This window comes from Lysobacter sp. CCNWLW3, assembly GCF_036697405.1.
Lineage (GTDB): Bacteria > Pseudomonadota > Gammaproteobacteria > Xanthomonadales > Xanthomonadaceae > Lysobacter.
The window spans coordinates 171,939-229,609 of sequence record NZ_JBAHWA010000007.1; the positions used below are offsets into that span (position 1 = coordinate 171,939).

General features: G+C 68.6%; 47 protein-coding genes and 1 tRNA gene (1 of these 48 only partly in view). 27 read left to right on the forward strand and 21 right to left on the reverse strand.

Translation table 11 applies throughout. The features are described from left to right. Nucleotides 1-23: 23 nt before the first annotated feature. Entirely contained in the window at nt 24-2,102 is a 2,079-nt protein-coding gene (locus tag V1318_RS13515; protein WP_332940216.1) for an EAL domain-containing protein, read from the forward strand. 342 nt (nt 2,103-2,444) lie between these two features. Here the strand turns inward: V1318_RS13515 and V1318_RS13520 are convergent, their stop codons facing one another. The 4 genes from V1318_RS13520 to htpX all read right to left on the reverse strand — a co-directional run bounded on the left by V1318_RS13520 (nt 2,445) and on the right by htpX (nt 5,022). Then, complete coding sequence (locus V1318_RS13520; RefSeq protein WP_332940217.1) at nt 2,445-2,741, reverse strand: hypothetical protein; 297 nt, start codon at nt 2,739-2,741, stop codon at nt 2,445-2,447. Then, nucleotides 2,734-3,270: a hypothetical protein gene (locus V1318_RS13525; protein ID WP_332940218.1), complete on the reverse strand. Its 537-nt coding sequence runs from the start codon at nt 3,268-3,270 to the stop codon at nt 2,734-2,736. The genes V1318_RS13520 and V1318_RS13525 overlap by 8 nt, the downstream gene beginning before the upstream one ends. Continuing rightward, nucleotides 3,267-3,905 carry a TetR/AcrR family transcriptional regulator gene (locus V1318_RS13530; protein WP_332940219.1) on the reverse strand — a complete coding sequence of 213 codons (639 nt, stop codon included), beginning with the start codon at nt 3,903-3,905 and terminating at the stop codon, nt 3,267-3,269. The genes V1318_RS13525 and V1318_RS13530 overlap by 4 nt, the downstream gene beginning before the upstream one ends. A 208-nt stretch (nt 3,906-4,113) precedes the next feature. Next, a complete protein-coding gene (htpX, locus tag V1318_RS13535; RefSeq protein ID WP_332940220.1) occupies nt 4,114-5,022 on the reverse strand; it encodes a protease HtpX in 909 nt (302 codons plus the stop codon). Between the two features lie 199 nt (nt 5,023-5,221). Between htpX and gluQRS the strand changes: the two genes are divergently transcribed. From gluQRS to phbB (V1318_RS13555), 4 genes are all read left to right on the forward strand, one after another. Beyond that, nucleotides 5,222-6,145, forward strand: coding sequence for a tRNA glutamyl-Q(34) synthetase GluQRS (gene gluQRS, locus V1318_RS13540; RefSeq protein WP_332940221.1), 924 nt, complete (start codon nt 5,222-5,224; stop codon nt 6,143-6,145). Nucleotides 6,146-6,188: 43 nt separating this feature from the next. Further along, nucleotides 6,189-6,929, forward strand: coding sequence for an acetoacetyl-CoA reductase (phbB, locus tag V1318_RS13545; protein ID WP_332940222.1), 741 nt, complete (start codon nt 6,189-6,191; stop codon nt 6,927-6,929). Nucleotides 6,930-7,173: 244 nt separating this feature from the next. Then, nucleotides 7,174-7,671 carry a polyhydroxyalkanoate synthesis repressor PhaR gene (phaR, locus tag V1318_RS13550; RefSeq protein ID WP_332940223.1) on the forward strand — a complete coding sequence of 166 codons (498 nt, stop codon included), beginning with the start codon at nt 7,174-7,176 and terminating at the stop codon, nt 7,669-7,671. A gap of 97 nt (nt 7,672-7,768) precedes the next feature. Further along, the gene (gene phbB / locus V1318_RS13555) at nt 7,769-8,509 is read left to right on the forward strand and encodes an acetoacetyl-CoA reductase (RefSeq protein ID WP_332940224.1); all 741 of its coding nucleotides are present in this window, start codon (nt 7,769-7,771) and stop codon (nt 8,507-8,509) included. Between the two features lie 1,443 nt (nt 8,510-9,952). On the opposite strand, the gene V1318_RS13560 is transcribed toward phbB (V1318_RS13555), so the two are convergent. Together V1318_RS13560 and V1318_RS13565 are read right to left on the reverse strand one after the other, a co-directional pair. Beyond that, complete coding sequence (locus V1318_RS13560; RefSeq protein WP_332940225.1) at nt 9,953-10,885, reverse strand: M48 family metallopeptidase; 933 nt, start codon at nt 10,883-10,885, stop codon at nt 9,953-9,955. 89 nt (nt 10,886-10,974) lie between these two features. After that, nucleotides 10,975-12,810 carry a formylglycine-generating enzyme family protein gene (locus tag V1318_RS13565; protein WP_332940226.1) on the reverse strand — a complete coding sequence of 612 codons (1,836 nt, stop codon included), beginning with the start codon at nt 12,808-12,810 and terminating at the stop codon, nt 10,975-10,977. Nucleotides 12,811-12,978: 168 nt separating this feature from the next. On the opposite strand from V1318_RS13565, the gene rnd reads away from it, so the two are divergent. Beyond that, complete coding sequence (rnd, locus tag V1318_RS13570; RefSeq protein ID WP_332940227.1) at nt 12,979-14,064, forward strand: ribonuclease D; 1,086 nt, start codon at nt 12,979-12,981, stop codon at nt 14,062-14,064. Between the two features lie 38 nt (nt 14,065-14,102). Beyond that, nucleotides 14,103-14,178, forward strand: a tRNA-Ala gene (locus V1318_RS13575). Between the two features lie 73 nt (nt 14,179-14,251). On the opposite strand, the gene V1318_RS13580 is transcribed toward V1318_RS13575, so the two are convergent. The 3 genes from V1318_RS13580 to V1318_RS13590 are packed head-to-tail and all read right to left on the reverse strand — an operon-like array spanning nt 14,252 to nt 16,843. Beyond that, nucleotides 14,252-15,637, reverse strand: a complete 1,386-nt coding sequence (locus V1318_RS13580) for an aspartate aminotransferase family protein (RefSeq protein WP_332940228.1) — start codon at nt 15,635-15,637, stop codon at nt 14,252-14,254. A 10-nt stretch (nt 15,638-15,647) separates the two neighbouring features. Further along, nucleotides 15,648-16,067: a VOC family protein gene (locus V1318_RS13585; RefSeq protein WP_332940229.1), complete on the reverse strand. Its 420-nt coding sequence runs from the start codon at nt 16,065-16,067 to the stop codon at nt 15,648-15,650. Continuing rightward, on the reverse strand, nt 16,064-16,843 hold the full coding sequence (locus V1318_RS13590) for an iron-containing redox enzyme family protein (protein WP_332940230.1): 780 nt from the start codon (nt 16,841-16,843) through the stop codon (nt 16,064-16,066). Before V1318_RS13590 ends, V1318_RS13585 begins: the two co-directional genes overlap by 4 nt. Nucleotides 16,844-17,019: 176 nt before the next feature. Between V1318_RS13590 and V1318_RS13595 the strand changes: the two genes are divergently transcribed. Continuing rightward, nucleotides 17,020-18,096, forward strand: coding sequence for a hypothetical protein (locus V1318_RS13595; RefSeq protein ID WP_332940231.1), 1,077 nt, complete (start codon nt 17,020-17,022; stop codon nt 18,094-18,096). Here V1318_RS13595 and V1318_RS13600 read toward each other — a convergent pair. After that, nucleotides 18,040-19,719, reverse strand: a complete 1,680-nt coding sequence (locus V1318_RS13600; RefSeq protein ID WP_332940232.1) for an AarF/UbiB family protein — start codon at nt 19,717-19,719, stop codon at nt 18,040-18,042. The genes V1318_RS13595 and V1318_RS13600 overlap by 57 nt on opposite strands. A 147-nt stretch (nt 19,720-19,866) precedes the next feature. Between V1318_RS13600 and V1318_RS13605 the strand changes: the two genes are divergently transcribed. Together V1318_RS13605 and V1318_RS13610 are read left to right on the forward strand one after the other, a co-directional pair. Beyond that, nucleotides 19,867-20,772, forward strand: a complete 906-nt coding sequence (locus tag V1318_RS13605; RefSeq protein ID WP_332940233.1) for a universal stress protein — start codon at nt 19,867-19,869, stop codon at nt 20,770-20,772. 212 nt (nt 20,773-20,984) lie between these two features. Beyond that, nucleotides 20,985-21,494: a CDP-archaeol synthase gene (locus V1318_RS13610; protein ID WP_332940234.1), complete on the forward strand. Its 510-nt coding sequence runs from the start codon at nt 20,985-20,987 to the stop codon at nt 21,492-21,494. Nucleotides 21,495-21,839: 345 nt separating this feature from the next. Here V1318_RS13610 and V1318_RS13615 read toward each other — a convergent pair whose 3' ends face one another. Beyond that, nucleotides 21,840-22,136 carry a metalloregulator ArsR/SmtB family transcription factor gene (locus V1318_RS13615; protein ID WP_332940235.1) on the reverse strand — a complete coding sequence of 99 codons (297 nt, stop codon included), beginning with the start codon at nt 22,134-22,136 and terminating at the stop codon, nt 21,840-21,842. Between the two features lie 141 nt (nt 22,137-22,277). Between V1318_RS13615 and V1318_RS13620 the strand changes: the two genes are divergently transcribed. The 5 genes from V1318_RS13620 to V1318_RS13640 all read left to right on the forward strand — a co-directional run bounded on the left by V1318_RS13620 (nt 22,278) and on the right by V1318_RS13640 (nt 27,281). Beyond that, nucleotides 22,278-23,150, forward strand: a complete 873-nt coding sequence (locus V1318_RS13620) for an MBL fold metallo-hydrolase (protein ID WP_332940236.1) — start codon at nt 22,278-22,280, stop codon at nt 23,148-23,150. Next, nucleotides 23,147-23,566, forward strand: coding sequence for a YeeE/YedE family protein (locus tag V1318_RS13625; RefSeq protein ID WP_332940237.1), 420 nt, complete (start codon nt 23,147-23,149; stop codon nt 23,564-23,566). Before V1318_RS13620 ends, V1318_RS13625 begins: the two co-directional genes overlap by 4 nt. A gap of 2 nt (nt 23,567-23,568) precedes the next feature. Continuing rightward, the gene (locus V1318_RS13630; protein ID WP_332940238.1) at nt 23,569-23,985 is read left to right on the forward strand and encodes a DUF6691 family protein; all 417 of its coding nucleotides are present in this window, start codon (nt 23,569-23,571) and stop codon (nt 23,983-23,985) included. A 14-nt stretch (nt 23,986-23,999) separates the two neighbouring features. Continuing rightward, nucleotides 24,000-24,554 carry a sulfur transferase domain-containing protein gene (locus V1318_RS13635; protein ID WP_332940239.1) on the forward strand — a complete coding sequence of 185 codons (555 nt, stop codon included), beginning with the start codon at nt 24,000-24,002 and terminating at the stop codon, nt 24,552-24,554. Between the two features lie 192 nt (nt 24,555-24,746). Beyond that, nucleotides 24,747-27,281, forward strand: coding sequence for a cation-translocating P-type ATPase (locus V1318_RS13640; RefSeq protein WP_332940240.1), 2,535 nt, complete (start codon nt 24,747-24,749; stop codon nt 27,279-27,281). Here V1318_RS13640 and V1318_RS13645 read toward each other — a convergent pair. Genes V1318_RS13645 through V1318_RS13660 form a run of 4 tightly spaced genes read right to left on the reverse strand, consistent with a single transcriptional unit; the run spans nt 27,278 to nt 33,340 of the window. Then, nucleotides 27,278-28,402: a hypothetical protein gene (locus V1318_RS13645; RefSeq protein ID WP_332940241.1), complete on the reverse strand. Its 1,125-nt coding sequence runs from the start codon at nt 28,400-28,402 to the stop codon at nt 27,278-27,280. The genes V1318_RS13640 and V1318_RS13645 overlap by 4 nt on opposite strands. After that, nucleotides 28,399-30,888 carry a xylulose 5-phosphate 3-epimerase gene (locus tag V1318_RS13650; RefSeq protein ID WP_332940242.1) on the reverse strand — a complete coding sequence of 830 codons (2,490 nt, stop codon included), beginning with the start codon at nt 30,886-30,888 and terminating at the stop codon, nt 28,399-28,401. The genes V1318_RS13645 and V1318_RS13650 overlap by 4 nt, the downstream gene beginning before the upstream one ends. Next, nucleotides 30,885-31,796 (reverse strand): ribose-phosphate pyrophosphokinase, encoded by a 912-nt coding sequence (locus V1318_RS13655; protein ID WP_332940243.1) that lies wholly within the window; start codon nt 31,794-31,796, stop codon nt 30,885-30,887. The genes V1318_RS13650 and V1318_RS13655 overlap by 4 nt, the downstream gene beginning before the upstream one ends. A gap of 2 nt (nt 31,797-31,798) precedes the next feature. Beyond that, nucleotides 31,799-33,340, reverse strand: a complete 1,542-nt coding sequence (locus V1318_RS13660) for a thymidine phosphorylase family protein (protein WP_332940244.1) — start codon at nt 33,338-33,340, stop codon at nt 31,799-31,801. Nucleotides 33,341-33,781: 441 nt separating this feature from the next. On the opposite strand from V1318_RS13660, the gene V1318_RS13665 reads away from it, so the two are divergent. The 7 genes from V1318_RS13665 (at nt 33,782) to V1318_RS13695 (ending at nt 40,753) form a co-directional block, all read left to right on the forward strand. After that, entirely contained in the window at nt 33,782-34,216 is a 435-nt protein-coding gene (locus V1318_RS13665) for a helix-turn-helix transcriptional regulator (protein ID WP_332940245.1), read from the forward strand. 43 nt (nt 34,217-34,259) lie between these two features. Next, the gene (locus V1318_RS13670) at nt 34,260-34,670 is read left to right on the forward strand and encodes a VOC family protein (protein ID WP_332940246.1); all 411 of its coding nucleotides are present in this window, start codon (nt 34,260-34,262) and stop codon (nt 34,668-34,670) included. A gap of 89 nt (nt 34,671-34,759) precedes the next feature. Then, nucleotides 34,760-34,978 (forward strand): hypothetical protein, encoded by a 219-nt coding sequence (locus V1318_RS13675; RefSeq protein WP_332940247.1) that lies wholly within the window; start codon nt 34,760-34,762, stop codon nt 34,976-34,978. A gap of 161 nt (nt 34,979-35,139) precedes the next feature. After that, nucleotides 35,140-35,589, forward strand: a complete 450-nt coding sequence (locus tag V1318_RS13680) for a DUF1801 domain-containing protein (RefSeq protein ID WP_332940248.1) — start codon at nt 35,140-35,142, stop codon at nt 35,587-35,589. A 3-nt stretch (nt 35,590-35,592) separates the two neighbouring features. Then, complete coding sequence (locus tag V1318_RS13685; protein ID WP_332940249.1) at nt 35,593-38,019, forward strand: excinuclease ABC subunit UvrA; 2,427 nt, start codon at nt 35,593-35,595, stop codon at nt 38,017-38,019. A gap of 296 nt (nt 38,020-38,315) precedes the next feature. Next, nucleotides 38,316-39,971, forward strand: a complete 1,656-nt coding sequence (locus V1318_RS13690; RefSeq protein ID WP_332940250.1) for a multicopper oxidase domain-containing protein — start codon at nt 38,316-38,318, stop codon at nt 39,969-39,971. 53 nt (nt 39,972-40,024) lie between these two features. Next, the gene (locus V1318_RS13695) at nt 40,025-40,753 is read left to right on the forward strand and encodes an FKBP-type peptidyl-prolyl cis-trans isomerase (RefSeq protein ID WP_332940251.1); all 729 of its coding nucleotides are present in this window, start codon (nt 40,025-40,027) and stop codon (nt 40,751-40,753) included. Between the two features lie 51 nt (nt 40,754-40,804). On the opposite strand, the gene V1318_RS13700 is transcribed toward V1318_RS13695, so the two are convergent. Together V1318_RS13700 and V1318_RS13705 are read right to left on the reverse strand one after the other, a co-directional pair. Next, entirely contained in the window at nt 40,805-41,968 is a 1,164-nt protein-coding gene (locus V1318_RS13700) for a metallophosphoesterase (protein ID WP_332940252.1), read from the reverse strand. Nucleotides 41,969-42,057: 89 nt separating this feature from the next. Continuing rightward, complete coding sequence (locus V1318_RS13705) at nt 42,058-45,093, reverse strand: TonB-dependent receptor (protein ID WP_332940253.1); 3,036 nt, start codon at nt 45,091-45,093, stop codon at nt 42,058-42,060. Between the two features lie 295 nt (nt 45,094-45,388). Between V1318_RS13705 and V1318_RS13710 the strand changes: the two genes are divergently transcribed. Further along, a complete protein-coding gene (locus V1318_RS13710; protein ID WP_332940254.1) occupies nt 45,389-45,871 on the forward strand; it encodes an RNA polymerase sigma factor in 483 nt (160 codons plus the stop codon). Continuing rightward, complete coding sequence (locus V1318_RS13715; protein ID WP_332940255.1) at nt 45,868-46,887, forward strand: FecR domain-containing protein; 1,020 nt, start codon at nt 45,868-45,870, stop codon at nt 46,885-46,887. Before V1318_RS13710 ends, V1318_RS13715 begins: the two co-directional genes overlap by 4 nt. A gap of 207 nt (nt 46,888-47,094) precedes the next feature. Here the strand turns inward: V1318_RS13715 and V1318_RS13720 are convergent, their stop codons facing one another. The 4 genes from V1318_RS13720 to V1318_RS13735 all read right to left on the reverse strand — a co-directional run bounded on the left by V1318_RS13720 (nt 47,095) and on the right by V1318_RS13735 (nt 53,806). After that, nucleotides 47,095-49,887, reverse strand: a complete 2,793-nt coding sequence (locus tag V1318_RS13720; RefSeq protein WP_332940256.1) for a TonB-dependent receptor — start codon at nt 49,885-49,887, stop codon at nt 47,095-47,097. Between the two features lie 70 nt (nt 49,888-49,957). After that, complete coding sequence (locus V1318_RS13725; protein WP_332940257.1) at nt 49,958-50,908, reverse strand: helix-turn-helix transcriptional regulator; 951 nt, start codon at nt 50,906-50,908, stop codon at nt 49,958-49,960. Between the two features lie 346 nt (nt 50,909-51,254). Continuing rightward, nucleotides 51,255-53,060, reverse strand: a complete 1,806-nt coding sequence (locus V1318_RS13730) for an ATP-binding protein (protein ID WP_332940258.1) — start codon at nt 53,058-53,060, stop codon at nt 51,255-51,257. Continuing rightward, nucleotides 53,057-53,806: a response regulator gene (locus V1318_RS13735; protein WP_332940259.1), complete on the reverse strand. Its 750-nt coding sequence runs from the start codon at nt 53,804-53,806 to the stop codon at nt 53,057-53,059. The genes V1318_RS13730 and V1318_RS13735 overlap by 4 nt, the downstream gene beginning before the upstream one ends. Before the next feature lie 141 nt (nt 53,807-53,947). On the opposite strand from V1318_RS13735, the gene V1318_RS13740 reads away from it, so the two are divergent. The 3 genes from V1318_RS13740 to V1318_RS13750 form a co-directional block, all read left to right on the forward strand. Further along, complete coding sequence (locus V1318_RS13740) at nt 53,948-55,246, forward strand: FAD-dependent monooxygenase (protein ID WP_332940260.1); 1,299 nt, start codon at nt 53,948-53,950, stop codon at nt 55,244-55,246. Then, nucleotides 55,243-55,665 (forward strand): helix-turn-helix transcriptional regulator, encoded by a 423-nt coding sequence (locus tag V1318_RS13745; RefSeq protein WP_332940261.1) that lies wholly within the window; start codon nt 55,243-55,245, stop codon nt 55,663-55,665. Before V1318_RS13740 ends, V1318_RS13745 begins: the two co-directional genes overlap by 4 nt. Before the next feature lie 215 nt (nt 55,666-55,880). Continuing rightward, nucleotides 55,881-57,671, forward strand: the 5' portion of a protein-coding gene (locus V1318_RS13750) for an ABC transporter ATP-binding protein/permease (RefSeq protein ID WP_332940262.1). It continues 48 nt past the right edge of the window; 1,791 of the gene's 1,839 nt are visible here — the first part of the coding sequence; it begins with the start codon at nt 55,881-55,883; its stop codon lies off the right edge, out of view.

Genomic DNA, 57,671 nt, shown 5'->3' on the forward strand with positions numbered 1-57,671 from the left:
AACGCGGGCCACGGAGGTGGTGAATGCAATTCGGCAAAGACATGGTGCTGCGCCTGCTTATCGTCGACGACAGCGTCGAGGCGGCGGAAGCCATCGTCAGCGGTCTGCGCAACAGCGGCATCGCCGTGCGGCCGTCGCGTCCCGAGAACGAAAGCGAGCTGGCCACGCTGGTCTCGCAACAGCAGCCCGACCTGGTGCTGGCCGCGCGCGACGCGCGCAACGTGCCGCTGACCAAGGTCATGCAGCAGGTCGACAGCACCGGCAAGGACCTGCCGGTGCTGGTCCTGCTCGACAACGTCGACGACACCCGCCTGCTCGAAGTGTTGTCGATGGGCGCGCGCAGCGTGATCCTGCGCGGCCACACCGACCACGTACAAAATGTGGTCCGCGCCGAATGGGCCGACCTCGAGGCGCGCCGCTCGCTGCGCCGCCTGGAGGCCCAGGTGCGCGAGACCGAGCGCCGCTGCGACACCCTGATCGATTCCTCGCGCGAGCCGATCGCCTACATCCACGAAGGTATGCACATCCGCGCCAACACGGCGTACCTGGAGATCTTCGGCTTCGAATCCTTCGAAGAGATCGAGGGCATGTCGCTGCTGGACCTGGTCGCGCCGGGCCAGGTCGACGGCTTCAAGCAGCTGCTCAAGCAATTGTCCAAGGGCGAGGCCCCGCCGCCGCGCTACGAAACCGAGGCGCGCGCGCTCGACGGCAGCCATTTCGCCGCGGTCATGGAATTCACCCCGGCCAGCTACGAAGGCGAGCAGTGCCTGCAGGTGATCCTGCGCCGCCAGGAATTCGATCCCGAACTGGCGCGCGAGGTCGAGGCCCTGCGCCAGCGCGACCAGGTCACCGGCCTGCTCAACCGCGCCACCTTCCTGCGCGCGCTCGAAGACGCGGTGTCCGACGCAGCGCAGAACAACACCCACCACGGCCTGCTGCTGATCGAACCCGATCATTACGCGCGCCTGCTGCAGGAAATCGGCCTGGACGCCTCCGACGAGCTGATCGCCGCGTTCGGCGAGCGCCTGCGCACCGTGATCGGCCCCGACGACGTCGCCGCGCGCTTCTCCGAGCACCAGTTCGCGGTACTGACGCCCAACTGCGACTACCACGCGACTTCGGCCCTGGCCGACCGCCTGCGCACCGCCTTCGCCGATCACGTGCTGGAAACCCCCAGCCGCTCGCTCAACACCACCGTCAGCATCGGCGGCGTGCAGATCGGCGAGAAGATCGCCAGCGTCACCGCGGTGCTGGGCAAGGCCAGCCAGTGCGTGCTGTCCAGCATCGGCGTCGGCGGCAACCGCACCGAACTGTTCGATCCGGGCGCAGCCGACCGCGCCGAGTCCGAACGCGTCGAAGCCTGGGTCACGCGCATCCGCGACGCGCTCGACGCCGACCGCTTCCTGATGAACTACCAGCCGCTGATCAATCTCCACGGCGAACCGATGGAGATGTACGAGGCCTACCTGCGCATGCAGGGCGAGCCGGGCGAGCTGGTGCAGCCGCTGAGCTTCCTGCAAATCGCCGAGGAACACGGGCTGCTGTGGGAAATCGACCGCTGGGTGGTCGGCAAGGCGATCCAGGTCGTCGGCGAACGCCTGCGCGCCGGCAAGCGCACCACTCTGTTGGTCAAGATCACCCAGGCCTCGCTGCAGGACGACAGCCTGCTCCAGCACATCGAAGAGCAGCTGGCGCGGCAGAACGCCGAAGGCCGCCTGCTGGTGCTGCAGTTGCCCGAGTCCAAGGTCTTCACCCACCTGCGCGCGGCGCAGGAATTCCAGGCGCGGGTCTCGCGCTTCGGCGTGCGCGTGGGCCTGGAGCAGTTCGGCTCGGGCCTGAACTCGTTCCAGATGCTCAGCCATTTCGACGCGTCCTTCCTCAAGATCGACCGCGCCTTCATGGAAGACCTGCCCAGCAACGTCGACCACCAGCAGCGCATCCGCGAGATCGCCGGCAAGGCGCGCGAGCTGGGCAAGCAGACCATCGCCGAGTTCGTCCAGGACGCGGCCAGCATGTCCTTCCTGTTCGCCGCCGGCATCGACTACGCCCAGGGCCACTTCCTGGCCGCGGCGGGGCCGGAGATGGATTACGACTTCCAGTAAGGCGGTGGTGCTTCGCACCGACGGCGGTAGCCACCGCTTTGCCCTCCCCCTTTGAAAAAGGGGGGCCGAGGGGGATTTGCTTCTGCGCCCCCGCGCAATGCAGCCCATCGCTCGACAAGCTCACCACGAACAGCTCGTGCAGCCACCGCTTTGCTTCCCCTTTGAAAAAGGGGGGCCGAGGGGGATTTGCTTCTGCGCCCCCGCGCAATGCAGCCCATCACTCGACAAGCTCATCACGAACAGTTCGTGCAGCCACCGCTTTGCCTCCCCCTTTGAAAAAGGGGGACCGAGGGGGATTTGCTACTGCGCCCCGTGGAGCCCGAATCCGAAGCCGCTACAGCCTCAAACCAGCCTGTACAGATGCACCGGCTTGATCTCCGCGCGCCGCACCACGCCCTTGGCCTCCAGATCCAGCTGCACCGCCTTCAGCCACCAACCCGCCGTCTTGCCCTGCGGGAACAGCGCCTCCGGCAGCAGCGGCAGCAAGGCCTGCTTCGCGTTGGCGACCGTCAGGCCCGGCGCCCGCTTGGGCAGCACGGACAGCAGCGCCTGGCGCATCGCCGTGTACTTGGCGCGGTCCACCCGCACGGTCCTGCCGGGCGTACCGACGTTCTCGATCTCGATCTTGTCCTCAGGCATCGACCTTGCCTCCTGTTTCGATCTTCGGATTGCGCAAGCCCATCGCGATCCAGGCCGCCAGCAACTTGGCGTAGAACCGCGGGCTGTGGGTCTTCAGGTTCGGGATGTCCTGCGGCAGCCGCGAGGCGTCGGCCAGGTCGCCGGCCATGGTGCGCAGCTGCGGCCGCGGTCGCGTCGCCTCCGGCCACAGGTGCGAGTACAGGCTCAGCCAGTGCGCGCCCTTCATCTCCAGGAACAGCGGCGTGTTGCAGCAGGTCGCGACCACCCGGCGCGAACCGGCGCCTGCGCTCAGGCGGAACTCGCCCAGGCGCGCCGCGCCGGACAGGAAGCGGACGCGGTCCTTGCGGTATTCCGCGCTGGGCGTGGCGCCGTAGGGCGTGAGCATGCTGCGCGCGCCCGGCAGCGCCGCCAGGCGCGCGGCGGCCGCGCGGCAGCTGTCGCACAGGCATTCGGAAACCAGGATCGGCGCCCCGCTCACTTCCAGGCGCGTCTGCCCGCAGGCGCAGGCCAGGGCCGTGGCGTCGTTCATGCGGCGGGCTGCCCGGCGACGCCGAACAGCTGGCGGATGTAGCGGTCCAGGTGATCCAGGGCCTCGCGCGCGAGTGCGGGATCGTTGCCGGCCTTGGCCAGCACGAAGCCGCCCTGGATCACGGCCTGAGTGTGGCGCGCCAGGCTGGCGGCGCTCCAATCGGGCGTGGCGATGCCGCGATCCCGGCGCGCGGTTTCGATGTCGGCTTCCAGGCTGGCGGTATGGCCGAAGATGCTGCGGCCGCAGGCGTCGCGGATCTCGGGGGCGCTGGCGTGGACCTCCTGCGCCAGCGTGCCGACCAGGCAGGTGAACTCGGCCAGCTCGCCCTCGATGATGGCCTTGCGGAAGGCCACATAGGCCAGTACCCGGTCCAGGGCGTCGGCCGGCGCGTGGTAGGGCGCGGCGGCGAAGAAGGCCGTGGTGGTCTCGGCCCAGTGCTCGGCCGCGGCCAGGCCCAGCGCGTCCTTGCTGCCGAAGTGATGGAAGAAGGCGCCCTTGGTCACGCCCGCGGCGGCGCACAGGGCGTCGACCGTGGTGGCGGCATAGCCCTGGGCGCGGATGAGGTCCCGCGCCGCCTCCAGGAGCCGGATACGGGCGCCGCCGCGCTCGGGCGATTGCTTGGTCGGCCTGGACATGGATCAAACATACCAAATAGTTGGTATGTGTCAACATCCAGCCTCCGCCGAAGGCAGAGGCCTCGCTCTCGCCCAGGCCCGCTCCCTGTGGGAGCGACGTAAGTCGCGATCGACCACCCGGCGGCCTGCCGACCGCGACTTGCCCGCCCCCCAAAGAAAAAGCCCGCCGATCGGCGGGCTTTCTCCTCTATCCGGCGACCGCGCTCGATCAGCGCGCCACCACCGAGCCGCGCATCGGCTCGGCCGGCGCATTGCGCAGCGCGGTGATGCGCTCTTCCAGCGGCGGATGGCTGCGCAGCAGCTTGGACAGGCCGTGGCCGACCGCGCCGCTGATGCCGAAGGCCTGCACCTGTTTGGGCAGGGTGCTTTCGCCGTAGGTCAGGGACAGGCGCTCCAGGGCGCCGATCATCTTGTCGCGGCCGGCCAGGCGCGCGCCACCGGCGTCGGCGCGGAACTCGCGGTAACGCGAGAACCACATCGCGATCATGCTGGCGAACAGGCCGAACACCAGGTCGAGCACGAACACGATCGCGTAGTAGCCCAGGCCCGGGCTGCCGTCGCGGCTGCCGCCCAGGTAACCGTCGATCACCCGGCCGACCAGGCGCGCCAGCACGATCACGAAGGTATTGAGCACGCCCTGGACCAGGGCCATGGTGACCATGTCGCCGTTGGCGACGTGGCTGACCTCGTGGCCGAGCACCGCCTCGGCCTCGTCGCGGCTCATCGAACGCAGCAGGCCGGTCGACACCGCGACCAGCGCATTGTTGCGGTTGGCGCCGGTGGCGAAGGCGTTGATCTCGGGCGCGTCGTAGATGGCGACTTCGGGCATGCCGATGCCGGCCGCTTCGGCCTGGCGGCGCACCGTATTCACCAGCCACTGCTCGGCTTCGTTGCGCGGCTGCTCGATCACGTGCGCGCCGGTGCTGCGCTTGGCCATCCACTTGGAGACCAGCAGCGAAATGAACGAGCCGCCGAAGCCGAACAGGGTGGCCATGATCAGCAGGGTGCCGTTGTTGCCGACGCGTATCCCCATCGATTGCAGCACCGCCAGGATGATGCTCAGCAGGGCGAGGACGGCCAGGTTGGTGGCTAGGAACAGAGCGATTCGCTTGAACATGGTCGTTTAGGTAAACCGTACCCGCGCACCGTGCGCGGTCCGGAACAAAATGTGGCAGGCTCGGCGTTAATTCAAGTGAAACCCAGGCGCGCGCGGCTTTGCGCAGCGAGTCGGTTTAGCCGGCATGCACGCGCCGCTTCCGCCCCGCGCTCCGCCCCGCCGCACACCCTCGCCCTACGTCCAAGCCGCCCGCACGCCCTTGTCCACGCCTTCCGCCACCGGCTACCGCGGCCGTTTCGCGCCCTCGCCCACCGGCGAGCTGCATTTCGGCTCGCTGCTGGCCGCGTTCGGCAGCTGGCTGCTGGCGCGGCACGCGCAGGGCGCATGGCTGGTGCGCGTGGAAGACCTGGATCCGCCACGCGAAGTCGCCGGCGCGGCCGATCGCCAGTTGCGCGCGCTGGCCGCCTTCGGCCTGGAGTCCGACGAACCGGTGCTGCGCCAGAGCCAACGCGGCGACCGCTACCGGGCCGCGCTCGACGACCTGCTCGGACGCGGGCTGGCCTTTGCCTGCCATTGCAGCCGCAGCGACCTGGCCGCCGCCGGCGGCATCCACCGCCGCTGCGTGGCCGCGTCCGAGCGCCCCGGGCGGGCGCCCGCGATCCGCCTGCGCGTGCCCGACGGCAGCGTGGTCGCGTTCCACGACCGCATCCGCGGCGCGCAGTCGCAGGACGTCGCCCGCGAGGTCGGCGATGTGGTGCTGCGCCGCGCCGACGGCTATTGGGCCTACCAACTCGCGGTGGTGGTGGACGACGCCGAACAGGGCATCACCGATGTGGTCCGCGGCGCCGACCTGCTCGATTCGACGCCGCGCCAGATCCTGCTGCAATGCGCGCTCGGCTTGCCCACCCCGAACTACGCCCACCTGCCGCTGGTGTTGGGCAGCGACGGCCGCAAGCTGTCCAAATCAGACGCCGCCCTGCCGGTCGATCCGCAGCACCCCCTGCCCGCGCTGCGCGCGGCCTGGCGCGCGCTGGGCCAATCCGCCGACGCCCTCGCTGGCGCCGACTCGGTGCCACAATTGCTCACCCGCGCACAGGCCTGCTTCGACCCCGGTCGCATCGCGTCCACACCCAGCGTTTCGCTCGCCGCGATGCACAACGGCGATTTCATAATTGCTGACTAGAATCGGGACGGGGCCGCACCGTCGCGGCCGTGGAGAGGAAGACATGCAGTCACGCGTCGCACTGGTCACCGGCGGTACCGGTGGCATCGGCACCTCGATCGTCCAACGCCTGGCCCAGATGGGCCATCGGGTCGCGACCAATTACCGCGACGAGGCCAAAGGACGCGCCTGGCAGGCGCAGATGAAAGGACTCGGCATCGACGTGGCGATCGCGCAGGGCGACGTCTCCTCCCCCGAACAGGCCGAAGCGCTGGTGCGCAACATCGAAGGCCAGCTCGGCCCGGTCGACATCCTGGTCAACAACGCCGGCATCACTCGCGACTCGACCTTCCACCGCATGAGCCCGCAGCAGTGGACCGACGTGATCGGCACCAACCTCAACTCCTGCTTCAACGTCACCCGTCCGGTGATCGAGGGCATGCGCGAGCGCAAGTGGGGCCGGATCGTGCAGATCAGCTCGATCAACGGCCAGAAGGGCCAGTACGGCCAGGCCAACTACGCCGCCGCCAAGGCCGGCATGCACGGCTTCACGATTTCGCTGGCGCAGGAGAACGCGAAGTTCGGCATCACCGTCAACACCGTCTCGCCCGGCTACATCGCCACCGACATGGTCATGGCGGTGCCCGAAGAGGTGCGCAACAAGATCGTCGCGCAGATCCCGACCGGGCGCCTGGGCAACCCCGAGGAAATCGCCTACGCGGTCGGCTTCTTCATCCCCGACGAGGCCGGCTGGATCACCGGCGCCAACCTGTCCGCCAACGGCGGCCAGTACATGGGCTGGTAAAGCCCGCGCGCGCCGCGCCGGCCGGCGCGGCGTTCCCGACCGCGGGCGCCGGCGGCGCCCGTCCGGATCGCATCGATGCCGGTGGCCCGCAGCGGCCGCCGCGCAGCCGGCACCGACGGCACATCGTTTCCACCGCTTCTTGCCCCCGCGGCTCGGCCTCCCGCCGGGGTCCGCCCCTGCCTGTTGCAAGCCCCCTCCGGCTGCGCCATGCTGCAAGGCACCACGATTTTAGAGCCAAAGCTCCATGGCCTCGACCCGAGTCATCAAGAAGTACCCGAACCGCCGTCTGTACGACACCGAGATCTCCAGCTACATCACCATCGAGGACGTCCGACAGCTGATCGTCGACGGCGAGGAGTTCGAGGTCCGCGACGCCCGTTCCGGCGACGACCTGACCCGCCAGGTGCTGCTGCAGATCATCGCCGAGCACGAACAGGACGGCGAACCGGTGCTCTCGACCCAGCTGCTCAGCCAGATCATCCGTTTCTACGGCGACTCGCTGCAGGGCTTCATGGGCAACTACCTGGAACGCTCGATGCAGGTGTTCCTGGATCAGCAGGCGCAGTTCCGCAACCAGGTCGGCGGCATGCTCGGCCAGACCCCGTGGGCGATGATGAACCAGCTCACCGAGCGCAACCTGACCCTGTGGAAGGAATTCCAGCAGAACCTGTCCGGCAGCGTCGGCCAGAGCCCGGCCTCCGGCGCCGGCAAGCCTAAGGGCGACACCAAGCGCGAGCGTTGAGCCGCGCAACGATCACCGGCCGCGACGGCTCGCGCGCTCCCGCGCGCGACGCCGGAGCGTGCGCGTAGCCGGCCCGCGCCGGCGCAGGGGGACACCAATGAGCAAACGTATCGCCGTCGTCAGCGGCGGCATCGGCGGTCTCGGCAGCGAGATCTGCAAGACCTTGGCGCGCGCCGGCCGGCGCGTGATCGCGATCGACCTGGCCTCGCGCGAGGAGCGCATCGCCGCCTTCCGCGAAGAAGTGCGCGGCCTGGACGTGCGCTTCGAGGCGGCCAACGTCGCCGACTACGACGACTGCGCCGGCACCGTCGAGCGCATCCATCGCGAGGAAGGCACGATCGACATCCTGGTCAACGCCGCCGGCATCACCCGCGACACCAGCCTGCGCAAGATGGACAAGCGCCAGTGGGACGAAGTGCTGGGCGTCAACCTGGACGGCGTGTTCAACCTGTGCCGCCACGCCGTCGACGGCATGGCCGAACGCGGCTTCGGCCGCATCGTCAACATCAGCTCGGTCAACGGCCAGACCGGCCAGTTCGGCCAGACCAACTACTCCGCCGCCAAGGCCGGCATGCACGGCTTTACCATGGCGCTGGCGCGCGAAGTCGCGCGCAAGGGCGTGACCGTGAATTCGGTATCGCCCGGTTACTGCGAAACCGCGATGGTGATGGCGGTGCCCGACGACATCCGCGCCAAGATCGTCGACAGCGTCCCGGTCGGCCGCCTCGGCAAGCCCAGCGAGATCGCGCGCACGGTCGAGTTCCTGACCGCGGAAGAAGCCGGCTTCATCACCGGCGCCAATATCCCGGTGAACGGCGGCTTGTTCATGAGCTTCTGAGCGCCGCGGCACCCGTACCCGCGCGGCCGCTCGCCTCGCGGGGTACGCGGTAAGGCGCGGCGATCATCGCGCCGGCGACGATCGGAATCGCGCGCCAGCCACCCTCCGCGCGCCGCTTCCCCCTTTGAAAAAGGCGGATCGAAGGGGATTTGCTTTGCCGCAGCGCGGCGGCGCCCAATTCAACGCCAGCCCCCCCCAGATGGCAATGGTGCGGTTCGCCTGCGGCTCACCACACCCTACGGGCTGCGTTTGCCTTTGCCGTTACCTTTGCCTTTGCCGTTACCTTTGCCATTGCCGTTGCCATTGCCGTTGCCATTGCCGTTGCCGTTGCCGTTGCCGCGGCATTGAAGTCCAAAAACCCCGCACCCACACGAACAACCGTAGACCCGAAGGGCGGCGCGCAGGACGCGCGCCGTTTTTCGAATGGACAGGGACGTCCATTCGAAAAATCCCGGCGCCAGCCCCGATCTCGCAGGGGAGGTTTGGTCACACTAGCCCTTCTCTTTGGTTACTTTCTCTTGGGCTAGCAAGAGAAAGTGACCCGCACGCGCAGCGGGCGGAAGCCATTGACCTTCGTGCCAACCATGCAGAGCAAAAGCAACGGCGAATCTCCCGACGCATCCGGCCAACGCCGTAGCCGGAGTTCGCGATCGCGGCTCACGCCGCTCCCACAGAAAGCCAGCTCACCCGGAACCAACGACGCAGCCCGAGTTCGCGGTCGCGGCTTGCGCCGCTCCTACAGGGAGCTTGACGAGAGAAAGTGCCCCGCACGCGCAGCAGGCGGAAGCCATTGACCTTCGTGCCAACCATGCAGAGCAAGGGCAACAGCAGATCCCCCAACCGCCCTGTCCGCGCAATAACCGGAGTTCGCGATCCCGGCTTATGACCGAAGGAAATCCCCGTGGGACGCCGCTCCCACAGAAAGCCGGCTCACCCGAAACCAACGACGCAGCCCGAGTTCGCGGTCGCGGCTTGCGCCGCTCCTACAGGGAGCCTGGGCGAGAGAATTGACCCGCACGCGCAGCGGGCGGAAGCCATTGATCCAAAGCAAATCCGACGTCAGCGAATCTCAGTAAGACCCAAGCCAGCGCAGTAGCCGGAGTTCGCGATCGCGGCTCACGCCGCTCCCACAGAAAGCAAGCTCAACCCGAAACCAATGACGCGGCTGGAGTTCTCGGTCGCGGCTCGCGCCGCTCCTGCAAAAAGCCCGGGGCAGAGGAAATGACCCGCGCGCAGTAAACGAAAATCGTCGGCCTTCTGGCCGACCAAGCAAAGCAAGGCAACAGCACCGTAGGGTGCGGTGATAACCGCACCGTCGCAATGGTGCGGTTAGCTATCGGCTCACCACACCCTACGACAGGACGCTGAGGCCGTAGGCTGCGGTGACAACCGCACCGTCGCAATGGCCCATGCGCGCGGCGGCGCGGCGGCGCCCGCCCCGCCTCATTTCAGCGGCGGCTGACCCGCGCAATACTTCTGGTAATAAGCCTCGGCCTGCGGCATCAGCGACTGCAGCACCTGGATGCGATTGGCCGGATCCGGATGCGTGGAGGCGAACTCCGGCGGGCGCTGCCCGCCGCCCAACTGCTCCATGCGCTGCCACAGCGGAATCGCCTGGCGCGGGTCGTAGCACGCGGCCGCGGCCAGCATCAGGCCGACCTGATCGGCCTGGGTCTCGTGATTGCGCCCGTAGGGCAGCACGAAACCGTACTGCGCGCCGGCCCCGAGCGCGCCCATCACCGCCTGTTGCTGCTGCGGATCCATGCCGCCCAGTGCCACGCCCGCGGCCATCTGCCCCATCTGCACCAGCTTCTGCTGGGCCATGCGCTGCGAGCCGTGGCGCAGCAGGGCGTGCGCGATCTCGTGGCCCATCACCACCGCCAGCGCGCTTTCGTTCTCGGCGATCGGCAGCAGGCCGGTGTACACCGCCATCTTGCCGCCGGGCAGACAGAAGGCGTTGGCCTCCTTGGAATTGATGACCGCCACGTCCCACTTGAAACCCTGGTAGTCGGTCGGCGCCTGCTGCTGATGCTGCGCGGCCAGGTCGGCGGTGACCTGCGGCACGCGGTTGATCAGGCGCTGCGCGATCTCGCGCACCTGCTTGCTGACCTGGTTGTCGGGCGGCACCAGCGCGCCCTGCTGGCTGGCGTCGCCCAGCACCTGCTGGAAGGCCTGCGTGCCCAGCTGCACTTCCTCGTCGGCGCTGGCGCCGTAGTGCGCCTGCTCGCCGGTATAGGGATCGGTCTGGGCGCTGCCGAACCAGGACCAGGCCGCGTAGCCCGCGAACAGGATCAGGATCCACCAGCGGATGCCGCCGAAGCCGCGGCGCTGGCCGCCCTGGCGCTGTTGCGCGTTACCGAAGGGGTCGATCCGCATCTGAAGTCCTCCGCCCTGCCCTGGTCTTGCCGTCCGCGCCGGTGGTCCCGGCCCCGGGCGGACGCCGCGTCCGCCTGGCGCCCATCGTGTCAGATATCGCGCACCACGCGGAAGCCGATCCGCGCGCTGGTGGTGTCGGCGTCGCTGCCCTGGCGCCAGGCCGACCGCGTCTGCGCCGGCGAGCTGGCCCAGGAGCCGCCGCGCAGCACCCGCGTCCGACAGCCCGGGTTGACCCAGGCCTCGCCGTTGCGCGGCGCGCGCCGGTAGTTGTCGTGCCAGCAATCGCCGACCCACTCGCTGACGTTGCCGGCGATGTCGTGCAGCCCGAAGGCATTGGGGCGGTAGCGCCCCACCGGTGCCGGCCCCCAGGCGTTGTCGGCATAGCCGGCGAAGGCGTTGTTCCAGCGCCGCCCGGTCGGCGACGCGTCCAGCGCGCCGGTCAGGTTGCCGACCCGGGTCAGCGGTGCGCCCTCGCCCCAGGGATAGGGCTGGGCGCTGCCGGCGCGCAGCATGTATTCGAACTCGGCCTCGCTGGGCAGCCGGTAGTGGTGGCCGGTCTGCTTGGACAGCCAGGCCGCGTAGGCCATCGCGTCCTTGGCGCTGACGTGCACCACCGGCAGATCGTCGCCAGCGCGGGCGCCGGCGTAGTCGGACTGCCAATCGACGTTGCCGCGCCGGACCAGGTTGCCGCTGCGCTCGTCGTAAGCGGTGGAATAGCCGCGCCGGCTGGCGCGCGCGCGGTGCTTGGTCGCGTTCATGAAGCGGCGGAACTCGCCGACCGTGATCTCGGTGCGCGACACCGCCAGGCCACGGTCGAAGCGGATGTTGCGGGTCGGGCGCTCGGCGTCGCTGGAGCCGGCCTCCTCGGCCTCGGCGCCCATGCGGAACGCGCCGTGCGGGATCACCACCATGGTCGGCCCGCGGCCGCCGCTGTGCATGGCCTCGGTGAAGGCCTGGCCGGGGCGGAACAGGCCGTAGTGGGTGGCCAGCTCGATGCGCTCGCGCAGCTCGACCGCGGCCGGATCGCCGGCCGGCGCGATCCGCAGCAGGTTCGCCAGCAGCACGCGCGCCTCCTCGATCCCGCGCGGGCGCGGCAGCGCGGCCAGGCCAAGATCGCGCAGCCGGCCTACGCGCGCGGCGCGCTGGGTGGCGATCCGGCCCTGGGCATCGGCGGCGGTGCTCATCTTCGGCCGCACCTGCGCCGCCAGCGCCAGCCAACGATCGGCGCCGGCGTAATCGTCGCGGTCGGCGGCGACCTCGGCGCGCCGGATCAGGGCGCTCTCGGCCGCGGCGATGCCCTGACTGGCGCGCACGTCGCCGGCGCGCAGCGCCAGCGCCTCGCGGAAATAGCCCAGCGCCCCGCCCTTGCCGTCCTCGCCGATGCGTCCGGCGTTGAGCTCGCCCTCGCCCAGGCGATTGGCCTCCTGGGCCTGGTCGGCGCGGTCGACGCGCTGCAGGTAGGCATCGACCTTCTTGTTCTCCGGCGCCACCGCGCGCGCCACCGCCGCGGCCTCGTGCGCGCCGCGCAGGCGCAGCGGATCGTCGTCGATCTCGGACAGGGCCTGGTCGCCCTGCACGATCAGCATGGCCAGCGCGCGCTCGAAGCCGGCCGCCAGCTTGGCGTCGTTGGGCGCGTACTGCAGCAGCGCGTAATACAGCGGGATCGCCGATTCGGCGCCCGCATACAGGTCGCCGGCCGCCAGCGCGGCGTCGGCGCGGGCCTTGAGCGCCTTGGCGTTGCCCTCATCCACCGCGATCGCGGGCGGCCGCCAGGCCGGCACCGGCGACACCGCTTGGTCGGCGCTGATGGTCACGATCGGCGTGCGCCCGGCGGCCGGGTTCGGCGTCGCAGGCGCAGCCGGCTCGCGCGTGCACGCCGCGAGCAGCACCGCCAACGCCAAACCTGCCCATATCTGTGCGCGCAAACGTCCTCCGCGGCGTTATCCGGCGATTTACCGGCGATTCGACGGGACCGCCCCGGACCGGCGCCGACGGCGCGGGCCCGGACCGGGCGAAAGTAGGCTATTGTCGCCCGCCGCGGCAACTTCGTCGCGCCGGCACCGCCGCATCGTCCCGCACACGTTCAGATCACCATGCCCATTTGGATCTCCCAGCCTGCCGCTGTGCAGGAATATTTCGCCTCCCGGCCCGAGCGCATCGGCCTGGACACCGAGTTCATTCGCGAGCGCACCTACTGGCCGCAGCTGGCGCTGGTGCAGATCGCGGTCGGCGACGAGATCCTGCTGGTCGATCCGCTCAAGCCCGGCATGGCGCAGGCGCTGGCGCCGATCCTGGCCGACACCGCCATCCTCAAGATCATGCACAGCGCCAGCGAAGACCTGGTCGCCTTCATGCATGCCTGCAAGGTCGTGCCCAAACCGCTGTTCGACACCCAGCAGGCCGCCGCGCTGGCCGGCATCGGCGGCGGGCTGGGCTACCAGAAGCTGGTCGAGCAGCTCACCGGCGTGACCCTGGCCAAGGGCGAGACGCGCTCGGACTGGCTGCGCCGCCCGCTCTCGCCCGCGCAGCTGGAATACGCCGCCGACGACGTGCGCCACCTGTTCGCCATGCACGACGCGCTCGACGGCCAGCTCGGCCTGCTCGGCCGCCGCGACTGGCTGGCCGAGGACGCCCAGCGCACCGTCCACAACGCCGAACACGAAGGCCTGGAACGCTGGCCGCATCTGAACATGCGCAGCGCCCAGTTCCTCGACCGTCACGCCCAGCGCCGCCTGCTGCGCCTGCTGCGCTGGCGCGACGCCTACGCGCGCGACCACGACCGCCCGCGCAGTTGGATCCTGGACAACGAGCTCGCCGTCGCGATCGCCCGCTCCAACCCGGCCGACCGCGACCTGCTGCAGGCGCAGCTCGACGCCCACCCGAAAGCCCCGCGCAAGCTGGGCGACGCGGTCTGGACCGCCCTGAGCACGCCGCTGGACGACGAAGACCAGGCCCCCGACGCCTCGGTCGGCGAAACCCGCGACAAACAGCGCCTGCGCAAGCTACAGGACGCGGTCGCCGCGCGCAGCGCCGAACTCGGCCTGCCCGACGGCGTGCTCGCCTCGCGGCGCTGGCTGGAATCCCTGCTCGACCACGGCGACTGGCCCGACGCCCTCTCCGGCTGGCGCCGCGCCGCCCTGGAACCCGGCCTGGCCCCGCTGCTGGCGGCCCAGGACTAGCGCCCCCGCCACCGGGCCGCTACACTTTTAACCTACGTGGGGCGGTAGCTCAGCTGGGAGAGCGTCGCGTTCGCAATGCGAAGGTCGGGAGTTCGATCCTCCTCCGCTCCACCATTCATTCCAGACACGAAAGCCCCGGCTCGCCGGGGCTTTTGCGTTTCCGTGATCCGCTGGAACCGGCGACGTTTCAGGCGCAATACCGATCCGCGACGTGCAGCGCTTCGTCGATGATCGACAGCCCCTCGCGCATTTCGTCCTCGGCGATGTTCAGCGGCGGCGCGATGTGCAGGCGGTTGCCCATCGGCAGGGGCCACAGGCCGAGGCGTTTGCATTCCTTCGCCAGCGCGGCCATCGGCGCGTTCGCTTCGCCGCTGGCATTGAACGGGACCAGGGGTTCGCGCGTGCCGCGATCGCGCACCAGTTCCAGCGCCCACAACATGCCCAGCCCGCGCACCTCGCCCACGGACGGATGCCGTTGCCGCATCGCATGCAATGCGGGGCCCAGCACGGTCTCGCCGACCGTGCGGGAACGCTCGATCAAGCCTTCGTCGCGGTAGATGCCGATGCAGGCCACCGCCGCCGCGCATGCGAGCGGGTGGCCAGAGTAGGTCAGACCGCCGGCGTAGGGGCGCTGGGTGAAACTCTCGCTGATCGCCTGGCTCATGATCACGCCGCCCAGCGGCACGTAGCCGGAGTTGACGCCCTTGGCGAAGGCGATCAGGTCGGGCACGACGTTCCAGCGATCGATCGCGAACCACGCCCCGCAACGGCCGAAGCCGACCATCACCTCGTCGGCGATCATCACGATGCCGTGCGCATCGCACAGCTCGCGCACGCCGCGCAGGTAACCGTCCGGCGGCACCAGCACCCCGTTTCCGCCGATCACGCTTTCCAGCAGGATCGCCGCGATGCCGCGCGGGCCCTCCAGCGCGATCGTGTCGGCCAGGTGTTCGAGTGCGCGCTCGCACTCCTGGCTGTCGTCGGCCGAATGGAAGGCCGAGCGGTACGCGTACGGCCCCCGGAAACGCACGATGCCCGGCGCGCCGGGCTCGGACGGCCAGCGGCGCGGGTCGCCGCTGGCGGCGATCGCCCCGGCAGTGGCGCCGTGATAGCTGCGGTACGCGCTGAGCACCTTGTGCCGCCCGGTGTGCAGGCGCGCCATGCGGATCGCGTTCTCCACCGCCTCGGCGCCGCCGTTGGTGAAGAACACGCGGTTGAGATCGCCCGGCGCGACTTCCGCGATCAATCGACCCGCCTCGCTCGTCGCCGCATTCGCGTGGTAGGGCGCGATGGTGCACAGCGTCGCGGCCTGCGCCTGGATGGCGGCGATCAGCCTGGGATGCTGATGCCCCACGTTGACGTTGACCAACTGGCTGGAGAAATCCAGATAGCGGTGGCCGCTCTCGTCCTGGAAGTGGGCGCCGGATGCGCCGGTCACGACGATCGGATCGTTCGCGCGCGCGGCCGACCACGAGTGCAGCACATGCGCGCGGTCGTCGCGCATGGCCGATGAAGACGATGGCAGGTCCCGGCGCTGCGTCGTGCCGGCGTCGTGCACGCTTGCCTCGCGCATGGGGCGTCCTTTACGGGATGAAGGTCTGTTCGGGGTCGTCGAAGGACTTGAACTCCAGCGCGTTGCCCGACGGATCGAAGAAGAACATCGTCACGTGCTGACCCGGCTTTCCTTTCAGGCGCAGGTGCGGTTCTTCGTGGAACTCGATGCCGGCATCGGTGAGACGGCGGGCCAGCGCCTCCCAGGCCTGACGATCCAGGTTCATGCCGAAGTGCGGGACCGGCACCGCCTCGCCGTCGAAGCGCCCGACCTGCAAGGGCTTGCCGTCCGGCGCGATATGCGCCACCAGGTGATGGCCGAAGAAATCGAAGTCCTGGTACGACACGTCGCTGCGACCTTGCGGGCAGCCGATCAGCTCGCCATAGAAATGGCGCGCTTCGTCCAGGTCCCGCACCGGGAAGGCCAGATGGAACTGGGTGATCGCGCTCACGAGGCCGCCCTGCGCTGCGGCGCGCACGCGTCGAAGATGTTCTCCCAGAACTGGTTCCAGGCGGTGATGCTGCGCTCGTAGCCTTGCGCCAGTTCGGGCAACACCGAGGCATCTTCGCGAATGTAGGCATCGATAGCCGCGCGCGTCAGCTCGCCATGGACGATGTCTTCCTCGCCGGTATGGATGGTCCAGAACTCCCAGTCGATGCGATCGGCGTTCTCGCGCATGTACGGATGCACGCGCAGGTGCTCGAACATCACCGAAAGGTAGGTCTGGCACAGGCATTCGCCGCCCATGCCGCGAAGGCCCACGCCGAAGGCGGGGCCGCGCTTGCGCAACTCTTCGGTGAGACCGCCAAGGATCGCGCGGTTCGCCGGAAGAGCGATATCGATCCGCTCGCGCGGCACGCCGATGCTGGCGAGGAAACGGTCGTAGACTTCAGGGTGCGCGCGCGCGGCGTCGCCTTCGCCCAGCTCCTCCGACAGGATCTGGCTGAGCAGGCTGCGCAGCCCGCCGAAGGGCAGCTTGGCCAGCAACAGCGCGAGGTCGCTGATGTAGTCGATGGTGAAGAAGCGGTACTGCGTGCAGAACTGCCGCAGGGTGTCGACCGGCATGTGGACGAGCGCTTTCATCTTCTGCTCGGCCAAGGCTTCGGTGGCTTCCTTGGCCCGATCGGCGAAAGCCCAGAAGGTTTCCCGGTCCCAAGCGCCGGCATGCGTCGCGATGCCCGGAGAAGAGGAAGCCGCGCGCGTGTGGAAGCTGCTTTCCAAAGACATGCACTCTACCCGTTGAGCCGATCGCGGCGTCGTCGCGATCCAGCGTTAAAGGAAATGGACACCGACCGAGCATACCTGCTGGAAACGATGAAAAAGTTCACATCGCTTTGACCCGCATGTCTCGATTTCGTGCGATCCGGGCGAAATTCCGATATTCGACGCAGGCTTGATAACGCATGCTTCACATCGCGCACGCATTCACGTTCATAAATCACACTCGCGATTCATCTTTCCTCGCTCGCGACGTGCGAGCCTCAGGCTCTGCACAACATCGTTCAAGCACGCGACCGACGATGACATCCGCGCACGACATCCGCACGCCTTCGCGCGTCGATCTGCTGTGGACCGGCGGCTGGGACTCGACTTTCCGGCTGTTGCAATTACTGCTGCAGCATCGCGTCGAGGTGGCGCCGTACTACCTGGAAGATCCCACGCGCGCCTCGACGCAGCGCGAAATCCAGACAATGGAACGCATCACCGCCGCCCTGCACGAATCGCACCCGTACACTCGCGCCTTGCTGCAACCGCTGCGCCGATTCGCGGTGGAGAAGATTCCGATCGATTCCGACATCGCCGCCGCCTTGCGCGAGATCCGCCGCCGCAGCTACCTCGGCAGCCAGTATGCGTGGCTGCCCGCATTCTGCCGGCAGCAGGCCCTGCCCGATCTGGAACTGTGCGTGCACGTGGACGACAAGGTGCAGGCCTTGCTGCGTGGATACGCGGAGGAGTTCGCGCACCCGGCCGGCTATCGCAGCATGCGCGTGGATCGGGCGCACACGGGTTCGGCGGAACATACCTTGTTCGCCTCCTTCAGCTTTCCGTTGTTTCATATCGACAAGGTCGGCATCGACCGCGCAGCGGACGCCGCGGGCTGGGGCGAACTCATGGAGCTGACATGGTTTTGCCACGCGCCCCTGCGCGGGCGCCCATGCGGCACCTGCCCGCCGTGCGTGTACACCATCGAGGAAGGCCTGGCGCGCCGCGTGCCGCCGTCGCGACGCGTGGTGTCGTGGTTCTACCGCCGCTTGTTGCTGCCGCTGCGCACGACGCTGCGGCAATGGCGCGCGATCGGCCGCGGCCGGGGAAACCAATGCCCGCCGGCGCCGGGCTACGGCGCGACCGGAGCTCAGCCGGCCTTGCCGCGCCGCTATCCTCAGGGTGGCGCGGAAGCCGAACTTTCGTTGGACCAGCGCCCCCTAGCGCCCGCCACCGCTGCGAAGTATGGACCACAACAGCCAAATGCCTGCGATTGATGCGCCGATGAAGCCAAGCAGGCCGAAGAACGGCAGCCCCAGCAGCGTCGGGCCGCCCTTCACCGTCATGGCGATCGACGAGCCGACGATCAGCGCGGCGATCACCAGGCTACCCGCCAGGCGATTGGCCGAGTGACTGACCTGGCGACTGAACTCTGGCAGATGCTCCATTTGCAGGTGCAGGCGCGCATTGCCGCCGCGTACCGCACGCAACAGCCGGCGTAGCTCCTGCGGCAGCGCAGCCAACAAGCCCGCTGCGTCGGCTAAAGCACGCGCGCTGCGTCGCGCCATCGCCCGAGGACCGACTTGCGCGGCCATCGCACTGCGCAGAAAGGCTTGCGCTTGGCGCGCCATGTCAAAGTCCGGATCAAGGCTGCGCCCCAGTCCTTCCAGCGTCAGGCAGACCTTGATCAGCAACGCGAGGTCGGCCGGCAGCGCCAGCCGGTGCGCGCGCAGCAATGCCGTGATGTCCAGCAGCATGCCGGCCAGATCGAGCTGGCCCAGGGGCACACCGTGGTAATGATCGACAAACGCGTCGACGTCGATGGCCAGTTGCGTCTCGTCGACATCCGCCTGCTGGGTCCACTCGAGCAGCACCTCGGTAACCCGCTCTGAATCGTGCTCGACCAATCCGAACAACAAGCTCACGACTTCGGCGCGGCGCGCGGGCGACAGCCGCCCAACCATCCCGAAGTCTATGATCGCCAATCGCCCCTCGGGCAGCACGAAGACATTGCCTGGATGGGGATCGGCATGGAAGAAGCCATCTTCCAACATCATCTTCAGTACCGCCCGCGCCCCGCTACGCGCGATCTGCTTGCGATCCAGCCCGGCCGCATCCAATGCCGCGATATCGGCTACCGGAATGCCATCGACGAAGTCCTGGACGTTCATCCGCTCGCTGGTGAATGACCAGTGCACGGAAGGCACGACGATCTGCTCGTCTTCGGCAAAGCTTGCGGCGATGCGCTCGGCGTGTCGGCACTCCGCGGCCAGGTCGAGTTCGCGCAGCAACGAGGCACGAAACTGTCGCAGCACTCCGACCGGGTGGAAGCGGCGCAGCTCCGGAAACTTCTTTTCGGCCGTGCTCGCCGCGTACTGCAGCAGCCTCAGATCGGCCTCGATCACGGGGCGAATGCCTGGGCGCCGAACCTTCGCCACGACTTCGCGCCCGTCATGGAGACGAGCGCGGTGAACCTGAGCGATCGAGGCGGCCGCCAGCGGCTCCGGATCGAGCCAGAGGAAAGCCGATTCCGGGGCACGGCCCAGCGCCTGGGTCATTTCAGCGTGGATGGCTTCGAAGGCGACCGATGGCGCGGCGTTCTGCAGCCTGCTGAACTCGCCAATCCATTCCGGCGGAAACAGGTCGACGCGCGTCGCCAGGACCTGCCCCAGCTTGACGAAACTGGGGCCCATTTCCTCCAGCGCCCGACGCACCCGGATGTGGGGCGGCAGCGCCACCAATTCGTCGAGGCGATTCAGTGGCAAGACCTTGCCCACCCGGGCCAAGGCCTGCTCCAATCCCAATCGACGAACCAGATCGCCGAAGCCGTAGCGAATCAGAATCGCCGCCAGTGTTTGAAGCCGGCCCAGATCATGGGTTGCGATCAAGGTTTCCCACACGGCCGGATGGCTCCTTGTTTTTGTCGATTTCCCCGCCCTCTCCCACAGGCCAGGGTGTCAGTCAGAAGGTATGCCCATAACCGCGCGGGTATTTGACCTGGGTCAATGTCTGCTCGGTATTGGGCGATGAGATCCGCGCGGACTTAGTTGATCGAGGTCAAGGTGACCGCCCAGGAGCGCCGCAATAGTGCGGCATTGCAAGGTGAGAGCGCTGCCATGACCCCCAAGGATCTCGTCGTCTTCCTAGAGCCGCACCCGAGTCGCAGCCAACGGCTCGCCTACGCGGCGGCGCTGGCCAAACGCTGGCAAGCGCATCTGATCGCCACGTTCGTAACGCAACCGCTGGCACTCGACCCGCACGCGGGATTCGCGGTTGGAACGGCGATCTCCGATATGCTGGCCAAATATCGGGCCGGCACCGCTGCCGCGCTCGCCCAGGCACGTGCCGAGTTCGATCGATTGGCGGACCGACGCAGCTTCACCAGCGAATGGCGCGTGTCCGACAACGAAACCGGTGAAGTACTGATGCTGCACGCGCGGCACGCCTGCCTGACGATTCTCGGCCCGCCCGCACGCCAGAGCGCGGCGACCACGACGCTCGGTCTCTCCGAACGCATGATCTTTGCCTCGGGACGGCCCTGCCTGCTGGTTCCCAACGGATGGCCCGCCGAACGCATTGGCGGCCACGTCGTCGTCGGCTGGAACGGTGGACGCGAAGCCACGCGCGCCATTGCCGATGCGATGCCGCTGCTGGCCGCGGCCGAGACGGTGCATCTGATAGTGGTGCCGGATGCACGTATTCACGCCTTGTATGGAGAAGACCCGGGTGCCGACATGGCGGCGCACCTGGCGCGGCAAGGCGTATCCGTCGTGCTCGAACAATGCCCGGGAGAGGACGCCGGCACCGTGCTGCTCGACCGCTGTGCCGAAGTCGACGCCGACATGCTTGTGGTCGGAGCCATGGGGCGCTCGCGCATCAGCGAGTTCGTCCTCGGCGGCGCTACGCGCACGATCCTTAGCCAAGCCGAGATTCCGGTGCTGCTGTCGCGTTGAGGCCAATCGCAACGGTTGATCCGGCCCCAACTCCAGCATCGTGGTTTCGCCGACGCGGCGGCCACCGGGAGGATCGCGGTTGCGGTGGAATCCGCTTCACGCGGCATACGACGGCCTCGAACCAGGCACGGCGGCCGTAACGGACGCACCGCTCCATCCGATCGTCAACGACATCACGCCTCCCATGCGGTCTCAGTGGATGAGGGAACGCCATGACCGAACTCGCTTCCCGTTTGCTGCAGCTGCTGTACTTCATGGCCCCCGCCTACTTCGCCAACATGGCGCCGCCGTTCGTGCGCTATTGGAAAGGCTGGAATCGTCCGATTCATGCGCGCAGCCTCGGCGATCACAAGACCGTGGTCGGCTTTGCTTTGGGTGTGCTCGCCGCGGTGGCCACCACCGCGGCGCAGGCTGCGATCGATGCGCCCATTTCATTGGTGGACTATGCCCATCGGCCATGGCTTGGCCTCGCATTCGGCTTGGGCGCCATGACGGGCGACAGCCTCAAGAGCTACTTCAAGCGGCGGCGCGGGCTACCGTCCGGTGCCCGGTGGATCCCGTTCGATCAGCTGGATTTCGTACTGGGGGCCTTGCTGCTCGTCGGACCATCCGCTGGCCTTGGCTGGTTCGATGTCCTGGCGATCCTTCTTGCCACGTTGGCCGGCGACATCGCCGTGAATCGCGCAGCTTTTCGGCTAGGTATCAAGGCTACGCCCTGGTAGCGTCAGGCGTTTCCCTTCACCAGCGAGCGGCTCCGCTTCCGCGAGGCCTTCCGTGTCTGCGACTTGGCCGCCCGGCCCGTGCAAGCGGTACTTTTCCTCCGGCACTTTCGCAGTTGCACCGGTCGCCCGCCCTCGCTACCGCTTCAAGCGCCATCGTCCCGGGCGTGCCCGCCGTCCAGCGGGTCCGGCTGGTCGCGGCTGGTCAGGCCGATGAGCGCGTTCGCCGCGACGGCGAGCTCACCGGCACCCCTCGCCACATGCGAGTCCTGCACGCAGACGAGGTGGGCCGTCGGCGGCACCGCAGCACCGACCGGCCGCGCTGCGCGCGAGCGCGCCGAAAGCTGGTCATCGTCCGGCCTCCTGACCGCCGCAGTAGGCGACGTAGAGCGCATCGAGCACGCTCGCGGCAGGCCCCTCGGCGAGCGAGTAGAAGATGGTCTGCGCCTCGCGGCGGGTTTCCACCAGCGCCATCTCGCGCAGCACGGCCAGGTGCTGCGACAGAGCCGACATGCTCAGCCCGGTGATCGGCTGTAGTTCGCCGACCGAGGATTCGCCCTCCACCAGCTGACACAGCACCAGCAGCCGTGCCGGATGGGCCAGCGCCTTGAGCAGCGCGGCGGCCTCGCCGGCATGACGGGACATTTCCTCGGGCGAGGGCTGGATACGGGGACCGGATTGCTTCGCTGAACGAGCCATGGCGGGTTTATTTTAGAGACTGCTTGACAAGCTCAAGCGACGGATATAATTTAGCAATATCTAAAGTTAGAAACAAGGCGCAGCGCCGTGAATCCCCAGGTCGAAAGCTTCTACGACAAGGCGACGTTCACCTTCACTTACGTCGTCTACGATCGGGACGGCGGCCACGCCGCCATTGTCGACCCCGTGCTCGACTACGACCCCGCCTCGGCCCGCACCTCTACCGCGTCGGCCGACCGCGTACTCGCATTCGTGCGCGAGCATGCGCTGACGGTCGACTGGATCCTCGAAACTCACGCGCACGCCGACCATCTCACCGCCGCGGCGCATCTCAAACGCGAGACCGGCGCGAAAGTCGCGATCGGCCGCGGCATAGTCCAGGTGCAGGCGCGCTTCAAGGCGCTGTTCGGGCTGGGGGACGACTTCCGCGCCGACGGCAGCCAGTTCGACCATCTGTTCGCCGATGGCGACAGCTTCCGCATCGGTGCGCTCGAGGCATGCGTGATCGCTACGCCAGGCCACACCGACGATAGCCTGACCTACCTGATCGGCGACGCCGCCTTCGTCGGCGACACCGTGTTCGCGCCGGAAACCGGCACCGCGCGCACGGACTTCCCCGGCGGCGACGCGCGCAAGCTGTACCGCTCGATCCGCCGGCTTTTCGACCTTCCGGAACGGACGCGGCTGTTCCTGTGCCACGACTATCCGCCGGAAGGGCGCGAGGCCCGCGCGCAGAACTCGCTCGACGAGCAGAAGCAGCGCAACCTGCACGTCGGCGGACAGGCCGACGAGGACAGCTTCGTGAAACTTCGCAGCGAGCGCGACGCCACGCTGCCGGTGCCGAAGCTCATCCTGCCGGCCTTGCAGGTGAACATCCGGGCCGGCGAACTGCCGTCGCCCGACGTCAACGGCATCCGCTATCTGCGCCTTCCGCTCGATCAGATCGGAGGCGCCAAGTGAGTATGACCTGGCTGACCGCCGTTGCCGGCGGCGTGTTGATCGGCCTGTCGGCGACGCTGTTGCTCTGGCTCAACGGCCGTGTCGCGGGCGTGAGCGGCATCTTCAACGGTGTGCTGTTCCCGCAGCGCGGCGACGTCGCGTGGCGGGCCGCGTTCCTGGTCGGCCTCGTCGCCGCGGCGGGCCTTTATATCGCGTTGGAGCCAGGCGCTCCGCAGCCGCGCGCGGACTTCCCGCGCGCCGGCCTGGTGGTCGCCGGCCTGCTGGTTGGCTTCGGCACGCGCATGAGCAACGGCTGCACCAGCGGACACGGCGTCTGCGGCCTCGGCCGCCTGTCGATGCGCTCGCTGGCCGCGGTTACGACCTTCATGGCCACGGCGATCGCGACCACCTTCGTTGTGCGCCATCTCTGGACCTGATCATGAAGAAGCTCTCGCTTTCTGCGCTCGCCTCGGGCGCGCTGTTCGGACTGGGGCTCGCGATGTCGGGAATGACGGACGCGCGCCGCGTGCTCGGCTTCCTCGACCTGTTCGGCGATTTCGACCCAACGCTGATGTTCGTGCTCGGCGGCGCCGTCGCCACCACCATGCTGCTGTTCCGCTATGTGCTGCGTCGCGGCAGCCCGATACTGGCCGACACGTTCCACCTTTCGAACTTGAAGCGCGTCGATCGCCGCCTGCTGGGCGGGGCGGCGATCTTCGGCATCGGCTGGGGCATCGCCGGCTACTGCCCGGGGCCCGCGCTGGCGGGACTGGGCGCCGGCTCGACCGAGGCATTGTGGTTCGTGCCTGCGATGATTGCCGGATTGTTGCTGCATCGCCTCGTCGATCGCGCTTGAAGAGGACTCCCGCCATGACCTCACGTCTGCCCATTGCCGTGTTCTCCCTGTTCGCGTCCGCCGCCGTCGCTGCGTGCGCGACCACGCCAGCGCCCCATGCCGCGCCGCCGGTGGCCGGCGCCGTATCGCCGACTCCGGGCGTCTACGCCGCCGGACGGATCGCGGCGGCCGACATCGAGCGCCTCCGTGCGGCCGGCATCCGCCAAGTGATCGACCTGACGCCCGATGACGAGACCCCGGACTTCGACGAGGCCGCGGCCGTACGCAGGTCCGGGCTGGCCTACTCGAACTTGGCGCTGCGCGGCGCCGCCGACCTGACGCGCGACAACGCGATCGCTTTCGACGCTCTGATGCGCAGTGCGCAGCGGCCCACGCTCGTGCATTGCGCCAGCGGCAACCGCGTCGGGGCGATGGCCGCATTGCGGGCGGCGTGGATCGAAGGCCGCTCGGCCGACGAGGCCGTGGCCATCGGCAAGGCGTGGGGGCTCAAGGGGCTGGAGAGCGAAGTCCGCCTGCGGATCGAGGCCGGCCCGGAACGGGCCGGACGGCAATCGTCGCAGCGCCCCTGATAGGCCCAGGAAAGACAGCGATCGATCGCACCGCCGTCAGATCCGCGACAACTCTTAGCGCGATCGCGGCGGGATAGGCCGCCGGAACGCGGCGGCCCGCCCTCCTGGGCGCGGATCGCCAACACACGACGGTTTGACCAAGGTCAACTCGCGCAGGCGCAGCCGGCCCATGCTTGGACGGATGGTGTGCCGATGAATACAGACGACCACAACCCAAACGCCTGTTCACAGGGCTTGTCGAGCGCGGAAGCGATCCGTCGTCTTCAACACGACGGACCCAATCTTCTGCCCCAGCCCGACGGTCGCAACTGGCTGCGCATCATCTGGAGCGTTCTACGCGAGCCGATGCTCCTGTTGCTGATGGGGGCCGCCGGCATCTATCTCCTGCTGGGCGATCCGCAGGAGGCCGCCGTCCTTGGGGCGTCCGTAGCGCTCGTCATCGCGCTCACCGTCTACCAGGAATACAAGTCCGAGCGGGCCCTTCAGGCATTGCGCGATCTAAGCAGCCCGCGAGCCTGCGTGCTGCGCGATGGCCGGACGCAATGGATCGCGGCGCGCGAGGTCGTAGTGGGCGACGTGATCCTGGTGGCCGAGGGTGACCGGGTGCCGGCCGATGCCTGCGTTCAGGACGCGAACGATCTGACGCTCGACGAGTCCATGCTCACCGGGGAATCGGTGCCGGTGCGCCGTTCGCCTTCACCCGGTGGCGAGCGCGACGAACACCTGATACGCGCCGGCACCTTGGTGGTGACCGGCCATGGCACGGCCGAAGTCAGGGCCATCGGCATCGATACGGCCGTGGGCCGGATCGGCGTGGCATTGCGCACGCTGCGCTCGCCGCCAACACCGATGCAGTTGGAGATTCGGCGCGCGGTCATTCTTTTTGCGGCGCTCGGACTGGGCTCCAGCGTGCTGATGACCTTGCTGTACGTCGCGGCGCATGGCGGTTGGCTGCAGGGCTTGCTGGCGGGCATCACGCTGGCGATGGCCAACATCCCGGAGGAGTTTCCGGTCGTTCTGACGGTATTCCTGGCATTGGGCGCCTGGCGCATGGCTCGGCACAAGGCGCTGGTCCGTCGGGCTCCCGCAATCGAGGCGCTGGGCTCGGTCACCGTGCTATGCACGGACAAGACCGGCACGCTGACTGAGAACCGCATGTCGGTAGCCGAGTTGGTCACGGACGAAGAACGGGCCGTCCCGGCGGATGTTCTTTCCACGGCCATGCGGACCCTGCTCGCCTGTGCCGACCTGGCCAGTCCGGACCAGCCGTTCGATCCGATGGAGCGGGCTATCCACGCCGCAGCAACGAAGCTGTCCGATCCGCTTCCGCGGGAGGGTTGGCAGCGGCTCCGCGAGTACCCCCTTTCGCGCGAGCTGCTCGCGGTGGCCCACGTCTGGCGCCTGCCCAATACGACGGCATTGCAGGTCATGTGCAAAGGGGCGCCGGAGGCGATTGCCGACCTATGCGGCCTGCAGGGCGAGCATCGAACGGCGGTCCTGGCGCGGGTCGACGAGATGGCTCGTCGAGGTCTACGGGTGCTCGCCGCGGCATCGACCGCATGGAATGAGGATGCGACCGGGCTTCCGTCGACGGCACGCGGCTTCCGGCTCGAGTGGAGAGGCCTGATCGGACTCGCCGATCCGTTACGTGCCGGCGTTCGCGAAGCCGTGGCCGAGGCGCAGGCGGCTGGCGTTCGCGTGATCATGCTGACCGGCGATCACCTGGAGACCGCCCGCGCCATAGCCACGCAAGCGGGCCTGACGAACTCGGATACGGTGGTATTGGGGAGCGAGCTGGCGCTAGACGGACCTTCTTTGGCCCAGCGAGCCCGCGATACCAACGTGTTCGCCCGCGTACAGCCCGATCACAAGCTGCGGCTGGTCGATGCGCTGAAGCGCGATGGACAGGTGGTTGCGATGACCGGCGATGGCGTCAACGACGCGCCCGCTTTGACTGCGGCCCACGTCGGGGTGGCGATGGGACAGCGCGGGACCGATGTCGCCCGTGAAGCGGCATCGATCGTCCTGCTAGACGACAACTTCGTCACGGTGGTGCATGCAATCCGACAGGGTCGCGGCATTTACGACAATATCGTTCGTGCCATTCGCTACATCCTCGCGGTGCACGTACCCATCACCGGGCTGGCGTTGCTGCCACTGCTCTTCGGCGGTCCCCTTATGCTGTTTCCGCTGCATGTGGTCTTTCTGGAGCTGATTATTGATCCGGCCTCGACGCTGGTGTTCGAACGCGAACCTGCCGCACCCGATGTCATGCAGCGGCCGCCGCGCTCACCTGCCCGGCGGCTGCTTGATCTGCGGACTTTGTTCGGCAGCCTCGGACAGGGGCTGACGGTATTCGCGGCGGTGGCGGCGGTCTATGTCCTGGGACGCGCAAGCGAGGTTTCGGCGGCCCAGCTGGCCGCACTTTCATTCACGGCGCTGGTCATAGGCAACCTCGGATTGATCGTCGTCAATCGTGCCGGCGCCTCGCGATGGTGGCGGCAATCCAATCCGGCGTTCTGGATCGTAACGCTGTCGGCGCTCTGCCTGCTGTTCCTGGTCACCCGCTTCGAGGGACCGGGACGCGCCTTCCGGTTCGCGCCTGCGCCGTTGGATCTGTCCTTGGTGGCGTTGCTGCTGCCCTTGTTGGGACTAGGCCTGATCGAAGGCTGGCGAGGGATGCGCAGACGGCGGGCGCAAGGCGACGCTACGGCGCAAGCGCGCTAGTGTCCGCACGCCGCCAGGGCCGCGCAAGCGGTTGCGATCTCGCCTTCCTCATCGATCTCGACGCGCCAGATGCGTATCCGACCGGCCGGCGCATCCAGACGCGTTTCGCCCCGATGGTTGGCGCCGTCGTCCAGCCGCAAGTCAAGCCAAGCCAGATACTCGACGATGGCGTTTCTCACACTCGCGGCGTTGGCGCCGATGCCTCCGGAGAAAACCAGGTCGTCGATACCACCCAATCGCGTCGCCATCGCGGCAATACCTTGGGCGACGCGCAGCGCAAACACGTCCAGCGCCAGCGTGGTCGCCGGATCGTCGGACGCGAGCAGCTCGCGCATGTCCCCCGACACGCCGGAGATCCCGCGCAGCCCGCATTGGCGATACAGCGCCTGCTCAAGCGTATCGACGGTGAAGCCCTCCTGGCGCAGAAGGAACAACATCGCCCCCGGATCCAGGCTGCCGCTTCGGGTGGCCATCGGGACGCCGTCCAATGGCGTCATCGCCATCGTGGTGTCGACACTGCGGCCAGCCTGCACAGCGCACAGGCTGACGCCGCTGCCAAGATGCGCCAGCACCACCCTGCCCCGTGCGATTCCACCCTCCAGGGGCGGCAACAAGCGCATCGCGGAAGCGAAGGCCAAGCCATGAAAGCCGTACCTCCGGACACCGAGTGCGTCCCAGCCCTGCGGCACCGGTAGACGCCGCGCGTTGGCCGGCAGGGTCGCATGCCAGCTGGTGTCATAGACACCGCATTGAACCGCGCCGGGCCAAAGCGTCGCTGCGCTATCGACCAAGGCAAGCGCAGCTGGTTGATGCATCGGCGCCAGGCTCGCGAGCCTCTGCAGCCGCTCGATCTCGGTCGCGTCGAGGATTCGCGCGGTTTCGGCATCGCCGCCATGGACGATCCGGTGGCCTACCCAACTGGGCGTCGATAATCCGAGGGCATCGGATGCCTGAGCGAGCAAGGCCTCCGGGCTGCCGCTGGAGTTGTTGAGCGCGATTTCGATGCGCTGCGAGGGCATGGACCCTCCTGCGCCGGGGCGTAGTCCATCGAAACGCGCAGCCTTCAGCGTCGCCGACCCCAGATTCAGCACCAACAGCGCCCCCTCGTCGGGCGTCGTCATGCGGGGGCCTTCTGCCACAACACCGCCGGCACCCCGCGCCCCATGACGGCGTCGTACTCCGCAGGCGAGAGCCAGGCCGACGTCGATCGCCCCAGCAGCTCGGCCGCTGCCGCGACGGCATGCCCCCAGGTGCAGCGATTGGCGAACATCAGGCCATCGACGTCGAGGGTGCCGCCGCGGTTCCCGTACCCCAGTGCCCGGGTGAGACCGGGGCCATCGTCCAACCGGCGCAACGCGCCGAGGAACGGCTCGGGGCGTGTATGCGTCACGAACAGACGAGGCTGGCCTGGAATGAACCAGCGCAGCAGGGCTTCGTCATCGTGGACGTGCTCGGCTTCCAGTTCGTCGCGCGGGACCCGGAAGCACCCGGGTTCGCCCAGGTAGATCAGATTGGCTACCACGTCATGGTCGCGCAGCCGCTCCCAGGCGCGACGTACCGCAGCGAGCTGGTATGCACCGGTGGCGACCAGATCGACCTCGGCATCGGGGCTGTACGCCAGGTGCAGCACGCCGTCGCGCAGCAGGGCCGCCGCCTGCTCACCGTCCAATAGCACCGGTAGTTCGCGTTTCGGCACGACCAACGCGGCGATGCGCCCTTGCTCGCTGTATACGGTTCGCAACGCGGCTTGCGCGGCATTGGCATCCGGCGGGAAGATCACGCGCACCGCATCCTGCATCTCGCCGAGCAAGGCTTCCGCCAAGGTCGGATCCTGGTGAGACTGCTCGTTCTTGGCGTTCTCCCACGTGTGCGAGGTCAGTACGAGCGGTACCGACAGCCAGCCTGGTGGGCGTCCCGCCTGGCGCAGCTGCCGGGCAAAGATCAGTTCCTGGCGTAGCGCGCCGAGCATTTTCACGGCGAAAGCCTCATATGTAACGACCAGGTTGATGCCGCCCTTGTTGGCGAGCGCCGCGCACACCACAGCCTCTTCGTTGAGCGCGGTGATGACCGCGCCATCGCAGGCCTCGGCCACGCCGGGCTCGGGTGCGTGGACGCGATGCTTGAGGCGGTCGAGGCTGCGGTCCAGGCGGTTGCTGCGCAGTTCGTCCGGATTGCCGACACGCGGCCGCAACTCCGGGTTGACAGCCACCGTGGCCACGAAGCACTCATCGAGCGCCGCCATCGGTGCGACGGTTTCGCCCGGCGCGCGCCAATTCGGCTCGGGAAGTATCGGCAACGACACTACCCGCGTGGCCAGCGCATGGTCTCGCTCCAGGGGTCTGCGTTGCGCATCGTGCGTCGCCAGCGTGGACACGGCCTCACGCAGCTCCGTTTCCGTCACGTGCAGGCGTTTGCAGGCCGCGTTGAACTCGCCGCGGGCGCTTTCATCGCCGGAAGGATTACCCGCCAACGGCAGATTGTGCGCGCGGTTGGTCCCGGCGCCAGGAAAGCCGAAGCCCTTCGGCGCCTGAGCGACGCCATAGCGCAAAGGAGTCCCGGTATCGAACCCCGCCGTGAGATGGGCATCGAGCCTGGCTTGCTGCCGCAACTCGATGGCGTGAATACCCCAGACAAAGCTCGCCGGGTCGCGCCCGTCGAGCCCGATGGGTTGGAACCCGTTGAGCTGCAAGTGCGCATGCAACCAGCGTTCGCCGCCCTGCTGCGCGATCTGGGTGCGCTGCTCGATGCGGCGCCCGTTGAGAATCATGACGGGCGCGATGAATCCGCAATCTTCGGGGCGCCACCAGCGCGGCGCCCAGTCGCTGCCGCGCTGTTCTTCGAACGCGCCATCGCTGAGGAACGCGACCAGCCGTTCGCCCGGCAATGCGACGTGGGCATAGTGCAGCTCGGCGAAGCCCAGGTAACCGCCTTCCTGGAGGCTGCCTGCGGTATGCGCATTGACATGCGAACCCAGCGGCGATTCGGGGCGGCCATCGGCGCGCACGGCGTACGAGTAGAAATCGCCAACGAAGCGCGAGAGCCGGGCATCGTCCAGACCGTAACGCTCCGCATGCGCGGGGCCCATGTTGCCCACCAGCAGGTTGATCGCATCGATGGCGGCCACGCAGTGACCCTGCCCCATCAGCCAACCCCGCGTGTGCCCCGTCAGGGCATTGAGGGCGAGATAAGCCACGTACGCCGGCACCATGTTCAGCGAACCACCGGTGTGCCCTTCGGGATGCGATTTGAAATCCGGAGCAGACAGGTCGCCGCCATCCAGTCTGACTTTGCGGGCATACGTCATATGCACGACCAGCCACATGGCGGCGCAGGCCAGGCGATCGGCAGCAGCCAGTCGGCGATACGCCGTACCGGCATCCGGCACCGATCCTTCCGCCACCAACGTCTTCACCAGGGCATGGATACGAGCCTGGGTCAGCGGATCGTGAACGATAACGCCATAGCCCGCCGCCCAATGTGCGAATGCGGGATCCGCAGCGCGGCAGCTCGCGGCGGAAGCTTCGATCTGCCGCCGCAAGGGCGGATCCAGTTCGCTGTTGACGCCACAGGCCAGGACGAGTTCTTCGGGAGTTTCGTCGTAGGTCATGTTCGAACCTCGCTTCGGCGTTCGGCCAAATGCAGTGCGACTGCGGTCGCTATCGGTTCGGCCAGGCTGATCGCATTGCTGGGATGGACGATGCTGTCGGTGCTCACGACCCGATCCGCTCCGGCTCGCTGCAAGCATTCCCACGCATCGCCCGCGAAGATCGGGTGAATCACCACGCACACCGCCGGCGGCAACCGCATCCGGGCCAAATGCCCGAGCGCGGCCACCAGAGTACGGCCGCTGGACACGATGTCGTCCACGAGCACGGGCGTATAGCCGCGCAAGCGCTCGCTGTCCGGAAGGCTGACTTCCACGTCGCGATCGCCGCGACGGGTCTTGTGCAGCACCTCGTACGGCACGTGCGCTTGCTGGGCCACATCGGCCACCCATTGCGCACTCTCGCTGTCGGGTCCGATCAGTATCGGCTTGGCGACCTCGCGACGGATCCAGTCCGCCAGCCGAGGGGCTGCGGCAACGGCCGTGACAGGGATCCGAAACACATTGTCGAGCGCGGCGATGCGATGCAGATGCGGATCCACCGTTACCAACCAGTCCACGCTCTCGCCCAGGAATTGCGCGAAGGCGGTCGCGCTGACGGCTTCGCCGGGACGAAACCGGGCGTCCTGGCGCATGTAGGCTAGGTACGGCGCCACCAGGCCGACGCTGCGGGCACCTAGCTCCCGCGCGGCCCGTGCGGCGAACCGCAGCGGCAATGCCTTGTGGTCGGGATCGTTGAGGCTGGCGAACAGGACGACGTCCGTACCGGCAACGCCTTCATCGACCGCGACCAGGGATTCGCCGTCAGGGAAATGCCGCCACTCCAGACGCCCCAAGCGGGCACCGATGCGGTCTGCGACGGCCGCCGCCGGCGATCGGTCGCCCGGTAAGGAAAGCAGAATCGGCATCATGGTCAGTCGGATCCAATGGTCAGAATGTCCGGGTGCGCAAGGGCGTAGTCCAGCGCGTAGTCCAGCTCGCCTCGTGCTGCGGCGTGCACCTCGAACAGCGGCGCTCCGCGTTCGATTCGGTCGTCTTCGCGCAGCTTGCACATCACTCCGGCCGTCACGTCATGCGGCGCGCCAGCCAGCTTGGCCACGCGCGCCAGCTGGCGATTGTTGATGCACACGATTCGCCCGCTATTCGGGGCAAGGTAGGGTTTCACGAACTGCGCCCTCCCCGGCTCCCGGAACCCGCCCTGGGCTTCGCATATGGCCAGAAATTTACCAAGCGCGGCGCCCGAGCGGAGAACTTCGCAGGCTTGTTCCCGGCCCCTTCCCGGCGCCGCTCCTGGAAGCAGATCAAGCACGGCGCCCGCCACGTCGAGCGCTCGCTCACGCAGATCGCTCGGCGCCCCCGCCGCATTGCGCAGAACAGCCAGGACGTCGTGCGCTTCCAATGCGGGCCCGATTCCCCGCCCGACCGGCTGTCGGCCGTCGGAGACGTGAATGCCCACGCGCAGCCCCACCGCTTCGCCCACAAATGCCAGACGACGCGCAATGGCGTCCGCCGCCGCCGGCGTGCGGACCTTGGCGGTTGAGCCCACCGGGATATCGATCAAGACATGCGTCGAGCCGGCGGCGGCCTTCTTCGACAGGATGCTGGCGACCATCTGGCCGTCGCTGTCGAAGTCGAGCGGTCGCTCGATCTGAATCAGCACATCGTCGGCCGGGCTCAGGCGCACGGTGCCGCCCGAAGCCAGGCAACCGCCTTCGCGCTCCACCACGCGGCGTAGGGTCCCGAGCTCAAGGTCCACCCTTGTCATCGTCGCCATGACATCGGCGGTGCCGGCCGGAGAAGTAATGGCGCGCGATGAGGTCTTGGGAATGCGATGGCCCAGTGCCGCCACTATGGAAACGACGATCGGCGTAGTGCGATTGCCGGGGAGGCCGCCTACGCAATGCTTGTCCAGCACCGTCCCCGCCCCCCAGTCGAGCCGGTCGCCTACCGATATCATCGCGCGCGTCAGCGCCACGGACTCATCCAGATCCATCCGGTCCCCGGCGCAAGCGGTTACGAAGGCGGCCAGTTCGATGTCCGACAGACGGGCTGCCAGCACATCCAGCAGAACGGTCGCAAACTCGGCTTCGCCCAGGCGAGCGCCGAATACCTTGGCCCGCACGGCAGCGGTGGATTTGGGAGGCTCGGCGTGGGCGAACTCGACCAGCTCGCCGGGGCCGGGGCCGAGCGCTTGCCATGCCGCTTCCGAGAGCGCGGCTTCATCTTCGCTCAGCCAGTCGCCCGTCACGACGTTCAAAATGGCGACGATCTCGCGTTCGCCACTCTTCACCCGCACCCGCGTCAGCGCGGCGAACCCCTCAGCGCGGCACACCAGGCAGCCTTGATGCAGATACAGCACGGGCTGCCTGTAGGTATCGATGCCGGCTCGACGCACGGGCAATCGAATCCCGGGCTCCACGGCGTTAGAAACTCGATCCTGCCCGAGAACATGCATTCCGAAGGCACCTGAGGGAACCTCAGTACCCTAGTCCCTCGGCTGAAGGGCCGGTTGATCTCGATCAATCCTTGCCGCTCCGATAGCCGGCGCTGGCGACCGCATGCTCTGCCCGACGCAGGACTGGGAAGCCCCAGCGATGCAGCGGGGGGAGTAGCGAAGAGGCAACGCCGGTAGAGGAGTCCTGCCTGGGGAAGTCCCGCATGCGGCAAGTACTGTGCTCGCCGCACCTCTGGATTGCCGCGTTCGCGGCGGCCCTGGCCTTGGCGCTTCATATTTTAAATATTATTCAATGCGTTACACTGCCTCGCCGCCTCCTCTTAACCGTTCGGAACCGTAGTTTCATGGGGTTCCACGATGCACGGAGGCAAGCTCCAATCCAGCCAAGCCAGGTCTGGACTCGCCCGAGCGACTTCATCCAAGGCTGAGTCGATCCCGCAGATGACCAATAATCCGGCCACCTCCACCCACCTGCGCGACCTAAGCCGCCTGCGCCGCGTGCGCGATCGCATCGATCGCGAATACGCGCAGCCGTTAGACGTGGAGGCGCTGGCGCGTGGGGTGCATATGTCGGGCGGGCACCTGAGCCGGGAGTTTCGGGCGGCGTACGGGGAGTCGCCGTATAGCTATTTGATGACGCGGCGGATCGAGCGGGCGATGGCATTGCTGCGGGTGGGCGAGATGAGCGTGACCGAGGTCTGCTTCGCGGTCGGCTGCTCGTCGCTGGGCACTTTCAGCACCCGCTTCACCGAGCTGGTCGGGGTGTCGCCCAGCGTGTATCGGCGCGAGGCGGCGGGGGCGACGGAAGGGATGCCTTCGTGCGTGGCCAAACAAGTGACCAGACCGATCAGGAATCGAGAAGCGCCGGGCTCCTAGGCGCGGCTAGCATGACGGCTCCTAACCACACCGCAGGACTGCCATGAACCTCAGCATTCACTCCAGCTTTCTCGCCCACACCGATCCGGAGGCCGCGCTGGCCTTCTACCGCGACGCCCTGGGCTTCGAAGTCCGCAAGGACGTCGGTTACAACGGCTTGCGCTGGATCACGGTCGGCCCGGTCGGGCAGCCCGATACTTCGATCGTGCTGTACCCGCCCAGCGCCACGCCGGGGGTCACCGAGGAGGAGCAACGCGTCATCGCCGAAATGATGGCCAAGGGCACCTACGCCATGATCATCCTGGCCAGCCCGGACCTGGACGCGACCTTCGACCGCCTGCAGGCCAGCGGCGCCGAGGTCATCCACGAACCGACGGTGCAGCCCTACGGCGTGCGCGACTGCGCCTTCCGCGACCCCGCCGGCAATCACGTCCGCATCAACGAAGTGCGCTGAAGCATTCGCTTTCGATGTTCGCAACCGCCCAGGGGTAACGGCCGGCCGCTCGCCGCGCCTCGGGGCGCCCATCGTCAAAGGAGCTCTGCATGAATCAGTGGATACGGCAGTTCCATCGTTGGATGTCGATGATCTTCACCCTGTCCGTGATCGCGACCTTCATCGCGCTGGCGCAGAAGCAGCCCCTGGTCTGGGTGTCCTACGTACCGCTGGCGCCGTTGGCCCTGCTGCTGATCACGGGCCTGTACCTGTTCGCGCTGCCCTACCTGGGCAAGTGGCGCCGGCGTTCCGGCGCCGGCCAGACCTGACCGCGGCGGGGGCGCCTTGGGCCGCGCTCGAAGTTCCAGGCCACGCCACCCGCCAGCGGGTGGCGCTGGCCCCCGCCTCCCCCACGCCGCTACCCTGCCCCCGGCCCGATCCGCTACCGCCGCCGGCCCCGGTCCGGCATCGATCGCACAAGGAGATTCCCGTGACCGCGAAGAAGAAAGCCGCCGCCAGCAAAACCCCGTCCAAGGCCTTCTCGGCCGAAGAACGCGCCGCGATGAAGGAGCGCGCGAAGGAGCTCAAGGCCCAGGCCAACCGGGCCGAGAGCGAAAAGGACCTGACCGCCAAGATCGCCGAGATGCCGCCGGCGGACCGCGCACTGGCCAAGAAGCTGCATGCGATCGTCGCCGAAGTCGCGCCCGGCCTGGTCCCCAAGACCTGGTACGGCATGCCCGCCTACGCCAACGACGACGGCAAGATCGTCTGCTTCTTCCAGGCCGCGTCCAAGTTCAACAGCCGCTACGCCACCTTCGGTTTCAACGATGTGGCCCAACTCGACGACGGCGCGATGTGGCCGACCGCGTTCGCCCTGAAGTCGCTGGACGCCGCCGAGGAAAAGAAGATCCGCGCGCTGGTCAAGAAGGCGCTGGGCTGAAGCATGGCCAAGCCCGCGAAACGGACCGATAACGCGATCGCGCCGGCGCCCGCTCCGCACGTGGCCGACCGGCGCGACCTGATCCGCGTGCAGGGCGCGCGGGTGAACAACCTCAAGGACATCAGCGTCGAGCTGCCAAAGCGCCGGCTGACGGTGTTCACCGGCGTGTCCGGCTCGGGCAAGAGCTCGCTGGTGTTCGACACCATCGCCGCCGAGTCGCAACGCCTGATCAACGAAACATACAGCGCCTTCGTGCAAGGCTTCATGCCGACCCTGGCGCGGCCCGAGGTCGACGTGCTCGACGGCCTGACCACCGCGATCATCGTCGACCAGCAGCGCATGGGCGCCGACCCGCGTTCGACCGTCGGCACCGCCACCGACGCCAATGCGATGCTGCGCATCCTGTTCAGCCGGCTCGGCAAGCCGCATATCGGCTCGCCCAGCGCCTACGCCTTCAACGTGCCGACGGTACGCGCCGCCGGCGCGATCACGGTCGAGCGCGGCGCGCGTACCAAGACCGTGAAGGAAAGCTTCAACCGCCTCGGCGGCATGTGCCCGCGCTGCGAGGGCCGCGGCTCGGTCACCGACATCGACCTGAGCCAGTTGTACGACGAGGACAAGTCGCTCAACGAAGGCGCGCTGCGCATCCCCGGCTACAGCATGGAAGGCTGGTACGGCCGCATTTTCCGCGGCTGCGGCTACTTCGATCCCGACAAACCGATTAAGAAGTACAGCAAGAAGGAATTGAGCGACCTGCTGCACAAGGAAGCGACCAAGATCAAGGTCGACGGCATCAACCTGACCTATGCGGGCCTGATCCCGACCATCCACAAGTCCTTCCTGTCCAAGGACGTGGACGCGATGCAGCCGCACATTCGCGCCTTCGTCGAGCGCGCCATGACCTTCGCCACCTGCCCCGACTGCGACGGCACCCGGCTCAGCGAGGCGGCGCGCTCGTCCAAGATCAAAAAGATCAGCATCGCCGACGCCTGCGCGATGCAGATCAGCGACCTCGCCGAATGGGTGGGCGGGCTCGACGAGCCCTCGGTCGCGCCCCTGCTGGCCGCGCTGCGTCACAGCCTGGATGCCTTCGTCGAAATCGGCCTGGGCTATCTCTCGCTGGACCGGCCCGCGGGCACGCTGTCCGGCGGCGAGGCGCAGCGCGTCAAGATGATCCGTCACCTCGGTTCGGCGCTCACCGACGTCACCTACGTCTTCGACGAGCCGACCATCGGCCTGCATCCGCACGACATCCAGCGCATGAACGAACTGCTGCTGCGCTTGCGCGACAAGGGCAATACGGTGCTGGTGGTGGAACACAAACCGGAGACCATCGCGATCGCCGATCACGTGGTCGACCTCGGCCCCGGCGCCGGCGCGGCCGGCGGCGAGGTGGTGTTCGAAGGCTCGCTGGAAGGCCTGCGCGGCAGCGGTACCCTGACCGGACGCCACCTGGACGACCGCGCGGCTCTGAAGACCTCGGTGCGCAAGCCGTCCGGCGCGCTCAAGGTGCGCGGCGCCAAGACCCACAACCTGCGCAACGTCGATGTCGATATTCCGCTGGGCGTGCTGACGGTGCTGACCGGCGTGGCCGGCTCGGGAAAGAGTTCGCTGATCCAGGGCTCGGTGGCGCCGCGCGAAGGCGTGGTCACCATCGACCAGGGCGCGATCCGCGGCTCGCGGCGCAGCAACCCGGCCACCTATACCGACCTGCTGGAACCGATCCGCAAGGCCTTCGCCAAGGCCAACAACGTCAAGCCCGCTTTGTTCAGCGCCAACTCCGAGGGCGCCTGCCCGAACTGCAACGGCGCCGGCGTGATCTATACCGACCTGGGCATGATGGCGGGCGTGGCCAGCACCTGCGAGGAGTGCGAAGGCAAGCGCTTCGACGCCTCGGTGCTGAAGTACCGTTTCGGCGGCCGCGACATCAGCCAAGTGCTGGCGATGTCGGTGAACGAGGCACAGGCCTTCTTCGGCGCCGGCAAGGCGCATACGCCGGCGGCGCAGCTCATCCTCGACCGCCTCGCCGATGTCGGGCTGGGCTACATCAGCCTGGGCCAGCCGCTGACCACCTTGTCGGGCGGCGAGCGCCAGCGCCTCAAGCTGGCCACCCACATGGCCGAGAAAGGCGACATCTACGTGCTGGACGAGCCGACCACCGGCCTGCATCTGGCCGACGTGGCGCTGTTGCTGGGCTTGCTCGATCGCTTGGTCGAATCCGGCAAGTCGGTGATCGTGATCGAGCACCACCAGGCGGTGATGGCGCATGCGGATTGGATCATCGATCTCGGCCCCGGCGCCGGTCACGACGGCGGCCGGGTCGTCTTCGAGGGTACGCCCGCCGAACTCATCGATGCCGGCTCCACGCTCACCGGCCAACATCTGGCCGCCTATGTAGGCGCGCGCGCCAAGGCCGCACGCAAGGGCTGAGCGCCAGGCGCCCGCGTCGCATGCCCCCGGCGGCCGACGGCCACGGGGGCGAGCTGGCGCCGCCGGGCAGACGCAACATCGCGCGACGCCTTCAGCCGGATCGGCTGGTTTCGGGCACCGGACCGCAGGCGGGAAACCGCCGCGACGAAGCCGCCGCCAGCCATAGTCCTTATGCGTTCTCATGACTGCCGCTGCGCGCTCGAATGTGGGATACAACGCGGTTTTATGTCGATGGTTCCATGACAGAATCCGGCGGCTTGGGGAGCCGCAAGCGTGCGGCGCGAGGGCAAGGCTGCATGACCGACACCGCACGTCGCCGCCTGTTCGTCGGATTGGCCGCCGCGGCCGCGGTGGTGGCCGCCACGCCCTGGCTGTTCAAACGCAGGCGCGAGCACGACCACGCCATGAACCCGGCGGCGGCGGACCCGCATGCGGCGCCCGGCCTGCCCAGCGCGCAACCGTTCCAGACCCCGCTGCGCCTGCCCGGCCGCGAAGGCCTGTTCGCGGAAGTCGCGCTGTCCGCGCCCCTGGCCTTGAGCGCGCGCGCGGCGGAGTTCGCGATCTTCGCCGGCAAACCGACGCCGGTCTGGCACTACGCCGGCAGCGTCGAGGGGCGTGCCGTCGCCAATCCGCTGCTGCGCGCCGCCAAGGGCGACAGCGTCGAGGTCGCGCTCGCCAACGAGCTGGCCGAAGCCACCACCATCCACTGGCACGGCCTGAGCATCGACGAGGCCAACGACGGCAGCGGCCTGCATCCGGTGGCGGCCGGCGCAGGCAAGACCTACCGCTATCGCATCGACAACCGCGCCGGTCTGTACTGGTACCACGCGCATCCGCACGAGCGCACCGGCCTGCAACTGCAGCGCGGGCTGGCCAGTTTGTTGCGGGTCGAGGACGAAGAAGATCGGGCGCTGGGCGAACGCCTGGGCCTGCGCTGGGGCGAACGCGACCTGCCCTTGTTCATCGCCGACAAACAGGTCGACGCCGACAACGCCATCGTCTACCGCCTGGGCGCGGACGATTGGATCGGCAACCGGGTGCTGGTGAACTGGACGCCCGAGCCTTTCCTGGAAGTGCTGCCGGCGCTGTACCGCCTGCGCATGGTCAACGCGTCGAACGCGCGCATGCTGCGGATCGCGTTCGAGCATGAAGGCCAGACCCTGCCGTTCCGGTTGATCGGCACCGACGGCGGACTGCTGGCGCAGGCCTGGACGCTGGACGATGTGTTCCTGGCGCCCGCGCAGCGCATCGATGTGCTGGTCGATTTCGCCGCGCTGCCCGCCGGCGCCCGCGTGCTGTTGCGCAGCCTGGAATACGTGGCGATGGAGAACGAGGACGAGTCCGGCGCATTCGCGCCCGACCCGATGGGCGACCACCCGGGCGCGGCGCCGATGGGCGACGCCCTGGATCTGATGCAGTTCTGCGTGGCCGCCTGCAGCGACAGTCAGCGCAACCAAGCCAGGATCGCGTCCGCCCGCGTGCCGGCCGTCCTCAGCGCCCTGCCCGCACCGCCCGACACCGCCGGCTGGCCGGTGCGGCCGATCCGCCTGCGCATGGACGACCAGGGCAGCTGGTTCATCAACGATTGGAACTACCACCAGGTCGGCCACGAGCCGGTATTCAGCGTCAGGCGCGGCAGCCGCGAGGTCTGGGAAATCCGCAACAACATGACCAGCATGCCGCACCCGATCCACCTGCACGGATTCCAGTTCCGCGTGGTCTCGCGCAGCATCAGCCCGCCCGACGTGCGCAGCCGCAAGGTCACCGCGGCCGGCCTGGGGCCGCAGGACCTGGGCCTGAGCGACACCGTCGTGGTCTGGCCCGGCGAGATCGTGCGCATCGCGATCGATTTCTCGCAGCCCTACTCCGGCAGGCAACGCTACATGCTCCATTGCCACAATCTGGAACACGAGGACATGGGCATGATGGTCAGCTTCGCCGTCGAGGACTGAGGCCAGGCCGCGCCGCTCGCCCATGCGACACCCCACACCGAAGAGAAGCCGCCATGAACCGTGTCGCGCACCTTAGCCTGCTCGCCCTGCTGCCCGTGGCGCTGAGCGCATGCCAGTCCAGGAACGGCGAGCCGGCCGCGTCCCAAGACGTCGCGCCGCTGCGCCTGGACGATGCCCGCGCCAAGACCAGCTACATGGTCGGCCTGGACCTGGCCAAGCAGGTCGCGCCGGTGCGCGACGAGGTGGATATCGACACCGTGGTGGCCGCGCTGCGCGCCGCCCATGCCGGGCGCAAGCCGCAGTTGGACGAGGCCCAGCTCGACAAGATCCGCCAGGATTTCGTGCGCCAGCTGCAGGACAAGCGCAAGGCCGAGCAGGCCGCGCTGGCCAAGAAGAACCTGCAGCGCGGCCGCGATTTCCTGGCCGAAAACGCCGCCAAACCGGGCGTGGTCGAGACCGCCTCGGGCCTGCAGTACCAGGTGATCCGCGATGCGCGCGGCGCCAAGCCGGCGGCCGATGCCACGGTACGGGTGAACTACATCGGCGCGGTGCTGGACGGCAAGGAATTCGAGAACACCTACGCGATCGACCACCCGTCCGAATTCCCGCTCAACCGGGTCATGCCCGGCCTGCGCGAAGGCCTGAGGCTGATGCCCACCGGCGGCAAGTACCGGTTCTGGATCCCAGCCGCGCAGGGCTACGGCGAACTCGGCGTGCCCGGCCAGGTCGAGCCGAACGCGACCCTGGTGTTCGAGGTCGAGCTGCTCGAGATCGCGGGCTGAGGCCCGCCCTTCCCCGGCGCGTCCGATCCAGGCGCGCCCGACCGCGAGCGCTCAGTCCTCGGCGGTCGCGGCTTCGGTCAGCGGCAGGCGCCGGCCGTCCAAGGTGCCGCGGCTCATGCGACCGTCCTCCACGATCAGCAACTCGCCGGATTCGCCGTTCTTGATGCTGCTGTCGACCGAGATCACCGCGCCGTCGAAGTAGCGGCCGACCGCGTTCATCGAGGTATGGCCGACGACGACGCGCTTGACGCCGCTGCGGCGCAGGATCGCGTCCACGCGCGCCTGGTCCAGCGTCGGGTCCTTGAAGTAGCCGCGGTACCAGATCGGGCTGGTCTTGCCGTTGTAGAGCCCGCTCAGCAGCGGATCCTGCGACCACACCGCCTTGGGCGTGCCCAGCGAGGCGCGGTAACGCGCGTTGGCGTCGGCGCGCTCCAGTCCCAGGGCCAGGTATTCCTCGGCGATGCCGCCGTGCACGAACAGCAGGTCGTCGATCTGCGCCATCACCGGCTTGCTGCGCAGCCAACGCCCGAGCACGGTGTCGGGGCCGTAGAGCTCGGGATACGGCGTGCCCAGCAAAGCCGCGTTGGTTCGGTAGCCGTCGTTGACGTAGCGCAGGTCGTTGGCCAGCACCATGATCTCGTGATTGCCCAGCAGCAGGTGCACGCCGCCGCCGGCCGCGCGCGCCTGGCGTTCCAGTTCGTAGATCAGCCACAGCGCCTGATTCACCTGCGGGCCGCGGTCGAACACGTCGCCGACGATGACCAGATGGCCCTTGCCGTAGCGCCACTCCAGGCGCTGGCCGACGATGCCGTTGGCGCGCAGCAGTCGCAGCATGAGCTCGTACTGGCCGTGGATGTCGGACAGGGCCGCGATCCGGGAGACCTGGACGATGGCGGCGCCCGAGCCGGGCGTCGCCGGCGCCGCGACCTGGATCGCTTGCGGATAGCCGCATTGCGGCGCCACCTCGACCGGCCAACGCCGGGCCGGATACGCGCGCTCCACGACCTTGCCGTCGCAGACCCAGCGCGCCGTCACGCGGCCCGGTTCGTAGCGCAGGTAGGGCCCGTCGTCCAAGGCCGGTACCGTCGCGGGCGTCGGCGTGGCGACTTTGGCCGGGTCGGTGCGCGGCTGTCCGTCGCCTGCTTGCGCATGTACGGCGCCCGCGGCGGCCAGGCAGGCCGCCAATACCCAGGTTCGATGCATCGGTTTGGTCATGCGGGGTCTTCCCGTTCTGGCGCCGCGTATGCGCTGCGATCCGAAGCGAGAGAGGCCCGGCGCGCCGGGCCCCTCGTCAGGCTACGACCTTACTTGAACTTGTATTCGAACTGCAGCGCCAGCTCGCGTCCGATCGGGCTGTAGGCGTCGTAGAAGAACGGAAAGCTGGTATTGGTCTCGTCGTCCGGATGCAGGTTGTCGAACAGGTTGTTGACGTAGAACTTGATCGCGGCCTGCTCGGTGATCTGCTTGCCGACGTTGGCGTTCCAGATGAAGTGCACGCCGGTGCGGCCCGTGCCGCCGGCCTTGGGCAGGCTGCCGTAGCGGGTCATGAACAGGCTGGACGACCAGTCGCCGCGACGCCAGCTGGCGCCCGCACGCACGCGGCTGCGGAAATCCAGGTTGGTCGGGTCGTCGCGCCAGTCGCGGTCCACCGCATCGGTGGCGAACACCTGCTGCTCCGAGCGCAGCGTGTGCGACCAGTTCAGATCGAAGCGGTAGTCGCCGTAGCGCTCGGTCTTGAGCCGCCAGTTGATGCCGGCGTCGATGCCGGAGACGCGGCGGTAGGACTGGTTGATCGGCGCCGACCTGATCTCCATCACCCGGTCGATGGGCTCGTTGCCCTCCGGGCGGCGCGTGACCAGGGCGGTGACCGCCTGGCAGTAGGCCGAGCCCGGCGCGAACTCGAACGGCTGGCCGTTGATCGTGCGTCCGGTTCTGCAACCCGCCTCGCCGATCAGAATTTTATCGATGCCGAGGCGTTCGATCGCGCCGTCGAGCTCGATGTTCCAGTAGTCGGCGGTGATCGAGACGCCGTCCATCACGTCCCAGACCACGCCCGCGCTCCAGGACTTGCCGGTTTCTTCCTCGAGATTCGGATCGCCCTTGCTGAGGCTGAACATGCTGTAGCTGTAACCCGAGCAGCCGGGATTGGCGCCGGCGGCGATGCAGCGCCACAGATCGGTATTGCTGCCGAAGCTGCCGCTGCCCTCGCTGAACACCCAGTGCAGATCGGGCGCCTTGAAGCTGGTGGCGTAGGCGCCGCGGATCAGCAGCGAATCGGTCGGGCGCCATTCGATGCCGGCGTTCCAGGTCCTGGCGTCGTCGACGGCGGTGATGTCGTCGTACTTGTCGAAACGGCCCGCCAGGCTGGCCTTGAGGGTCGGAGTGATCGGCACGCTGAACTCGATGCCCGCCGCGTAGCGGTCGCGTTCGCCGCCGCCGTTGGTGCCGGTGAGGTTGTAGAGCTGGACCACGCCGGGCTGCACGCGCGGATCGCTGGACAGGTCGTAGCCCTGCGAACTGGCTTCGAGCACGCCGGCCACGCCGACCGGCCCGGCCGGCAGCTCGAACAGGTCGCCGGTCACCACGAAGCTGGCGGTGTTGACCCAGGACTCGGCCTCGTAGCGGGCCAGCGTCGAGATCGAGGCGTACTCCTCCGGCGTCATCGGCCGATACCAGCGATCCAGATTGAGGCGATGGATCGGCACGCCGTTGGGGCGGGTGCCGAGTCGCGGGCCGAAGAAATAGTCGTTGACGAGGTTGCCGACCAGGCGCCGGCGCGTGCGTTCGAAATAGTAATCGGCGCGGCTGAGGGTGAGGTCCCAGTCCCAGCGCTGCGCGAAGCTGCCGCGCAGGCCGACCGCCACGTCCAGCGACCTTTCGTAGTAGTGCTGGTTCATGTTCTCGACGCCGCCCAGGTCGACCGGCGTGAGCAGGCGATTGGGCGCGATCACGCTGTTGAACTGCGGATCGTAGAAATCGCCGCGGCGGCCGACGCCGTCGGTATGCGGGCCGGTGATGCTTTCGAAACCGCCCAGCGATTCGACCTCGGAACGCCAGGCCTGCACCGAGGCCCAGCCCTGCAGGCCGTCGGCGAAGTCCCAGGTGCCGAACACGTAGCCGGCCAGTTCGTCCTTGCCCTTGCTCAGGTGCTGGTAGCGTGCGTCGTTCCAGGTGCCGCAGCCGTCGCCCAGGCTTTGCACGCTGCCGCCGCTGATGCGCTTGTAGGTGTGGCGGACGAATTCGCCGCCCCAGCGTTCGCAGGTGCCGGCCGGCGGCGCGATCAAGGGGCTGGAACTGCTGGTGCTGCCGCGGCGGATGCGCAGGCCGGCGTCGGGCTGCACGCCCAGGCGCGGGTCCGGCGCGGGGTTCGCGCGCAGGTCCCAGGCGTCGCGCTGGAAGCCGTACAGCAGTTCCTGATTGTAGTACTGGAAGGCGTAGGTCAGCCCCCAGTTCTCGCCGGTGCGGCCGCCGGTCCATTGCAGATCGACGCGGTCACGCCCGCCCATCGAGCTGGTGCCCGCGCGCAGCTTGACCTCGTCACCCTGATAGTCGCGCTTGAGCACGACGTTGACCACGCCCGACACCGCGTCGGCGCCGTAGATCGCCGAGGCGCCGCCGGCCAGGATCTCGATGCGATCGACCGCGCCGGACGGGATGTTGCCGAAGTTCTGGAAATTGCTGCGGCCTTCGTACGGGAACGGATAGTCGGCGGCGCGGCGCCCGTCGATCAGCAACAGCGAGCGGCCCGGGCCCAGACCGCGCAGGTTGAGCGGATGCGCGTTGGCGGAGAAGCCGCCCGACAGTTCGGTCTCGACCGCGCCGTTGGCCATGACCAGGGTGTCCAGGGCCTCGAACACCGTGGCATGACCTTCGCGTTCGAGCTGCTCGGCGCTGATCACGGTGATCGGCGACGGGCCTTCGATCTCGGCGCGCTTGATGCGCGAACCGGTGACTTGGATCGCGGCCAGGTCGGTCGGATCGGGTTCGGCGCCTTCCTTGGCCGCGGGCGGCGCGGTCGGCGTCTGGCGCGGGCGCGGCGTAGCCGGCGCGGCAACGATGGTGATCACGCCGCTGCGGGTGATCCGGTAGCTCAGGCCGCTGCCCGCGAGCAGGCGCTCCAGCGCTTGCGTGAGCGTATAGCGGCCCGACAGCGCCGGCGCGGTACGGTTGCGCACCAGTTCCGGCGGCACCAGCAGCTGCGCGTCCCCCGACGCGGCCAGTTGGTTCAGCGCAGCGCCCAAGGGCTGCGCCGGCAAGGCGTACTCATGTGCGACGCCCTGCGACTGCGCCAGCGCCGCCGGTGTGGCGATACAGGCCGACAAACCCAGCGCCACGCTCATGGCGACCGTCAACGGATGCCGCGTGCGACACGGCCTCGCTCCCCTCGAAACTGTTCCCATTGAAACCTTCCCCCAGCTGACGATGAAGCCGTCCCTGACAAAAATTTCCACTCCCTTGCCCGAAGCAGACGCAGCGTTTCATCGATCCCTCAGCTGGCCGGATCGCACTTGCCGTCGCGCCCGCCATCACTTAGCGTGCGACCGACCTAGCAGCGGGCGCAAGGCGATGAACGACGGTGGGATCGATGAGGCGGAGGCGGCCTGTCCGGTACAGGAGCGTTTCGACCTGCCTCGCATGATCGAACAGCACCGGCCGGCCCTGATCCGCTACTTCCTGCGCCACCTGCCCAACGCCGACGACGCCGAGGACCTGGCCCAGGAGGCGCTGGTGCGGCTGATGCGCATGCCCTCTCAGGCCGACGTGCTCAATGTCGAAGCCTATCTGCTGCGCATCGCCTCCAACCTGGTCCGCGACCGCTTCCGCCGCGATCTCAGCCATTGCACCCAGCAGCATGTCTCGCTGGACGAGTTGACCGGCGACTGGCCCAGTGAGGTGCCTTACGGCGAGCGCGTCTACGAAGGCAACAAGCGCCTGCAGCTGTTCCTGGAGGCGCTGGACGAACTGACGCCGCGCTGCCGCCAGGTGTTTCTGCTGCAACGTTACGAAGGCCTGACGTACAGTGCGATCGCCAGGCGTCTGGAGATCAGCGTGAGCGCGGTGGAAAAACAGATGATGCGCGCCCTGCTGCATTTCGATTCGCGATTGGGAGATCCGTGAGCGCCACCCGTCTGAACGTCGTCGAAGGCGGCGACCCGATCCGTCGCCAGGCCGCGGCCTGGTTCGCCAGGCTGCGCGCGGACGACGTCACCGAGAACGACCGCCGCGAGTGCCGGCAATGGCTGGACGCCGACGCCCGCCACCGCGCCGCCTACGAGCGCATCGAACGCCTGTGGTCGACGGCCGGCGACCATGCCGCGCATCCGGAGATCGCGCTGCGTATCCGCGCGCAGACGCCGGCCGAGACGCCGCGCCAGCCCGTACGCCGGCGCCGTGGCCGCGCCGCTTGGTGGACCGGCGCGGTCGCCGCCCTGGTCGCGCTGGCCGTGCTCGGCTGGCGCCTGCTGCCGGCGCCGGCGGTGCCCGAACAGCAGTACCTCACCGCGGTCGGCGAGAACCGCACGATCGCGCTGGCCGACGGTTCACGGGTGAGCCTGGACACCGACACCCGCCTGCGGGTGCGCTACTCCGGCGACGAGCGCCGCATCGTCCTGGTCCGCGGCCGCGCGTTCTTCCGCGTGGCCAAGGAGTCGCGCCCGTTCCTGGTCCGGACCGAGGACGGCGGCGTGCGCGCGCTCGGCACCGAGTTCGAGGTCTACCGCCGCGATGGCGAGATCGAAGTGGCCTTGATCGAAGGCCGCGTGCTCTTGCTGGCCGCCGCCAGCGGCGACTCCGCTCCGGTGAGCCTGGCGACCCTGGACCCGGGCCAGAAAGCGAGTTTCGGCCTGCACAAGCCGCTGCGAATGATCGAATCCGGCGGCCACTCCGACCTGCCGGCCTGGCTGTCGGGCAAGCTGGCCTTCGAGGACCAGTCCCTGGCCGCGGCGGCGACCGAGTTCAACCGCTACAGCCACCGCCGCATCGTGCTGCAGGGCGAAGCGGTGACGCGCATCCGGATCAGCGGCGTGTTCCGCAGCGACGATCCGCATGCCTTCGTCGAGGCCCTGCAGGAACTGTATCCGGTGGACGTAGCGAACTCGCCCAGCGGCGACCTGTTGCTGACCGAGCGGCGCTGAAAGCCTGAACTGCGCGTATCCGCGTAAAGCCCCGGTCAACTTCTGAACCTCGCCCCTGCCATTCGATGCGGACTGATCGCATCTCGGAAGCCCGCCGGGCGACCAAGGCAAACAACGAACCCCGGCGCCATCGGCACCGGGGTCCGCTTGAATCCGCCACGCCCGCGACGGCCGCGGCGGCGATGAAGCATACGAGCCGCGCGCGACTCAGAAGCGCTGGCGGTACTGCATGTAGTAGTAACGGCCCGGCACGTCGTACTGCTGGTCGAACTGGTTGTACGGCGCGGTCAGCGCCAGCGGCGGGTCCTTGTCGAAGACGTTGTTGGCGCCGATCGACACGGTCGCGTTCCAGGGCGTGTTGTAGCGCAGCTGCAGGTCGTGGTACGTGGTCGCGCCCAGGTGGTTCTCCAGGGTGTCCGGGCTGGAGCAATAGGCCTTGAACGCCGCCGGGCAGGTTTCGTCGATACCGGACTTGTAGCGCACGCCCCAGGTCGCGCCGAAATCGCCCTTGCTCCAATCCAGGTACAGATTGGACTTGATGCGCCAGTACGGGTCCTGCGGCAGGTACAGGCCCTGGCGCTGTTCGGGCTTGGAATCCTTGGTGGTCTTGGTTTCCCAGTTGGCGGTGTAGCTGGTGTCCCAGGTGATCGAGAACTTGCCGTAAGCCGTCTCCGGCAGACGGTAGTTGATGGTGACGTCGTAGCCCTCGACCTCGTACTCGGCCAGGTTCAACAGCGGCAGGTCCATGTCGGTGATGGTGCCGGGGTTGCCCGGGTAGGCGTTGTCGCGCTTGAACAGGGCGCAATACACCGCGCGCTCGCCCGGCGTGCCGGAGTAGCACTTGTCGAGCACGAACTGCGCGGTCGGGCGGGTGATCGCGTTCTCGATGGTGATCTGGTACCAGTCCACCGCGATGTCGAAGCCCTGCAGCCAGCTGGGGCTGTAGACGAAGCCCAGGGTCTTGCTTACCGAGGTTTCCGGCTGCAGGTCCGGATTGGACTTGTTGGTGAACGCTTCCACCGTCTGCCGCGACGAGCCGCTACCGGACTGGGTGTAGCCGGCGGGCACGCCGTCGGCGGCGCAGCGGGCGGCCACGGTCGGGTCGCTGCGCTTGCCGGAGTGACTGGAGCACGGGTCGGCATAGCTGACGAAGGTGTCGGCGTCGCCGGCGTAAAGGTTGGTGATGCTGGGCGCACGGAAGCCTTCCGACCAATTGCCGCGGATCAGCAAGTCCTCGAACGGCTTCCAGCGGAAACCGAACTTGCTGTTCAGCGTGTCGCCGAAGTTGCTGTAGTCCGAATAGCGCGTGGCGAGCGAGAAATCCAGTAGCTTGGCGAACGGTAGATCGGCCAGCACCGGCACCGCGAACTCGGCGTAGAGATCGTCCAGCGAGTAGTCGCCGCGGGTCGGTTTGCTGCCGTTGCCGGTGCTCAGGCCGGCGGCGATGAAGGCGTCCGGATCGAACTGGCCGCTCTCGGCGCGATGCTCGTAGCCGGCGGCGAAACCCAGCGGGCCGGCCGGCAGATCGAACAGTTCGCCGCTGATGTTGGCGGTGTAGCTCTTGGATTCGACCTTGCGCGAGTCGTGGGCGGTGAAGGACACGTAGTCCAGCGCCTCCTTGCTGATCGAGCCCAGGCCGCCGAGCGGATTGATCGGCACGCAGCCGGCGATCACCGCGCTGGGCGTGCCGCAACGGGCCACGCCGCCGCCGTCGACGAAGGACGGGCCGTAGGCGTTGCGCAGGTTGGCCAGGTTGAACAGGCCGTAGGTGATGGTGTTCTCGTCGCTGCGGTCGTAGCGGTAGCCCACGTCCCAGTCGAAGCTGCGCTCGCCGAGGTTGAAATATCCCTCCAGGCCGCCGTAGAAATGGAAGTTCTTGACGTCCTGGTTGAACGAGCGCCCGCCCGACTCCTGGAAGCGGCGGCTGACGCTGATCAGGTCGCGCGCGCCCGCGGTGCCCTTGGTCGGGTTGTAGATGCTGTCCTTGCTCAGGGTCAGGCCGGTGACCGGCATGGCCGCCAGCAGCTGCTCGGACAGGCGCTGGTTGTACAGGGTTTCGACGCGGAAGCTCAGGTTGTCGGCGATGTCGAAGGTGCCCTGCGCGAACAGCGACTTGCGCTCCTGCGGGGTCAGCAGGTAGTTGTCCGGCGCGGTGTTGTAGCCGTGCACGTTGGAGCTGAACGGCACGAAGCTGTTGTTGTTGCCAAGCACGTAGCGCTTGTTGTCGCGCGGATCGACGAAGGAGCCCGGAAAGCCGGTGTTGCTCTGGCCGCCGAAGAACGGCGGGCCGCCGGCGGAGATGTCGCGGTCGCCCGCCATCACCTGCTCTTCCTTGACGTAGGACGCGCCGATCAGCAGCGAGGAGCGGTCGTTGCTCACGCCCAGGCTGAAGTCGTAGGCCTGGCGCATGCCGTCGCCCTGGCCGAACTGGCCGATGTAGGCGCCGGCCTCGGCGCCCTCGAAGTTCTTGCGGGTGATGATGTTGACCACGCCGGCGATGGCGTCGGAACCGTAGATGGTCGAGGCGCCGTCCTTCAGCACTTCCACGCGCTCGATGATCGAGGCCGGGATGGTGTTGAGGTCGACGGTGCCATCGAGCTGGGTGGTCCAGCGGCGGCCGTTGACCAGCACCAGGGTACGGCTGGAGCCGAGGTTGCGCAGGCTGATGCCGGCCGAGCCGTCGCCGCCGTTGTTGAAGGTGGTGTTGAGCGCGGCGCCGTTGGTCGAGATGCGCTGCAGCACGTCGGCGACCGAGGTCACGCCCTGCTTGTCGATCTCGGCGCGGGTCAGGGTGAAGATCGGCTGCGAGGTCTCGATGTCGGCGCGCTTGATACGCGAGCCGGTGACCTGAATGCGGTCGATCTCGGTCGGCGCCTTGTTGTCGTCGGCGGCGGGCTGGTCCTGCGCCTGCGCGACGGGCGCGACGACCGCGAGCGCGATGGCGATTTCCAACGGCAGCCGCGCGCGACGGGCTGCGGAGGTGGTGGCGTACTGCTTCATCTAGACAAGTCCCCTCGTAGTGGTGGTTGCGTTGCGCGCCTTGTTAGCGACGCGTTAAACGCAGGCCAAACTACGGCGCGGCGAGCCTGAGCTGGGTGCGCAATGCGGGCGCGGGACTTGCGGATTCGTGGCCGCTGGCTTGCAGGCTGCGGTACTCGCTGGCGGTGCACCCCATGCGCGAACGGAAGGTGCGCGCGAAGCTGCACGGCGAATCGAAACCGCAGGCGTGGCTGACTTCGCCGATCGAAAGGCGGCTTTCGCGCAGCAGCTCGCAGGCCTGTTGCACGCGCTGATTCACGCACGCGGCCTGCACGGTGATGCCGTACACGGCGTGGAAGGTCTTGGAGATCCACCAGGTCGAGAAACTGGTGAGCTGGGCCAGCTCGTCCATCAGCACCACCCGATGGGCGTTGCCGCGCAGGTACAGGCGCGCGCGCTGCAAACGCCCCAGCACCTGGCGCTGGCGCGCACGGCGGCGGCCCGGGCAACGCTCCAGCAGTTCGTCCAGTTCGTGCTGGGTCTCGTGCACGTAGGCCAACAGCATGCGGAATGCGGCCAGGCGCTGGTTCGGCAGTCCCGGAGCGGTGGAAGCGCTGGCGCTGCGCCGCCACAGGCGCACCAATGCGCGTCGCTGCGCCGCGTCGACGCGGCCCTCGCCCGGTATCAGGTCGATGCGCGCGAGGCGCTCGATCTCGCGCATCAGCGAGGGCTTGCAGCTGAATCCGATCGCCAGGCCGCGGCGCTCGGTGTCGATACGCGGCGCGCTGTCGCGATCGAACGCGATCCATTGGTTGCGACCGAGGGCGAAGCGACCCTCGCGGCTCTCGATCCGCGAGCGCCCGCGCAGCTGCAGCCAGTACGAGGGCGAGGTGCCGGACACGCGCACGCTGCCGAAGTCGCGCACGAGATAGAGCTGGAAGCCGTCGTTGGACGGCGCGCGGTCGCTGTCGATCAGCTGTCCGCTTTCGACGCTTTCCCAGCCTTCCCGGCTGCCGTAATGGTGGTATTCGCTTTGCATCATCGCTGCCCCTGTCGGTCCTGGCCGCATCGGCGCGGCGCCAGGCGCAAGGCATCGCGGCGCGCGCGCCGACGGCGCGGGCGACGGTCGCCTGCGGTGGAGTGGAGGGCGATCCGGCCCGTCGTTGGTAGGCGCGTTCGCGGCGAGTGCGCCGCCGTTGCGCGTACCGTCCTGATGTCGTGTTGCGACGCGGTCGAGTGTTGCGATGCGCACGCGCTCACGCTTCGAACTGATTCGAACGGTCGCGTCAGCGTTTATGTTGCGTATGGAATGCGCACACGTTCGCGCAACATCGCGAACGTCGCGAAGGCACGATCGGCAAACTCGCGCCGCGCCCGCCTTGTCGCGTTCAGGTCGGCTTGGGCAGCTCGACGCGCACTTGCAAGCCGCCCTGCACGCCCGGTGCGAGCGCGATGTCTCCGCCGTGGCCGCGGATCACGCTGCGCGCGATCGACAGGCCCAGGCCGGAACCGCCCGCGTGCCGCGCGCGCGCATCGTCCAGGCGCCGGAACGGCGCGAACGCATGCTCATACTGTTCCGGCGGGATGCCGGGGCCGGCGTCGATCACGGTCACGCGCAGGGCCTGTTCGGTCTCCTGCAGCGACACCCGCACGCGGTCTCCATAGCGACAGCCGTTGTCGATCAGGTTGGCGAAGGCGCGCCGCATCGCGATCGGCTGGCAAGGCAGGTAGGCATGATCGGGGCCGTCGTAGAGCGCGTCGCCGCCACCGTCGGCGACATCGTCGCACAGGCTGATCAGCAGCGAGGCCAGGTCGACGCTCTGGTGCGGCTCCAGGCTGGCGTCCTCGCCGGCGAAGGCCAGGCAGCCGGAGATCATGGTTTCCATCTGCGCGATCTCGGCCAGCAACCGGTCGCGGTGCGCATCGTCGACGTATTCGGCGAACAGGCGCATGCGCGTGAGCGGCGTGCGCAGGTCGTGCGAGATCGCGGCCAGTTGCTGGGTGCGGTCGTCGACGAAGCGCTTGAGCCGCACCTGCATCTCGTTGAACTTGTGCGCGATCGCGGCGTACTCGGGGATGGTCATGCCCTCGATCGGGGTCGGCTCGCGCTCGCGCCCCAGGCGCTCGGCGGCCTGCGACAGTTTGGTCAGCGGCTGCAGGAAACTGCGCGCGGTCCACATCGACAGGCCGGCGACGGCGACGATCAGCAGGGCCATGCCGCTGAGCTTGAACAGATGCTGCAGCCAGCGCGGGCTCGGCCGACCCGGGCTGGCGAGCAGCCAGTAGCCGTCGGGCAGCTCGATCGCGACCGACATGCGCGGCAGGACCGCATCCGGGCGCAGCCCTTCCAGAAACGCCGGCCCCATGCGCGCGCCCAGCATCCAGCCGACCCGTCCCCAGGGCGAGGTCCCGGCCTCTGCCACGGCGCCGCCGTGCGCGGCGCCGAGCAAAGGCGGCGGCGCGCCCGATTGGCCGCGCATCGCCAGCATCTGCGGCGGCTCGGCCGGCGGCGCCGACCAGGAATCGTCTGCGCCGGTGGCCACGGCCGGCGTCAGCGCGACCACGCCCTGGGTCGCGAGCATGTCCGGTGCCGCGGTCGGCATCGGCGCGGTGGCCAAAGCCTCGCTTGCCGCTGCCGGCGGCTCCGCCATCGCCGGCAGGCGCGCGACGACCGCCGCGCTGGGCTGGGCCGTGATCCTGGGCACGCCGACGAAGGGCCGCGCGGCCACCGACAGGATCTCGCCGCGCGCCGCGCCCAGGCGCGGCACCACCACGGTCACTTGGCGCACGCCGCGCCCGCGCTCGTCGGGCAGCACGTTCATCGACACCGCGTAGGCGCCGCCGCTGGTGTCCGGGCTTTCGACCAGGCGCCGGCGCATGCTTTCGATCAGGCCCGACAGCGGCGGGCCGTGGCGGTCGTCGCTGGGCGGCAGCAGGGCGAATTCCAGCTTGCGCCGGCGCGTGGCCTCCTCGGCCGCGGCCGCGCGCCGGGCCTGCGGCAGGCCGGCGACCAGGGTGCGCACGTCCAGCGCCTGCTGCACCAGCGATTGCTCGTCGACCAGGGTCGGCCCGGTCGAGCGCAGCGCCATGCCGATCGCGATGTCGATCAGCAGGGTCATGGCCATGGTCGACAGCACCACGATCGCGATCCGCGGCGCCAGACGCATCCGCGACAGCGACAACCGCGTTTTCATCGCGCTCGCGCCTCGCCGGCGACGCTGACGTCGGCGGCGAAGATATAGCCCTCGTTGCGCACGGTCTTGATCAGGTTGGGACGCTGCGGGCTGTCTTCGATCTTGCGCCGCAGGCGGCTGATCTGGACGTCGATGCTGCGGTCGTAGGGCGTGAGCACGCGGCCCTTGACCAGATCGATCAACTGATCGCGCGAGAGCACGCGCTGCGGGTGCTCGAGGAACGCCAGCAGCAGGTCGAACTCGCCGCTGGTGAGGTCGGTGAGCGCGCCCTGCGGCGAGACCAGGCTGCGGTGGCGGGCGTTGAGCTTCCAGCCCATGAAGGCGTATTCGGAACCGCCGCGCGCGGCGCCGCGCCAGTCGGCGTCGGCGCGGCGCAGCAGGGCGCGGATGCGCGCCAGCAGTTCGCGCGGGTTGAAGGGCTTGGCGATGTAGTCGTCCGCGCCCAGTTCCAGGCCGACCACGCGGTCGGTGTCGCCGTTCATGGCGGTCAGCAGGATCACCGGCACCTGGCTGTTGCTGCGCAGCTTGCGGCACAGGGTGAAGCCGTCGTCGCCGGGCATCATCACGTCCAGCAGGACCACGCTGACCGGCTCGGCGGCCATGCGCTCGGCCATGCCGACGCCGTCGCCGGCCTCGAGCACGCGCATGCCGTGGTCGCCGAGGAAGCGCGCCAGCATGGAACGGATGGTGTCGTCGTCGTCGACGACCAGGACGGTGGGGGCGGCGATGGCGTAGGCGGATCCCATGGGGCGCAGGTTAGCCGAAGGCGGGTGGCGGCCCATGCTCTGTAACACAGTGAAACAAAACGACGGATAGCCGAAATCGCCGGCGGCCTCGCGCTGCCTAGGATTCGTGGGGTCGCCGCCCCCACGGTCCGAATGCCGCGCATGTCATCTTCGACGTTGCAGCTATCCCCCGCCCTGCGCCGCGCCGTCCCGGCCGATGCCGTCTCCCCGCCCTCCGCGCGCGCCGCGCCGCGTGCCGCCGCCGATGTTCGCCACCCGCTGCGCGCGCGCAAGGTCGCGGTGATCGGCGCCAGCCTCGGCGGCCTGTGCCTGGCACGGCTGCTGCAGCGCCAGGGCGTCGAGGTGGAGGTCCACGAGGCGCGCAGCGCCAGCGACCCGGCCTGGTACCGGCGCAGCCTGGCGATCGACCGCGAACCGGCGATCGACGCCTTGCGCGCGGCCGATCTGGGCCCTCTGTTCGAGCGCTGCTGCGAGCGCGAGCGCGCTTACACCCGCCTGGTCGACGCCCAGGGCCAGCGCCAGCGCGACCGCGCCCTGCCCGCGCGCGCGCAGCCGCAATGGCGGATCGAGTACGGCCTGCTGCGCGATCTGCTGCTGAACAGCCTGGAGCCCGGCAGCGTGATCTGGGGCCGCCGCTTCACCTCGCTGACCGCCGCCGCGGACGGCCGTCAACGCCTCAACTTCGCCAACGGCGCGCGCAGCAACGTCGACCTGGTGATCGGCGCCGACGGCGCCTGCTCGCTGCTGCGCCCCTACGCCACCGCCAGCGGCCTGCGCTACAGCGGCCTGACCCTGGTCGAGGCGCAGGTGCCCTTGCCGGAACTGCGCGTGCCGCGGATCGCCCTGTGGCTGGACCAGGACCGGCTGGCGGTGCGCGACCCCGACGCGGCCCTGATCGCGCAGCGCAACAGTCTGCGCGGCCTGGATCTGCGCATCGCCCTGCGGGTGCCGCGCGACTGGTCGCAGCGCGGCGTGGACTGGAACGATTCGGCGCAGGCGCGCGGGCTGCTCAAGCAACGGCTCGCGCATTGGGACCCCAAGTTCCTGCGCCTGATCGACGCCGCCGAACCGCGCTTCGCCGCGCGCGCCCTGCTGACCAGCGCGCCCGACCGCGCCTGGGCCGAGCGCGGCGCGATGACCCTGCTGGGCGCGTCCGCGCGGATGGCGCCGATGCTGCTGAGCGACCGCAAGTGCGGCGAACTGCAGGACGCGCTGGAGCTCGCCCAGGCCCTGACCTCGCCGCGCCACCGCGATTCGATCGCCGCCGCGATCGGCGCCTACGAACGCAGCCTGCTCGCGCGTGCGGTCGACGAGGGTCGCCAGGCCCAGCGCGTGCTCGCCGCCCTGCTGCCGCAGCCCAGCGTGGTCGGGCCGGCGAACTCCTGGCGATCGATGGCGCGCAGCCTGGGCAGCCTCGCCGGCCGGTGGCTGCCGCGATGAACCTGACCGGCACCTGGCCGCTGCGGGCCCTGCCCGACACCGCCGCGAGCTCCAACGGCGCGCGCGGCCGCAGCATCACCGCCCACGTCGCCGCCGCGACCGAACGCACCGCGACCCTGGCCTCGGCGCTGACCGACGCCTTCGGCAATCCCAAGCGCGGGCAGATCCTGTTCTACGCCGCCAGCGCGCCCGGGCTCAGCATCGGCGACCTGTCCAGCCTGCTCGGCTGCAGCGTGTCGCTGGCCTCGCAGTACGTGGCCCAGCTGGAGCAGCAGGGCTGGCTGGCGGTGATCAGCGACGGCCGGCGCCGGCGCGTGCGCGTGGCCGACGAGAGCCGGCGCCTGGCGATCGAAACCCTGCGCGCGATGGCCGACGAACTGGGGCCGATGGCGCCGCTGCGAGCGGCGGGCGCGCGCTAGCCGCGGGGCGGCGGCACGCGCCGTGTCGCACCGCCTGCCCAGCGCGGGTGAAACAGTACGCCGGCCGCCGCGCCCAGGATCCGCGACCTCGGCCCGGGCCCCGGCTGCGTCGGCGTCCGCGGTGCCCGGCGGCCACGCCGCGCGCCGCGCCGCCGACTTGACCTCAAGCGGCCTTGAGGTCCTATCCTCGTCGCCATTCCCCCTCCGGTTCCCGCATGAACACCCCTGCCCCCGTCGATACGGAGGTCGTGCCGGTCGCACGCGCCGCCGGCTCGCGCGGCGACTATTCGGTCGTCGCCGAACTGCTGCCCTACCTGCGCCCCTATCTGGGCCGGATCCTGCTCGCGCTGGGCATGGTGCTGGCCGCCAAGCTGCTGAACCTGGCCGTGCCGATGGTGCTCAAGCGCATCGTCGACGGCTTGAACGTCGCGCCCAGCCTGCTGGTGCTGCCGGTCGGTCTGCTGGTCGCCTACGGCGCGGCGCGCGTGGGCACCACCCTGTTCGGCGAGCTGCGCCAGATCGTGTTCGCGCGGGTGATGGCGCGGACCTCGCGCGAGGTCACCCTGCGCGTGTTCCGCCATCTGCACGGGCTGAGCCTGAAGTTCCACCTCGGCCGGCGCACCGGCGGCGTCGCCCGCGACGTCGAACGCGGCGGTACCGCGATCACCGACCTGCTGGACTGGACCTTGTACTCGATCGTACCGGTGATCCTGGAAGTCAGCCTGGTCACCGCCGTGCTGGTGTGGACCTACGACTGGCGCTTCGCCTGCGTGACCCTGGTCACCCTGGTCGCCTACGGCGCCTGGACCTTCGCGGTCACCGAATGGCGCACGCGCTACTACCGCGCCGCGGTCGAGGCCGACACCCGCGCCAACGAGCGCGCGGTGGATTCGCTGCTCAACTACGAGACCGTCAAGTACTTCAACAACGAGGCCCACGAAGCGGCCCGCTACGACGACAACCTGCGCTCGCTGGAGAACGCACGGGTCAAGTCGACCAAGACCCTGGCCATCCTCAACCTGGGCCAGAGCGCGATCGTCGCCATCGGCGTGACCGCAATGATGTGGCTGGCCGCGCGCGGCGTGGTCGCCGGCGAGCTCACGGTCGGCGATCTGGTGCTGGTCAACGCCTACCTGCTGCAGCTGTCGGCGCCGTTGAACATGCTGGGCATGATGTACCGCGAGGTGAAGCAGTCGTTGACCAACATGGAACGGCTGTTCGGCCTGCTCGACGAGCGCCACGATGTCCGCGACGCGCCCGACGCGGTGGCGCTGGCGCCGAGCCGGCCGCGGGTGCGTTTCGAGAACGTGCGCTTCGGCTACGACCCGCGCCGCGAGATCCTGCGCGGCATCGATTTCGAGATCGCCTCCGGCGGCACCGTCGCGGTGGTCGGGCATTCGGGTTCGGGCAAGTCGACCCTGGCGCGCCTGCTGTACCGCTTCTACGACGTCGACAGCGGCCGCATCAGCATCGACGGCCACGACCTGCGCGAGCTGACCCAGTCCTCGCTGCGCGGCGCGATCGCGATCGTGCCGCAGGACACCGTTCTGTTCAACGACAGCATCTACTACAACATCCGCTACGGCCGGCCGGAAGCCGAACGCGAGGAAGTCGAGGCGGCCGCGCGCGCGGCCCACATCCACGACTTCATCGCCGCCCTGCCCGACGGCTACGACACGCCGGTCGGCGAGCGCGGCCTGAAACTGTCCGGCGGCGAGAAGCAGCGCGTGGCGATCGCGCGCGCCCTGCTCAAGAACCCGTCGATCCTGATCTTCGACGAGGCCACCTCGGCGCTGGATTCCAAGTCCGAACGCGCGATCCAGGCCGAGCTGGACCGGATCAGCGTCGGCCGCACCACCCTGGTGATCGCGCACCGGCTGTCGACGGTGATGGACGCCGACCAGATCCTGGTGATGGACGCCGGCCGCATCGTCGAACGCGGCGAACACGGCGAACTGCTGCGCAGCGGCGGCGTATACGCGCAGATGTGGATGCTGCAGCAGCGC

Bases quoted from the DNA above. Each gene is read 5' to 3' on its own strand.
- phbB (WP_332940224.1), top strand. From the start codon at position 7,769: ATGAGCAAACGTATCGCCGTCGTCAGCGGCGGCATCGGCGGTCTCGGC.
- rnd (WP_332940227.1), top strand. From the start codon at position 12,979: ATGCCCATTTGGATCTCCCAGCCTGCCGCTGTGCAGGAATATTTCGCC.
- V1318_RS13660 (WP_332940244.1), bottom strand. From the start codon at position 33,340: ATGCATGTTCTCGGGCAGGATCGAGTTTCTAACGCCGTGGAGCCCGGG.
- V1318_RS13615 (WP_332940235.1), bottom strand. From the start codon at position 22,136: ATGTCCCGTCATGCCGGCGAGGCCGCCGCGCTGCTCAAGGCGCTGGCC.
- V1318_RS13645 (WP_332940241.1), bottom strand. From the start codon at position 28,402: ATGACGACGCCCGACGAGGGGGCGCTGTTGGTGCTGAATCTGGGGTCG.
- V1318_RS13745 (WP_332940261.1), top strand. From the start codon at position 55,243: ATGAACCTGACCGGCACCTGGCCGCTGCGGGCCCTGCCCGACACCGCC.
- phbB (WP_332940222.1), top strand. From the start codon at position 6,189: ATGCAGTCACGCGTCGCACTGGTCACCGGCGGTACCGGTGGCATCGGC.
- V1318_RS13665 (WP_332940245.1), top strand. From the start codon at position 33,782: ATGACCAATAATCCGGCCACCTCCACCCACCTGCGCGACCTAAGCCGC.
- V1318_RS13730 (WP_332940258.1), bottom strand. From the start codon at position 53,060: ATGAAAACGCGGTTGTCGCTGTCGCGGATGCGTCTGGCGCCGCGGATC.
- V1318_RS13560 (WP_332940225.1), bottom strand. From the start codon at position 10,885: ATGCGGATCGACCCCTTCGGTAACGCGCAACAGCGCCAGGGCGGCCAG.
- V1318_RS13610 (WP_332940234.1), top strand. From the start codon at position 20,985: ATGACCGAACTCGCTTCCCGTTTGCTGCAGCTGCTGTACTTCATGGCC.
- V1318_RS13725 (WP_332940257.1), bottom strand. From the start codon at position 50,908: ATGATGCAAAGCGAATACCACCATTACGGCAGCCGGGAAGGCTGGGAA.
- V1318_RS13720 (WP_332940256.1), bottom strand. From the start codon at position 49,887: ATGAAGCAGTACGCCACCACCTCCGCAGCCCGTCGCGCGCGGCTGCCG.
- htpX (WP_332940220.1), bottom strand. From the start codon at position 5,022: ATGTTCAAGCGAATCGCTCTGTTCCTAGCCACCAACCTGGCCGTCCTC.
- V1318_RS13655 (WP_332940243.1), bottom strand. From the start codon at position 31,796: ATGATGCCGATTCTGCTTTCCTTACCGGGCGACCGATCGCCGGCGGCG.
- V1318_RS13685 (WP_332940249.1), top strand. From the start codon at position 35,593: ATGGCCAAGCCCGCGAAACGGACCGATAACGCGATCGCGCCGGCGCCC.
- V1318_RS13690 (WP_332940250.1), top strand. From the start codon at position 38,316: ATGACCGACACCGCACGTCGCCGCCTGTTCGTCGGATTGGCCGCCGCG.
- V1318_RS13650 (WP_332940242.1), bottom strand. From the start codon at position 30,888: ATGACCTACGACGAAACTCCCGAAGAACTCGTCCTGGCCTGTGGCGTC.
- V1318_RS13670 (WP_332940246.1), top strand. From the start codon at position 34,260: ATGAACCTCAGCATTCACTCCAGCTTTCTCGCCCACACCGATCCGGAG.
- V1318_RS13695 (WP_332940251.1), top strand. From the start codon at position 40,025: ATGAACCGTGTCGCGCACCTTAGCCTGCTCGCCCTGCTGCCCGTGGCG.
- V1318_RS13700 (WP_332940252.1), bottom strand. From the start codon at position 41,968: ATGACCAAACCGATGCATCGAACCTGGGTATTGGCGGCCTGCCTGGCC.
- V1318_RS13525 (WP_332940218.1), bottom strand. From the start codon at position 3,270: ATGAACGACGCCACGGCCCTGGCCTGCGCCTGCGGGCAGACGCGCCTG.
- V1318_RS13710 (WP_332940254.1), top strand. From the start codon at position 45,389: ATGATCGAACAGCACCGGCCGGCCCTGATCCGCTACTTCCTGCGCCAC.
- V1318_RS13630 (WP_332940238.1), top strand. From the start codon at position 23,569: ATGAAGAAGCTCTCGCTTTCTGCGCTCGCCTCGGGCGCGCTGTTCGGA.
- V1318_RS13590 (WP_332940230.1), bottom strand. From the start codon at position 16,843: ATGTCTTTGGAAAGCAGCTTCCACACGCGCGCGGCTTCCTCTTCTCCG.
- V1318_RS13635 (WP_332940239.1), top strand. From the start codon at position 24,000: ATGACCTCACGTCTGCCCATTGCCGTGTTCTCCCTGTTCGCGTCCGCC.
- V1318_RS13675 (WP_332940247.1), top strand. From the start codon at position 34,760: ATGAATCAGTGGATACGGCAGTTCCATCGTTGGATGTCGATGATCTTC.
- V1318_RS13740 (WP_332940260.1), top strand. From the start codon at position 53,948: ATGTCATCTTCGACGTTGCAGCTATCCCCCGCCCTGCGCCGCGCCGTC.
- V1318_RS13595 (WP_332940231.1), top strand. From the start codon at position 17,020: ATGCTTCACATCGCGCACGCATTCACGTTCATAAATCACACTCGCGAT.
- V1318_RS13580 (WP_332940228.1), bottom strand. From the start codon at position 15,637: ATGCGCGAGGCAAGCGTGCACGACGCCGGCACGACGCAGCGCCGGGAC.
- phaR (WP_332940223.1), top strand. From the start codon at position 7,174: ATGGCCTCGACCCGAGTCATCAAGAAGTACCCGAACCGCCGTCTGTAC.
- V1318_RS13520 (WP_332940217.1), bottom strand. From the start codon at position 2,741: ATGCCTGAGGACAAGATCGAGATCGAGAACGTCGGTACGCCCGGCAGG.
- V1318_RS13530 (WP_332940219.1), bottom strand. From the start codon at position 3,905: ATGTCCAGGCCGACCAAGCAATCGCCCGAGCGCGGCGGCGCCCGTATC.
- V1318_RS13640 (WP_332940240.1), top strand. From the start codon at position 24,747: ATGAATACAGACGACCACAACCCAAACGCCTGTTCACAGGGCTTGTCG.
- V1318_RS13515 (WP_332940216.1), top strand. From the start codon at position 24: ATGCAATTCGGCAAAGACATGGTGCTGCGCCTGCTTATCGTCGACGAC.
- V1318_RS13705 (WP_332940253.1), bottom strand. From the start codon at position 45,093: ATGAGCGTGGCGCTGGGTTTGTCGGCCTGTATCGCCACACCGGCGGCG.
- V1318_RS13735 (WP_332940259.1), bottom strand. From the start codon at position 53,806: ATGGGATCCGCCTACGCCATCGCCGCCCCCACCGTCCTGGTCGTCGAC.